Genomic DNA, 53,494 nt, shown 5'->3' on the forward strand with positions numbered 1-53,494 from the left:
CCCGTTGGGTGGTTCGTGGAAGACCGAGGTACGGGCGGAAGCTGAGCGACGCGGTCTGTCGGTCGCCAACAAGCCTGACAGCCATGACATCTGCTTCATCCCGGACGGCGACACCAAGAAGTTCTTGGAAGGCAGACTGGGGCAGCGTCCTGGTGAGCTCGTCGACGCGGAGACCGGCGCCGTGCTCGGCCGGCACACCGGCGTGCACGGATTCACCGTCGGACAGCGCAAGGGTCTTGGGATCGAGGCTCCCGCTCCCGACGGTCGTCCTCGATACGTCCTTTCGCTCGAGCCGGTCTCGGGCTCCGTCAAGGTCGGCTCCGTCGCGGGGCTCGGCGTCAAGGTGATCGAGGCCGATCGCGCCATCTGGCCCAGCGGCGAACCACTGACCGAACCGACCGAATGCGTGGTGCAGGTCAGGGCCCATGGAGGCATCGTCGACGCGGTCGCCGACGTGGACTCCGACGCGATGACGCTGCAGCTGCGCGAACCGCTGCGAGGGGTGGCCCCGGGCCAGGTCGTCGTGCTCTACCGGCCGGACGCCGAAGGCGGAGACATCGTCCTGGGCAGCGCGAAGATCTCGGGCACGCGCTGACCGTCGCTCATTGCCGTGACTTCTTGCGGCTTCGGCTCGCTCGCCGCCGACCGGAGTGAATCGACGGTGGCTCGGTCGAGTGCACCCGGCCGGCCGGTGTTGCGACGTTCACCGTGCCTTCAGGCGTGACTTCGTAGTCCCAGCCGGGCTGGCTCTTCAGCCTGCGGTGCCGCGTGCAGTACGTGACCGGCTGGTCAGCGGCTTCCTTGGCTTCGCCACGCGCCCGAGTCGGCTCCACCCCGCAGTTCTGGGCTGGACGTGTGCAGCCGGGCTGTCGGCACTCACGGTCTCGGACTCGGATGAACTCGTCGTGGGCAGGATCCAAGGGATACCGCGTCGGCGACAGCTCGATCACCTGGCCGTTGCGCGGATCGGTGAGGACCCGCCGGATCGTGGTGTCGGAGCCGCCGATGATGCGGCGGGCCATTGACGCAGCGATGGGCCCGCGACCGGCCAGTGCCGCCGGCAAGTCGTTCATGCCGAGGTAGGTCGCCAAGTCGACGTGAAGGAACACCTCGGCGCGACCGTTCGGGCCGCCCGTTCCGCTGAGCAGCAGGTCCATGGCCACATCCGCGCGGAGCTGGTCCAGCGTCCGAGACTCTTCAGGCGTCTTCAACGCTCGAGCGGCCCGATCGATGCGAGCGTAAGCCGCGGTCGCCTTCTCGGTGGGTACGTTGTTGACGGACAGACTGGTCACGCCGTTGTCCTGGTGGTGCGCGGCCAGCCGTCGCTCGACGAGACTCCGGTCGGTGCGTTGCGCGGCGCCTTCCGGATCCACCTGCGCGGCCGCATAGGCCGCGGCTCGGCGAACCTGGGTGGCATTGCGTCCCGGAACGCGACCTTCGAGTTTCGCATCGACCAGGCGTACGTGGTCTCTGGACAGCCATGCCGTCGCATCCGTGACCTTCATGGCGCGGTACAGGTCGAGCCGGCCGTCGTCCATGAGGTTCAGCATGCGAGGGAGCCGGGCGATCAGCGCGTTGGCCGCCGAAACTATGTTGCTGGCGCGGCGTTCCGTAATGGAGAGTGCCAGAGCCACTTCCGAAGCGGCGCTGGGCGCCCGTCTCCGGCGCACGCTGAGATTCGCGATCGCCCGTAGCTGAAGGGCCTGCAGCTTGGAGATCTCGGCGTCGGTGTGACGGATTAGGTCGACGACTTGCTCGTCTTTCATACGTCGCAACGTCTCCGGGTCTGTGCGGGCTGTCCTCAGTACGAACGGGAGCTTGTCGTGCGTGTTCCGGGGATCGGCCGGAGCAGCGACTTTGCGGAGTGGTTGTGAAGGTGTCATGAGCGCGACCGTACGGGGCCGCGCAAGAAATGTCACCGAAGTTCGGAGGAATGGGTGACTAGGGGAGCGAACGGTCCTTTCGCGACGTTCGCGACTTGACTTTTCTCCGATTGTTTCGAGATGGTCGCGTGTGTGGACGCGTGAGCGTTACCGGCGCCGGAAGGAAGTGCGATCAGGGGAATGTCTGATGTAGACAGATGGAATATTATTACGTGGCAACGTTTCTGGTGCTCAGAGCTTGAGCTTGAAGCCGGTGTGGCTCGGGGTGAAACCGAGGCGTTCGTAGAAACGGTGCGCGTCGGTCCTCGCGACGTCCGAGGTGAGCTGGACGAGGGCGCATCCGCGTCGTCGAGACTCGTCGATTGCCCAGCGCATGAGATCCGCACCGAGCCCGGAACCCCGATGGTCGGCGCGAATCCGGACGGCCTCGACTTGACCGCGAAGCGCGCCGCGCCTGGCGAGCCCAGGGATGATCGTCAGCTGCAGCGTTCCGACCGGTTCGTCGCCGCACGTCACGACGATGAGGAGTTGGTTCGAGTCTGCGTCGATGTCCTCGAAAGCCCGCAAGTAAGGCTCGAGGTCGTCGGGATCGTCCCGCGTCGCGCCGACTTGGTCGTCCGCCAGCATGCGCACGATCGCGCCGATGTCGTCCCGCCGTGCCCGGCGGATGTTGTAGTCGGTCACGGCGCCAGTATCACAGGACGCGGGTGAAACCTTGATAGCTGTGCTCGAATCCGAAGCGCGCGTAGAAGTCTCGCAAGTCGGCGCGCTCAAGGCCGGAATCGAGGTGGACGCGACTGCAACCTCGGCGGCGGGCTTCGTCGATGCCCCAGGTCAGAAGTGCGCTGGTAACTCCGCGTCGAGCGGCACGGATACCTTCGAGCAGACCCCGGGTGGCGCCTTCCCACATGAGCCCTCGCAACACCGTCAGTTGCGCGGTGCCGACCACGCCGTTGTCGTCTTCGGCGACGACCAGGATGACGTGTGAAGTGTTCATGAGCTCGCGAAGCGCGGTTGCCAGCGGCTCGCCCGGTGCGCCGAACAGGCGGCCAAGCGCCTCGACGTCTGTGGCCCGGGCGCGTCTGATGACATCCATTTCGCCCAGTATGCAGGACGCCCGTCGTAGGTCGTAACTTGCGACGACGTGACTACCCGCGGTACTGACTGCGACGGCGCTCAGGTAGTCGTGTAGTGGCGAACGCCGTCGACGACCTGGGCGGCCAGCTTGCCCTGCGACACCAGGAGGTCGAGGTGTGCCGCTGTCTCGAGAACCGCGAGCATCTGGTTGAACGAGTCCATTTCGGACAGTTTTCGGTTGCGGCGGGTCCAGCCGATCCGGTGCGCGGCCTCGTACGCCGTGCTCGCGCCGGCTGTGATCTGAGAGCCGATCGTCTCGAGGCGTTGCCGATGGTGGTCCAGCAGTTCGTCGACCCGCGTGTGCACGCTTTCGGACACCGGACCGTGCGCGGGCAGCATGCGCCGGTCCGGCATCGCGCGGACCAGGCGAAGCGAGTCGATGAAGTCGTTGAGCGGCAATTCGACCGGTACGGGTTGGAAGCCGATCGAGGGCGTGATGTGCGGCAGGACGTGGTCGCCCGAAAACAGGAGATCGGCCGTGTCGTCGACGAACACGACATGGCCGGCCGTGTGGCCGGGGGTGGCAACGACGTCGAACTGGCGACCGGGCAGGATCGGGCGTGGTCCCGGCGTCAACCACTCGTCGGGCGCTTCCCAAAGCTCGGCCTCCATGTGCCGACGGTCTGTGCCGAAGTCGCGGGCCAGGGCTTCGACCACTTCGCCGGCGCCTGCCTGGACCAACAGGTCGACCTGAGCTTCCATCGGCAGCCGGTCGGGGTTACCCGAAGCCTTGAGTGATGGTTCCTCGTCCTGGCCGAGAGCGATCTTGGAGCCGAATTCGCGACGAAGGACGACCGCCTGCGAATAGTGGTCGCGGTGAACGTGCGTCACGAGGAACTCGCTGACGTCGGCGAGCTCCGCGCCGATGCCGACGAGTGCGTTCGCGAGTTGTTGACGCGCGACGGTCAACGCCCAGCCTGAGTCGACCAGGACCAGCTTCTCGCCGTCGGTGACCGCGTAAACGTTGACCGCGCGCAGAGCGTCGTTGGGCAGGGGCAACGGGATTCGGTAGACGCCGGTCGAGACCTCGTAGATTCCGGGCTCGGTCCAGTTCCTGTCGCTGCTTTCCGGCAACGGTTCCACGGTGACCTCCGTCCCGGCGAGACTGCGGCGTCCCGGCCTTCATTCACCCTGAGCCGTGCCGGGCCCGCTGTCCACCGGGAGGAGCTGAGACGCCGGTCACTCGCTCAGTCGGTGTCCTGCTTCAAGGCGGTGTCGATCGTGAGGGCCGCGGCGACAACCATGCTGGCCAGCGGATCCGGTAGCGGGTGGGGGATCTCGACGACGTAGTTGTCGGCGGTCGTGAAGGCGGCTTTCAGGAACCCGCCCCACGTCTTGGTCACGCGGGCGACCTCGGTGCCGGCGTGGTCGCGGATCGAGAAGTTCCAGGCGCGCCAGTTCTCGGCGAAGATCCCGCCGACCGAGTGACCGTCGACGACGAAGCCGAAGCGGATCTTGCCGAAGACGTTCTCCTGGACGATCTCGCCGATCGGGGTCTCGTCGGCCCGCGTGACCAGGAACCGAGACTTGAACACCTTGGCGGGCCGGGTCACCTTGAGCACGGTGCTGTGGTTGGCGTCCCGGACCTCGAACTTGTGGGTCAGGAACTGGTCGTAGTTCGTCAGCAGCCGGATCGCCTTCTTCAGCGTGCTCTGGCCGACCTCGACCACTCCGCCGAGTCGGTTGCCGTGCTGGTCGAAGACACCGAACTCGTTGGCCATCTCGATCAGCTTGGCGCGCTGGTTGACCACCAGGACAGGCTCGGTGAACAGCGTCCCGCCGCCGTTGCGCGCAGTGCCTCGGCCGCGCGTCGCGCGGTTGACCTGGTCCTGGATCCGGGCCGGGTCGTGGGCCCGTTCGATGTCCAGCTCGATCGGCTCCGAGTCGCTCGGTGGCGGTGCCTGGTGGGCCGGTCGGGTGTTGGCCGTCCAGGCCTGGCCGTCCCACCAACGGTGCAGACGGGGGTCCCGCGCGTCGGGATACCAGCCCGGTTGCGGTGGCGAACTCGTCATGGCGGGTCAGCCTATCCGCGCGGACCGCGCCACGGTGCCGGTAAAGGCAAATGCGGCGTATGTCTGCCTCGGACGGGGTCGGCGCGGCAGCCCGGTCGGCGACGCCGGCGGGTGGTCGACCAGAATCGGGCTTTGTGAGTGAGCGAGCTTGGCCCAGCGGTGCCGCGACGGCGATCGGTTCGATGCCGGGCACCGACCCCGTGGAAGCGGCGGCGATCGTGTTCGGCGAGCTGCCGGACTTCCCGTACCTGCCGGAGCTGCCGGCCCGTGGCGTCGGCGCGGACATGCTCGGCCGGACCGCGGCGCTGCTGGTGGACCTGGCCGTCGACGTCGTGCCGAGCGGCTACCGCGTGGTGGCGCGGCCGGGACACGAGCACCGCCGGGCCGTGGACCTGCTTCGCTGGGACCTCGACGCCGTGCAGGAGGCGCGGGAGAAGGCCGGAGCCACCCCACCCGTCTTCAAGATCCAGCTGGCCGGGCCGTGGACGCTCGGTGCCGGGATCGAGCTGCCCCGCGGCCACAAGGTGCTCACCGACCGCGGCGCCTTGCGGGACTTCACGTCATCCCTGCTGGACGGCCTCACCGGCCACGTCGCCGAGGTCCAGGCCAGGACCGGCGCGCCCGTGGTCGTCCAGTTCGACGAGCCGTCGCTGCCCTCGGTGCTGGCCGGTGGCCTGCCGACGCCGTCCGGCTACGGGAACGTCGCCGCGGTGCCGGAGCCCGAGGCGCGTGACCTGCTTTCGACGGTGATCGAGGGTGCGAAGGCGATCACCGGCAAGCCGGTGATCCTGCACTGCTGCGCCGCGAAACCGCCGCTGGGCTTGCTGCGCGAAGCCGGCGCTGACGCCCTGGCCTTCGACATCGCCGCGCTCGACGGCGCGTCCGCCGCGTTCCTCGACGAGATCGGCGAAGTCTGGGACGGCGGGGCGACCTTGTTCCTCGGCGCGGTCCCGTCGACGGCGCCCGCGTCGCCGACGACTCTGAAGGACGTCGGCGAGCCGGTGTTCCGGCTGGCGGACAGGCTCGGCTTCAACCGCAGCGTCCTCGCCGAACGCGCCGTGCCGACGCCTGCCTGCGGCCTCGCCGGCGCGACGCCGGAATGGATGCGTCGCGCTCTCGCGCTGACCCGCGACCTCGGCAAGGCCTTCGTGGAGCCTCCCGAAGGCTGGTGACGGAATCCGGTAACTCGCCGACGTCCACGTCACCGGGCAAGTAGCGTGGCGGCGTAGCCGATCGAACGAGGACCACTCCTGACCATGCGCCTGTTCCGCCGCAAGAACGCCGCCGCCGACCCGCCCGACCCGCGCACCGCGTGGCCCGAGCAGCACGTGCCGGACGACCCGGCGGCCGCGGCGGAAGTGTTCTGGCGGGGCTGGTACGACCTCTTGCCGATGGTCAGCGCGGCCCTCGGTGAGGGCGAGCCGCACCGGGTCGAGCACGAGCTCTGCCAGCTGGTCGAGGCGCTGCACCCGCGGCTGCACTTCTCGCTCGAACGTGGTCGTCGATCGATCTACGCCCTGGTCGTGACCGGTCAGGAGGACCCGGAGCTACGGCCGTTCACCGACGCGTGGCGCGTCGCCGCACCATCGGATGACGCGATCTGGGAGTACCACGACTCGGTGCCGCCCGTGCCGGATCCGACCGAGGTCACCGTCAACCTCGGCGAACACCGGATCGCGCTGGCCGACGTCCGGGTCGTCGCGCAGGTCGACGAGGACGAGCACGTCGTCGACGTCGCCGTCTTCCACCCGGGCTTCGCCGACCTCGACGACGCAGCGCGACAGACCATGACATTTCTGCCGCTCGACGCGACATTGGGTGAACGGCTCGCCGCCGAACGACTACGGCGCGTCGAGACCGCGGCGGCCGAGCCGGCCGGGGCGATCACCCTTCTGGAGCTCCGTGAACTGGTCCGCGGACTGGACGCCGGCGGGCACGAAAATGTCGGTACCCCCGACTAGGGTTACCACCCGTGAGCAGCACCGAACTTCCCCCGGACCCGGCCACCGCCCCGGTGGCCGCCGAGGACGTCACCGACGTCCCGGCCGACGTGCGCGAGCGGCATGGCGCCCTCGCGGAGGAACTGCGCGACCACCAGTTCCGCTACTACGTCCTGGACTCGCCGATCGTCTCCGACGGGCAGTTCGACGAGCTGCTGGGTGAGCTGCAGCGGATCGAGGACGAGTACCCGGGGCTGGTCACGCCGGAATCGCCGACGCAGCGCGTCGGTGGCACGTTTTCGACCGAATTCACCGCGTACGACCACCTCGAGCGCATGCTCAGCCTGGACAACGTCTTCGACAAGGACGAGTTCCTGGCCTGGTACGAACGCGTCGAGAAGGAGGTCGGGCGCACCGAGTTCCTGGCCGAGCTGAAGATCGACGGCCTGGCGATCAACCTCTTGTACGAAAACGGTCACCTCACCCGCGCGCTCACCCGGGGTGACGGCCGTACGGGCGAAGACGTCACGCTGAACATGCGCACGCTCGACCAGGTGCCCGAGACACTCACCGGCACCGACCAGTTCCCGGTGCCGGCCCTGGTCGAGGTGCGCGGCGAGGTCTATTTCCGCGTCGAGGACTTCCTCGAGCTGAACGCGAAGATGGTCGAAGCGGGCAAGCCGCCGTACGCGAACCCGCGCAACACCGCGGCCGGTTCGTTGCGGCAGAAGGACCCGAAAATCACTCGCGAACGTCGGCTGCGGCTGATTTGTCACGGACTCGGCAAGCGCGACGGTTTCGAACCACAGCGTCAGTCGGAGGCGTACGACGCGCTGGCCGCGTGGGGCCTGCCGGTGTCGCCGCACAGCAAGGTCCTGACGACGGTCGAGGAGCTCACCGAGCACATCACCTACTGGGGTGAACACCGGCACGACGCCGAGCACGAGATCGACGGCGTCGTCATCAAGGTCGACCGGGTGGCGCTGCAGCGTCGGTTGGGCACGACGTCACGGGCGCCGCGGTGGGCGATCGCGTACAAGTACCCGCCGGAAGAGGCCATCACGACGCTGCTGGACATCCAGGTCAACGTCGGGCGGACCGGACGGGTGACCCCGTTCGCGGTCACCGAGCCGGTCAAGGTCGCGGGGTCGACCGTCGCGCGGGCCACCCTCCACAACCAGGAGGAGGTCAAGCGCAAGGGCGTGCTGATCGGCGACCGGATCGTCATCCGCAAGGCCGGCGACGTCATCCCCGAGGTCCTCGGGCCGGTGGTGGACGCGCGCACCGGTGACGAGCGCGAGTTCGTCATGCCCACGCACTGCCCGGCCTGTGGCACCGAGCTCGCGTACCAGAAGGAAGGCGACAAGGACATCCGCTGTCCGAACAGCCGCTTCTGCCCGGCGCAGCTGCGGGAACGGCTGTTCAGCCTGGCCGGGCGCGGGGCGTTCGACATCGAGGTGCTCGGGTACGAGGCCGCGGTCGCGCTGCTCGACGCGCGCGTGGTCGCCGACGAGGGCGACATCTTCGACCTCGACGAAGACAGCCTCGCCGAGGTGGAGCTGTTCCGGACCAAAGCCGGCGAATTGTCGGCGAACGCGCGAAAGCTGCTCGCGAACCTCGACGTGGCCAAAGATCGACCACTCTGGAAAGTGCTGGTCGCTTTGTCGATCCGGCACGTCGGGCCGACCGCGGCGCAGGCGCTCGCCCGCGAGTTCGGCTCGATCGAACGCATCGAGCAGGCCACCGAGGAAGAGCTCGCGGACGTCGACGGCGTCGGCCCGACCATCGCGCGTGCGACGCGGGAGTGGTTCGAGGTCGGCTGGCACCGGGAGATCGTCGAAAAGTGGCGACGCGCCGGCGTGCGGATGGAAGAGGAGCGCGACGAGTCGATCCCGCGCAACCTCGAGGGCCTGTCGATCGTGGTGACGGGGTCGCTCGACGGTTTCTCCCGCGACGAGGCCAAGGAAGTCATCATGGCCCGCGGCGGCAAGGCGGCCGGGTCGGTCTCGAAGAAGACCGCGTTCGTCGTCGTCGGGGATTCGCCTGGTTCGAAATACGACAAGGCCGTGCAGCTGAAGGTGCCGGTGCTGGACGAAGGCGGTTTCCGCGTCCTGCTGGAGCAGGGTCCCGAGGCGGCGCAGGAGGTGGCGCTGCCAGCCGGCGACGAGGCCGCCGAAGACGAGTCTGGGGAGACGGATGGGTGATGTCGAGATCCGGCCGCCGCGGCCGGAGGAATACGCCGCGGCGGGGGAAGTCACGGTGCAGGCCTACGACGTCGACGGTCACCTGGCCGGCGACGTCGGGTACGACGCGGAGCTGCGGGACATCGCGCGGCGGGTCGAGCTGGCCGAGGTGCTCGTCGCCGTCGATGCGGCGGGGGAGGTGCTCGGCACGGTGACCGTCGTGCGGCCCGGGTCTCCTTATGCCGAGATTTCGCGTCCCGGCGAGCTGGAGTTCCGGATGCTCGCCGTGGCGCCGTCGGCGCGGGGGCGGGGCATCGGCGAGGCGCTCACGCGGGCCGTGCTCGACCGTGCGCGGGCGCTGGACATCCGCAAGGTCGTGCTGAGCAGCCTCGACGGGATGCGCAGCGCCCATCGGCTCTACGAGCGTCTCGGGTTCGCGCGCCTGGCCGAACGGGACTGGCGGCCGTACCCGCACATCAGCCTGATCGCCTACCAGATCGACGTCTGACCTGGGCGTTGCCGAAACTCGGCAACGCGCGTCAGCCGTCGAGGACGACCGCGACGATCCCGGCCAGGTGGGCGAGCCGGGCGACCTCGGCGGCGCGGAAGGCCGGACCGCCCGGTCGCGCGACCAGGAGGGCCTTGCCCGGCTTGCCGAGCGGCGTCGCCGCCAGCTCGGTGCCGAGCTCCTTCCAGGTCTCCGGGATCCAAGCCTCTTCGCCGTCGAGCACCGTCGCGCGCTCGAGTGGCAGCCACGGCAGGTCGGTGATCGGGGTCTCGGGGGCGGCGCTCGACGACGCCAGCCGGAGCGCGCCCGTCTCCGAGTGTTCGACGATCATCGCCCAGCCGGCGCGCACGATGCGGGGCACGCCCTCGGCCAGGATGTCGAGGCCGGACTTCGGCTGCGCGGCGATTTCTTCGACGAGTTCGAGTTCGCGGTGCGTGTCCAGCACGCCCGCGTACGGGCGGACAGCGTCCACTTCGACACCTTCGACGCTCTCCGCCGCCGTGATGAGCGCGTCGGGCAGCCGGCCGGAGGGAAGCTCGACCACGAGGTCGTCCACCGCCACTCCGGTGCCGCGCTCGACGACGTCCACGCTGAGGATGTCGGCGCCCACCGTGCCGAGCGCCGTGGCGACCGCGCCGAGGGTCCCCGGGCTGTCCGGAAGGATGACCCGGATCAGGAACGACACCACGCGCCCCTCTCACCTCTGGCGTCCCAGCCTTGCCGTGGGACGCTCGATGCCGGTCGCCGATTGTGACAGACCCACCCGGTCCGCGGGCCTGCTGTCCGCCGGGCGGGAGTCGAGCGTCGCCGGACGGCACCCGGCCTGCGCCGGGCGTAACCCAGTCGAGTCCGCCCGCGCCGTCACCATAGACTTGCAGCTTCCGAGACAACCCGCACAGCACAACCCGGGAGTCACCCGCGTGCCCAACATTTCCCGAGACGAGGTCGCGCACCTCGCGAAGCTGGCCAGGCTGGCCGTGACCGACGACGAAATCGACGTCTTCGCCGGCCAGCTCGACCAGATCCTGGACTCGGTGGCCAAGGTGAGCGAGGTCGCCGCCGACGACGTGCCGCCGACGTCGCACGCCGTGCCGCTGACGAACGTCTTCCGGCAGGACGTCGTCCGTCCCGGGCTGACGCAGCAGCAGGCGCTGGCCGGTGCGCCGGCCGCCGAGGACGGCCGCTTCCGGGTGCCGCGGATTCTGGGGGAAGAGCAGTGACCGAGCTCATCAAGCTGACCGCCGCGGAGCTGGCGGAAAAGATCCACACGCGCGAAGTGTCCGCGGTCGAGGTCACGCAGGCCCACCTGGACCGGATCGCCGAGGTCGACGACCACATCCACGCGTTCCTGCACGTCGACACCGAGGGCGCGCTGGCCGCGGCCAAGGCCGTCGACGAGGGCATCGCCGGGGGCGGCGCGCCCGCGTCGGCGCTGGCCGGCGTGCCGCTCGCGCTGAAGGACGTCCTCACCACCGAGGGCATCCCGACGACCTGTGGTTCGAAAACGCTCGAAGGCTGGATCCCGCCGTACGACGCGACCGTGACGCGCAAGCTGCGTGAGGCCGGCGTCGTGATCCTCGGCAAGACGAACATGGACGAGTTCGCCATGGGGTCGTCGACCGAGAACTCGGCGTACGGCCCGACGCACAACCCGTGGGACCACGCCCGCATCCCGGGCGGGTCGGGCGGTGGCTCGTCGGCGTCGATCGCGGCCTTCGAAGCCGCCATCGCCATCGGCACCGACACCGGCGGGTCGATCCGGCAGCCCGGGTCCGTCACCGGCACCGTCGGGGTCAAGCCGACCTACGGCGGCGTGTCGCGCTACGGCCTGGTCGCTTTTTCGTCATCTCTCGACCAGGCCGGTCCCTGCGCGCGGACGGTGCTCGACGCCGCCCTGCTGCACGAGGTCATCGCCGGGCACGACCCGCTGGACTCGACCTCCATCGACGCGCCGGTGCCGCCGGTGGTCGCCGCCGCCCGGCAGGGCATGACCGGTGACCTCAAGGGCGTCAAGGTCGGCGTCGTGAAGGAGTTCGGTGGCGACGGCTACCAGCCGGGCGTCGAGCGGTCGTTCCAGGCCGCCGTCGAGCAGCTGCGCGCGCTCGGGGCCGAGGTCGTCGAGGTCTCTTGTCCGAATTTCGTCTACGCGCTGCCCGCGTACTACTTGATCGCGCCGAGCGAGTGCTCGTCGAACCTCGCCCGGTTCGACGCCATGCGCTACGGCCTGCGCGTCGCCGACGACGGCACGCACAGCGCCGAAGAGGTCATGTCGCTGACCCGCGAGAAGGGCTTCGGCGCCGAGGTCAAGCGACGCATCATGCTGGGCACCTACGCGTTGTCGTCCGGCTACTACGACGCCTACTACGGCTCGGCGCAGAAGGTCCGCACGCTGATCACGCGTGACTTCGCGGCCGCGTTCGAAAAGGTCGATGTCCTCGTTTCGCCCACGACGCCGACCACGGCGTTCAAGATCGGCGAGCGCGTGGACGACCCGATGGCGATGTACCTCGCCGACCTGTGCACGATCCCGTCGAACCTCGCCGGCAACGCCGCTATGAGCGTGCCGAGCGGGCTGTCCGACGAGGACGGGCTGCCGGTCGGTCTGCAGATCATGGCCCCGGCGCTCGCCGACGACCGGCTCTACCGGGTCGGCGCCGCCTACGAGGCCGCGCGCGACGCCGCCGCCGGCGGGGCGCTCATCCACAAGGTCCCGGAGCTGGGAGGAACGAAGTGACTGCCGTGGCCGAGTTGATGGACTACGCCGACGTCATCGAACGCTTCGACCCCGTCCTCGGGCTTGAGGTGCACGTCGAGCTGAACACGAACACGAAGATGTTCTGCGGCTGCCCGAACGAGTTCGGCGGCGAGCCGAACACGAAGGTCTGCCCGACCTGCCTCGGCCTGCCCGGCGCGCTGCCGGTCGTCAACGGCAAGGCCGTCGAGGGTGCGATCCGCATCGGCCTGGCGCTGAACTGCGAGATCGCCGAGTGGTGCCGGTTCGCCCGGAAGAACTACTTCTACCCGGACATGCCGAAGAACTTCCAGACGTCGCAGTACGACGAGCCGATCGCCTTCAACGGCTACCTCGACGTCACGCTCGACGACGGCGAGGTCGTGCGCGTCGAGATCGAGCGCGCGCACATGGAGGAGGACACCGGCAAGTCGCTCCACGTCGGTGGCGCCACCGGCCGGATCCACGGTGCCGAGCACTCGCTGCTCGACTACAACCGGGCCGGCGTGCCGTTGATCGAAATCGTGACAAAGCCGATCGAGGGCACCGGTGCGCGGGCTCCCGAGGTCGCGCGGGCGTACGTGAGCGCGCTGCGTGAGCTGCTGCGCGCGCTCGACGTGTCCGACGTCCGCATGGACCAGGGCTCGCTGCGGTGCGACGCGAACGTTTCGCTGATGGCGAAGGACGCGACCGAGTTCGGTACGCGCACCGAGACGAAGAACGTCAACTCGCTGCGGAGCGTCGAACGGGCCGTCCGCTACGAGATGACGCGGCAGGCCGCGATCCTCGCCGAGGGCGGTTCGATCAAGCAGGAGACGCGGCACTTCCAGGAGGCCGACGGCACCACGTCGCCGGGTCGGACGAAGGAGACCGCCGAGGACTACCGGTACTTCCCGGAGCCCGACCTGGTCCCGATCGCGCCGTCGCGCGAGTGGGTCGACGAGCTGCGCGGCACGCTGCCGGAGATGCCGTCCGAGCGGCGGAAGCGGATCCAGCAGGAGTGGTCGCTTTCCGACGAAGCCCTGCGTGACCTGCTGAACGTCGGCGCTGTCGACCTCGTCGCGGCGACGGTCGAGGCCGGCGCGTCGCCGGACGAGGCGCGGGGCTGGTGGGTCAACACCCTGGCGCAGGAGGCGAACGCCCGCGAGGTCGAGCTGGCCGACCTGGCGATCACGCCGAAGCAGGTGGCCGAGGTCATCGGGCTGGTTTCGTCGGGCGAGCTGACGAACAAGCTGGCCAAGGAGGTCGTCCAGGGCGTGCTCGCCGGTGAGGGCGAGCCGCGCGAGGTCGTCGAGAAGCGCGGGCTGAAGGTCGTCTCGGACGACTCGGCCCTGCTCGCGGCGATCGACGAGGCCCTGGCGGCGCAGCCGGACGTCGCGGACAAGATCCGCGGCGGCAAGGTGGCCGCGGCGGGCGCGATCGTCGGCGCGGTCATGAAGGCGACCAAGGGGCAGGCGGACGCCAAGCGGGTCCGCGAGCTGATCATCGAACGCGTCGGTTCCTGACCCGTTTTCATGACACGGCCTTTTTCCGTCAAGAGCGTCACCTGGCGCGAGTGGCTCGGCCTGGCGGCCGGGCTGCTCGCGCTGGGCTCGACGTTCCTCCCGTGGACGACGCTGAGCACGAACAAGCCGGACATCGAGGTCGTACTGTCGTCGTTGCCGCAGGGTGACGTCGTCCGGGACGCGTGGAATTCGAGCTTCTTCGCGTGGTGCCCGCCGCTGGCGTTGGTGCTGGCCGGGGTGGTCGTGGTCGTTTTCGGACGAATCCGCAAGGCGCGGGTCAGCGGTCTGCCGCACCTGTGGCTGGTGGTCGCGGTGGCGGCGCTGCTGCTGATGGTGTTCGGGTGGCTCACGCTGGACTGGGAGTTCGACGCCGACCAGCGCGGCATCTTCGACGCCGCCGGGATCGCCATCGGGCCCGGCTTCGGGCGGTTTCTCGGGGTGCTGGCCGCGCTCGTTTCGGGCGTTGCCGCTTTCTTCGACATGCGTGCGGCGCGGGCCGAAAGCCGGCAGCCGCGGAAGCGTCAGCCTCGGAGCAAGAGCCGCTGACCGGTTCTCGGTGGAACCCCGCCGGGCGGACTCGATGACGGGTGGTTGCCGGGTCCTTGGGGTGCGCGGTCGCTCGGGTGACTGAGTCGTCCGTTCCGGTTGCAGGCCAGTGGTGACAACGTTGACATCGTTGGTGGCCGTTGCGTGAGAAAGCGCTTTCTGAGACGGTCGAGGCGAAGGTCGCCGGAGGCTGCGGGCGGCCGGTAGGAGGCGCCGGTGAGCGGGAAATCCGGTGATGGTGCGGTGATGTGTGGCAGCGGCATGGCTCGGCGGGAACGAGGTCCGCGGCGACGTGGGGAGGATCGCCGTGGAGTGGGCGATGTTCGGAAGGTGGCCGCGGGAGCGGTGATGTGCGGCAGTGACCGCGCGAGCGCATCGGCGTGCGGCAGTCGCTGAGCGGATGCGGCGCGGTGGGAGAAGCAGCCGTGCGCAGTGGCCGTGCGGTGTGGGCGATGTGCGGCGGCGGTCGTGCGGTGCGGGTGCGGCGGCGATCGCGTGGGCGCCGCAGGTTTCTTGGGGCGTAGGTCGGGCTGTGGAGGAGGTTCCGGTTGGCTCGGGGAAAGCGCTTGCGCGTTGCCGTCGTCGGGGCTGGGGCTATTGCCGGCAGCCATCGGACCGCCTTCCTGGCCCACGGTGACGATGTCGATCTCGTGGCCGTCGCGGATGTCGATGAGGCTCGTGCCGTTGCTTTCTGTGCCGACACCGAGCGTGCAAAGCCCTACCGCGACCTCGATACCTTGCTCGCCGAACAGGAACCGGATCTCGTCTCGATCTGTACGCCTCCCGGGCTGCACGTCGAACAGACCAAAAAGGTCCTCGAGGCCGGTGCCTGGGTCTGGTGCGAGAAGCCCCCTTGTCGTTCGCTCGCCGAATACGACGACATGACCTCCGCCGAACGGGACGGGGGCCCCTACGTCTCCTTCGTCTACCAGCAGCGGTCCGGCTCGGCCGCCGCTCACTTCCGGGATCTGCTCGGCAAGGGCGAGCTCGGCCGTTCTCTTGTCGCGCACTGTCAAACCACCTGGTACCGCGATGACGCCTACTACGAGGTCCCCTGGCGAGGACAGTGGGCGACCGAAGGCGGCGGTCCTGCCATGGGCCACGGCATCCACCAAATGGACCTGCTGCTCCACCTCCTGGCCGGCGACGGGAACGAATGGGCCGAAATCCAGGCCATGACCGCGCGGCTCGTGCACGACGTCGAGACCGAGGACGTCTCCACCGCTCTCGTCCGGTTCGAGTCCGGGACACTGGCCACCGTCGTCAACAGCGTTCTCTCGCCCGACGAAGTGAGCCGGATCCGGATCGACTGTGAACGCGCCACCGTCGAGCTCACGCACCTCTACGGCCACGTTGCCGAAAATTGGCGATACACCCTCGCGCCGCAGGCCGGGCCCGTCGAGACCGAACCGAATGTCGACGTCGGCAGCTCGCACGCCGCCGCGTTGACGCCTGTTCTCGACGCCTACCGGGCCGGCCGGCGGCCTCCGTGCGGCGGGGCCGATGGGCGGCGGGTGCTGGAGTTCGTCGCCGCTCTCTACAAGGCCGCCTCCACCGGGCGGGTCGTGCGCCGGGGCGAGATCGGGCCTGGGGATCCCTTCTACTCGGGGATGGCCGGATGAGCGCCGACATCACCGTCACGCACCGGCACGGGGACCGCGTGGTCGTCGAGGCCGGCGAGGTGCCGCTCATGTCCTATGTGTACAAGCCCGACCCCGTCGCCTACGAGTCGCGCAAGCCCTACACCCACCCGCTGCGGACCCTGCGCGGCCGGCGCGTCAGCGGGTACCGGCCCGCCGACCACCGGTGGCACAAGGGGCTGCAGATGACGTCGAGCCACCTCTCCGGTGAGAACTTCTGGGGCGGCCACACCTACGTTCCCGGCCACTGGTACCAGGACCTGCCCGACCGCATCGGGTCGATGCGGCACGACGGGTTCGCCGGATTCACCGTCGGCGGCGACCGGCTCACCTTCACCGAACGGCTCACCTGGGTGACCCACCGCGGCGACGAATGGGCGCGCGAGCGGCGCGACATCGTCGTCCACTCCGTCGAACCCGACGAGGGCGCCTGGGCCATCGACTGGGGCATCGAGCTGACCAACGTCCGCGACGCGCCGCTCGTGTTCGGCAGCCCGACCACCGCCGGCCGCGAACAGGCCGGGTACACCGGGCTGCACTGGCGGGGCCCGCGCGACTTCAGCGGCGGACGCGTCCTCGGTCCCGGTGACCTCGGCGGCGACGACATGATGGGCGCTCAGGCGCCGTGGCTCGCCTTCGTCGGCGAGCACGACGACGTCGACGCGCACTCGACGCTCGTCTTCGCGCATTCGCCGGAAAACGACCACGCGATCCACGACTCGCACTGGTTCGTCCGCAGCAAGGACACGCCCATGGTGGCCTTCTCGTGGGCGTTCTTCGAGGAGTTCGCGTTGCCGCCGGGGGAGAGCTTCACGTACCGCTACCGGGTCGTCGTCGCCGATGGAGCGTGGGACCGCGATCGGGTGACCGACTACCTCGACAGGCACGGATGGTCATGAACGAATTCCCGCTTCCGGGTGGTATCGGCGTCTCGCACTTACGCGCCTACGAATGGGAAGCCGAAGATGGTGTGTGCGGCGGCAGCCCGCACCTGCACCTCGCCTGCACCGAGGCGTACGTCGTCACGGCCGGGCGCGGCGCCGTCCAGACACTGAGCACCGGCGGGTACGCGGAGACGCCACTCGAGGCCGGCGTGATCGCGTGGTTCGCGCCGGGGACCGTCCACCGGATGGTGCAGGGCGGCGGCCTGCGCGTCACCGTCCTCATGCAGAACAGCGGCCTGCCCGAGGCCGGTGACGCCGTCTTCACCTTCCCGCCCGACGTGCTCGCCGACCCCGCCGGATACGCCGAGGCCGCCGCGTTGCCGAAAACCGACCACGCCGCGAAAAGGCGCCGTGACCTGGCGGTTCGCGGCTACCTGCCGCTGCGCGAAGCGCTGCTGGACGGCGATCCGGCGCCGCTGCGGGCGTTCCACCTGGCGGCCGTCGCGCTCGTGTCGCCGAAAATCGGAGACTGGGTACCGCGCTGGCAGGCCGGGGCACTGAAGGCCGCCGAACTGACCGGCGCGCACCTCAAGGCCCTCGCCGACGGCGACGGGAGCCACCTCGAGCAGTCGGGTGTCCGGGTCGCGACGCCGTCGAACCCGGACGGCTTCGGCATGTGCGGACGCCGCGCCGAATACGACATCGACCAGGAAGGTCGTCAGCGATGAACCAGAAGACCATCGGAGTGCTGCTCAACGGGGTCACCGGCCGGATGGGCTACCGGCAGCACCTGCTCCGGTCGGTGCTGGCCATCCGCGAACAAGGCGGTGTCGAGCTGCCCGACGGCACGCGCGTTCAGCTCGAGCCGATCCTCGCCGGCCGGAACGCGGCGAAACTCCAAGAACTCGCCGAACGGCACGGCCTGACCGCGTGGACGACGGACGTCGAATCGGCGCTGGGTGACGTGGGGATCTACTTCGACGCGCAGCTGACGTCGGCGCGCGAGCCGTCGGTGCGGGCGGCGATCGCCGCGGGCAAGCACGTCTACGCCGAGAAACCGCTGGCCGAGACGCTGCCGGCGGCACTGGAGCTGGCCGGGCTGGCGCGGGAGGCCGGGATTTGTCACGGCGTCGTCCACGACAAGCTGTTCCTGCCCGGCCTGCGGAAACTGCGGCGGCTGATCGACGGCGGGTTCTTCGGACGCATCCTGTCGGTGCGCGGCGAGTTCGGCTACTGGGTCTTCGAAGGCGACTGGCAGGATGCGCAGCGCCCGAGCTGGAACTACCGCGCCGAAGACGGCGGCGGGATCGTGCTCGACATGTTCTGCCACTGGAACTACGTCCTCGAGAACCTCTTCGGCCGCGTCGAGGCCGTGACCGCGAAAGCGACCACGCACATCCCGCGCCGCTGGGACGAGCAGGGCGAGCCGTACGCGGCGACGGCCGACGACGCCGCGTACGGCATCTTCGAACTTGAGTCGGGCGCCATCGCGCAGATCAACTCCTCGTGGTCGACGCGAGTGTTCCGCGACGAGCTCGTCGAGTTCCAGGTCGACGGCACCGAGGGCAGCGCCGTGGCCGGTTTGCGGCGATGCCGCGTCCAGCACCGCTCGGCGACGCCGAAGCCCGTCTGGAACCCGGACCTGCCGGCCACCGAACCCTTCCGCGACCAGTGGCAGGAGGTCCCGGACAACGCCGAGTTCGACAACGGCTTCAAAGCCCAGTGGGACGAGTTCGTCCGGGACGTGGTCGCCGGACGGCAACACCGCTACGACTTCTTCTCGGCCGCGCGCGGGCTGCAGCTGGCCGAGGCCGGGCTGACGTCGTCGGCGGAGGGACGGCGGGTGGAACTCAAGCCGTTGAGCTGACGTGGTCGCGAATCGGCGAAACTCCGGCGTCAGTCCTTGCCGTTGCCGCCGCCGGAGGTCGCCGGGGTGATCAGCACGACGCGGTCGTCGCTCGACACCGGCGTGCCGCCGTCCTTGTTGACCGTGCCCGCCACCGCGAGCTGCGGGTTGATCATGCTCACGCCGGCCAGCCGCCCGAACGTCTCCGGCGGCTTGCCGGTCTTGCCGTCGAGGCTCACCGACGGCTTCCCGCTGATCGCGCCGTCGGCGGTCACCGGCAGGTTCTGCAGGTTCCCGGCCAGCGACGTGACGACGCCGAGGAGGCCGTTCGCGTCGACGAAATCGGCACAACCGGCGACCCCCGGCTTGTCCGTCCACGTCCACGCCGGCGTCGTCAGCGACTGTCCGGCCTGCACGCGGTAGAGGACGTCCTTGTCGGCGAGCCGGTCGGTGACCCAGACGCGGCCGCCGTCGGCGGACGCGCACAGCCCGCCCGGCGCGTGCAGCCCGGCCGCCACGACCAGCGAACCGTTCGGGTTGCCCGCCGAGGCCTTGCCGGACGTGTCGATCCGCAGCACCTTCCCGGCCAGCGAGTTCGGGTCCGCGGCGGCGTTCGGGTCGCCGGCGTCGCCGGTCGCGACGAGCAGGGCGCCGCGGTTGTCGGCGCTGATCGTGCCGCGGTTGCCGGTCGCGCCCTTCGGGATGCCGGTGAGCACCGGCTTCGCCGCCTGCCCCTTGGCGAAGCGCACGACGCGGTTGTCGGTGGCCGTGGTCACATAAGCGAACACGAGCTGGTCCTCGACGTAAGACGGCGACAGCGCGAGGCCGGTCAGGCCGCCATCCCCGGCCGCCTGGACGTCGAGCTTCGCGAAGTCCGTGGCGTCCTTGCCCGCCGTCGCGAGCAGCACGCGGCCGCTCTTGCGCTCGCCCGCCAGCGCGCTCGGCGTGGAGCCGTCACCCGGCAAACCGGCCACCGCCGCGACGGTGTCCAGGCAGGTCGCGATGACCGCCGGGTCGAAGTCCTTGCAGCCCTGCGGCGGCGGGACGGGCGTGGCCGACTGGCCGGGACGCGCCTGCTTGCCGTCGCCGCCGGAGTCCGCGCCGGGGCCCTGGACCTCGGGCGGCGACTCGGGGCTGGGCACCGGCGCCGGGCTGAAGGTCTGGCCCGCCGCGGTGTCGTCGAACCGCGCGCACCCGGCGGGCAGCAGGACGCCGCAAGCCAAGATCGCCAGCAGGGCGGACCGGTACCGAGTGCGCATGATCCCCCAGCCTAGGGGCCGCCGCGTGAACCATGGGTGAGTACTCCTGGATTACGTTGGGGATCATGACGCTGACCGTGCTGGTCCCCGACGACGAGGGCATGACCGTGCTCGCCGAGGTGCCGCGGGTCCTGCCCGTGCGCTACCAGTGGGGCGAACCGGTGCCCCCGGAAGCCGCGAAGGCCGAGGTGCTGATCCCGGGCAAGCACCCGCCGGGCGAGGAGCTGTGGCGCACGCTGCCGAACCTGAAGCTGATCCAGCTGCTGTCCGCCGGCGCCGAGGACTGGGTCGGCAAGGTGCCCGACGGCGTCCTGCTCTCGACGTGCCGGGGCGCGCACGGCGGGAGCACCGCCGAGTGGGTAGTCGCCGTGCTGCTGTCGATGTACCGGAAGCTGGACGTCTTCGGCGCGGCGCAGCGCGAGGGTCGGTGGGAGCGGCAGAGCACCGACACGCTGCAGGGCAAGCGCGTGCTCGTCGTCGGCGCGGGTGACCTGGGGCAGCACCTGCGGCGCCGGCTCGAGCCGTTCGACGCGCGGTGCACGATGGTCGGGATGACCGCGCGGGAGGGCGTGCACGGCGTGCGGGAACTGCCGTCGCTGCTCGGGCTGCACGACGTCGTCGTGCTGATGGTGCCGCTGACCTCGCGCACCCGCGGGATGGTCGACGCGGCTTTCCTCGCCGAAATGCGCGACGGCGCGGTGCTGGTCAACGTGGCGCGCGGCGCCGTCGTCGACACCGACGCCCTGGTCGCCGAATTGACCACGGGCCGGCTGCGCGCCGCGCTCGACGTCACCGACCCCGAGCCCCCGCCTCCCGGGCACCCGCTGTGGACGGCGCCGGGGCTGCTGCTGACGCCGCACGTCGGCGGGGCCGTGCGCGGGGTGCGGGGGCGGTCGTACGCCGTCGCGGCGGCCGAGATCGCGCGGTACGCCGGGGGCGAGCTGCCGGACAACCTGGTCCACGGCGAGTACTGAGCTCGCCAGGGCGTCGCGGATCCCCTACCCTTCGCGCGTGAGCAGTGGAGACGACTTTTCGCAGCAGCCCACCAGCCTCCTCTCGGACGTGCAGGACGACGGGCCCGACGACACCCCGCGCCAGGGCGGTCTGGGGCTCGGCCTGCTGATCCTGCGGGTGGGGCTCGGCGCGACCATGGGCGCGCACGGGCTGCAGCACCTGTTCGGCCTGTTCGGCGGGCCGGGCATCAGCGGGTTCGCGCGGATGCTGGAGACGTTCGGGTACCACAAGCAGACGACGCTGCTGTCGTGGATCACCGGGATCGTCGAGCTGGGCGGTGGGGCGCTGGTGGTCGTCGGGCTGTTCACGCCGCTGGCCGCGGCGGGGCTGCTCGGGGTCGCGGCGAACGCGGTCTACGCGAAGGTCCACGGCGGGTTCTTCGAGGGGCAGGGGCAGGGCTTCGAGTTCGAGCTGCTGCTGGGGCTGTCGGCGCTGAGCCTGCTGTTCACCGGGTCGGGGCCGATTTCGCTGGAGCGGAACACGCCTTGGCGGAAGCGGCCGTTGCCGTTGGGGCTGGTTTCGCTGCTGCTGGCCGCCGCGGCGGCCGTGGTGGTCATCGTTTTGACGCGGTAGGGGCTTGGGGACAACTCGGCGGTGTGGGCCGGGGTTGGGGACAACTCCGGTGCTGGGCCGGGGAATTGTCGGTGGCTGCCGGTAACGTTGAAATCGGGGGTCCCCCTCGCGGGTTGGGCCCCGAAAAGCCGAAAGGCCGCCCCGGGAACGGGACGGCCTTCGCAGCTTGAGCCGGACTTACTTGTTCACGTCCCGGACCGCTCCCGTGTCCGCCGACGTCGCCATTCGCGCATACGCACGCAACGCCGCCGTCACCGGGCGCTGGCGCTCCTTCGGCTGCCACGGCCTCTCGGACGCCTCCATCTTCGACCGGCGCTCGGCCAAGACCTCCGCGTCCACCAGCAGCTCCAAGCGGCGCTCGTGGATGTCCAAAAGGATCCGGTCGCCGTTCTCCACCAGGCCGATCAAGCCGCCCGCCGCTGCCTCCGGGGAGATGTGGCCCACCGAAATGCCCGATGATCCGCCCGAGAAACGGCCGTCCGTGATCAGTGCGCACTTCTTGCCCAGGCCGGACCCCTTCAAGAACGCCGTCGGGTGCAGCATTTCCTGCATGCCCGGGCCGCCCGCCGGACCCTCGTAGCGGATCACCAGGACCTCGCCCGGCTGGATCTCCTTCTTGAGGATCGCCGACACCGCCTCCTCCTGGCTCTCCAGCACCCGCGCCGGGCCCTCGAAGTGCCACAAGTCTTCGTCGATGCCCGCGGCCTTGATCACCGCGCCGTTCTCCGCCAGGTTGCCGCGCAGGATCGCCAGGCCGCCGTCCTTCGTGTACGCGTGCTCGACGTCGCGGATGCAGCCCCCGGCGGCATCGGTGTCCAGCGACGACCAGCGGTTCGAAGTCGAGAACGCTTCCGTCGTGCGCACTCCGCCCGGCGCCGCGTGGAACAGCTCGAGAGCGGCAGGCGAGGGCGACGACGCCCGGATGTCCCAGGTGGAAAGCCACGAGTCGAGGTCGTCGGAGTGGACCGACCGCACGTCGGTGTTCAGCAGGCCGCCGCGGTACAGCTCGCCCAGGATCGCCGGGATTCCGCCCGCGCGGTGGACGTCCTCCATGTGGTAGTCCGAGTTCGGCGCCACCTTCGACAGGCACGGCACGCGGCGGCCGATCGCGTCGATGTCGGCGATCGTGAAGTCGACCTCGCCCTCCTGCGCGGCGGCGAGGATGTGCAGCACCGTGTTCGTCGAGCCGCCCATCGCCATGTCGAGGGCCATCGCGTTCTCGAACGCCGCCTTCGACGCGATCGAGCGCGGCAGCACCGAGTCGTCGTCGTTTTCGTACCAGCGGCGGCACAGCTCGACGACCGTGCGGCCGGCCTCCTCGAACAGCGCGCGACGCGCGGCGTGCGTCGCCAGCGTCGAGCCGTTGCCCGGCAGCGAAAGACCCAGCGCCTCGGTGAGGCAGTTCATCGAGTTCGCGGTGAACATGCCGGAGCACGACCCGCACGTCGGGCAGGCCGAGCGCTCGACGATCGACAGGCCGTCGTCGTCGACCTCGGGGCTGGCCGACGCCGCGATCGCCGTGATCAGGTCGGTCGGGGCCTGCGCGACGCCGCCGACGACGACCGCCTTGCCGGCCTCCATCGGGCCGCCCGAGACGAACACCACCGGGATGTTGAGCCGCATCGCCGCGTTGAGCATGCCCGGCGTGATCTTGTCGCAGTTGGAGATGCAGACGAGCGCGTCGGCCTGGTGCGCGTTGACCATGTACTCGACCGAGTCGGCGATGATCTCGCGCGAGGGCAGCGAGTAGAGCATGCCGGAGTGGCCCATCGCGATGCCGTCGTCGACGGCGATCGTGTGGAACTCGCGCGCGACGCCGCCGGCTTCCTTGACCGCGTCCGCGACGATTTCGCCGAGGTTCTTCAGGTGCACGTGGCCGGGCACGAACTGCGTGTAGGAGTTGGCGATCGCGACGATCGGCTTGCCGAAGTCGCTGTCGGTCATGCCCGTGGCGCGCCAGAGCGAGCGCGCGCCCGCCGCGTTGCGGCCGTGGGTGGTGGTCCGGGAACGGAGAGGCGGCACGGGGGAACTCCCAGGTCAAAGACGGGCCGGTGAAACTGGTAGGACCAATTTACTCCGCGGGTGACGCCTTGGGCTGGCCGGGCTTGATGTCCTCGGAGTCCAACAGCCCGCTCGGGTCCGCGACGAGACCTTCGCTGACCAGCGACAGCACCGGCAGGTGCCGGGTGCGCACGGTCGGCAGCGGCACCTTCGTGTCGTCCTTCAGGACCGCCTGCACCCGCGACTTCTTGGTGATCGCCAGGCCCTTCAACGCCGACCACGGGACGTCGCGGTGGCCGAACATCGTGCGGGTCGCCAGTCCCTCGCGGGTCGCGATCGTGCGGGTCCGGATCACGAACACCGCCAGCGCGATCGGGAAGATGTAGAGCCACTGCAAGTACGGGATGTCCCCGAGCGCGACCGGCGTCACGCAGATCGTCAGGAGGGCGATCGCCATGAACGACGTGCGGGGGATGCGGAAGACGGCCTTCCGGCCCTCGTCCTGCTCTTTTTCGGCCACCCCGAAATGGTGCACCGCGGCGCGGACCGGCCCGGACCCGGGTCGGGCGGGTGTGACGCCTGTCCATCCATGCCCCCACCGCCACCCTCAACGGACAGCGCTCCGCGCTGCGATCTTGCCCACGATGCGGACACGTCATCCCGCAGAGTTGACACCTGAGAGACCTTCGGACTAGCGTCAGCGTCGTGACACCGCTGACCGGCCTCGTACTTCCCAAGCGCGTCGACGCTTAGGGAAGACTTTCCGCTGCGTCGACGCGCGAACCCTCGTGCGACCTTACGGTCGGCGAGGGTTTTTTGTTGCCCTAGGGAAGAGATTCCCCGCCCCACCGCACAAAACCGACCCGAACGAGTGACACCGAGACCCACGAGGCAGAACCGATGACCAGTGCCACGTCGCGCAGCGACGCGAAACCCGGGCCGACGCCCGGAACGCCCGGAGCACGTCCGAAGCCGGCGCCACCGGCGGGAACCCCGGTGCGCGTCACCGGCGCGCAGTCCCTCGTGCGCTCGCTCGAGGCGGTCGGCGCCGAGGTGGTCTTCGGCATTCCGGGCGGCACCATCCTGCCCGCCTACGACCCGCTGCTGGACTCGACGAAGGTCCGCCACATCCTGGTCCGCCACGAGCAGGGCGCGGGGCACGCCGCCACCGGCTACGCGCAGGCCACCGGCAAGGTCGGCGTCTGCATGGCGACCTCCGGCCCCGGCGCGACCAACCTGGTCACCCCGCTGGCCGACGCGAACATGGACTCCGTCCCGGTCGTCGCCATCACCGGGCAGCAGTCCCGGGCGCTGATCGGCACCGACGCGTTCCAGGAAGCCGACATCTGCGGCATCACCATGCCGATCACCAAGCACAACTTCCTCGTCACCGACCCCGTGGACATCCCGCGGACCATCGCCGAGGCGTTCCACCTGGCGTCCACGGGCCGACCCGGCCCGGTCCTGGTGGACATCCCCAAGGACGTGCTGCAGGAGATGACCTCCTTCTCCTGGCCGACCGAGCTGCGGCTGCCGGGCTACCGCCCCACGCTCCGCCCGCACGGCAAGCAGGTCCGCGAAGCCGCGAAGCTCATCGCGAAGTCGCGCCGCCCGGTGCTGTACGTCGGCGGCGGCGTCATCAAGGCCGAGGCGCACGCGCAGCTGAAGCAGCTCGCCGAGCTGACCGGCATCCCGGTCGTCACGACGCTGATGGCGCGCGGCGCGTTCCCCGACTCGCACCCGCAGCACCTCGGCATGCCGGGCATGCACGGCTCGGTCGCCGCGGTCGCGTCGATGCAGCGCGCCGACCTGCTGGTCGCGCTGGGCGCCCGGTTCGACGACCGCGTCACCGGCCAGCTGTCGTCGTTCGCGCCGGACGCCGCGATCGTGCACGCCGACATCGACCCGGCCGAGATCTCCAAGAACCGCAAGGCCGACGTCCCGATCGTGGGGGACTGCAAGGAGATCATCGGCGAGCTGATCACCGCCGTCACCACGGAGTTCGAGCACGGCGGCAAGCCCGACCTCGCCGACTGGTGGACGCTGCTGGACGACTGGCGCAAGACCTACCCGGCCGGCTACGAGTGGCCCGACGACGGTTCGCTGTCGCCCCAGTACGTCATCGAGCGGATCGGCGAGCTCGTCGGCCCGGACGCGGTGTACGCCGCCGGCGTCGGCCAGCACCAGATGTGGGCCGCGCAGTTCGTCAAGTACGAGAACCCGCGCACCTGGATCAACTCCGGTGGCCTCGGCACGATGGGCTTCGCCGTGCCGGCCGCGATGGGCGCGCAGTTCGGCGTCCCGGACACCCCGGTGTGGGCGATCGACGGCGACGGCTGCTTCCAGATGACCAACCAGGAGCTGGCCACCTGCGCCATCGAGGGCGCGCCGATCAAGGTCGCCGTCATCAACAACGGCAACCTGGGCATGGTCCGCCAGTGGCAGAACCTCTTCTACTCGGAGCGGTACTCCAACACCGACCTCGGCACGCACAAGCACCGCATCCCGGACTTCGTGCTGCTGGCCGAGGCGCTCGGCTGCGCCGGCCTGCGGTGCGAGGCGAAGGAAGACGTCGACGCCACCATCCGCCGTGCGATGGAGATCAACGACCGCCCCGTCGTGATCGACTTCGTCGTGGGGAAGGATGCCCAGGTGTGGCCGATGGTCGCGGCCGGCACCGGCAACGACGAGATCATGGCGGTCCGGGGCATCCGGCCGCTGTTCGACGACGACGAGGTTTCGGTCGAGACGACCGAGGCAGCCGCGGAAGCCGCCGGGGAGGGTGAGCGCTGAGATGAGCGTCCACACGCTGAGTGTCCTGGTCGAGAACAAGCCCGGTGTGCTCGCGCGCGTGTCCGGCCTGTTCTCCCGCCGCGGGTTCAACATCGAGTCCCTCGCCGTCGGGCCCACGGAAAACCCCGAGGTGTCCCGCATGACGATCGTGGTCGCCGTGGAAGAGCTACCGCTCGAACAGGTGACGAAGCAGCTCAACAAGCTGGTCAACGTGATCAAGATCGTCGAGCTGGAACAGTCGACCGCCGTGCAGCGCGAACTGCTGCTCGTGAAGGTGCGCGCCGACAACACCGTGCGCAGCCAGGTCCTCGAAACCGTCCAGCTCTTCCGGGCCAAGGTGGTGGACGTCTCTCCCGAGGCACTCACCGTCGAGGCCACCGGGACGTCCGACAAGATCGGTGCGCTGCTGCGGATGCTGGAGCCGTATGGCATCCGCGAGCTCGTGCAGTCCGGCATGGTCGCGGTGGGCCGAGGCGCCCGTTCGATCACCGCAACCTCCCCGCGTTAACGAAGTAAGTCAGGAAAGGAAGCAGTACCCCCATGGCAGTGGAAATCTTCTACGACGACGACGCCGACCTCTCGATCATCCAGGGGCGCAAGGTCGCTGTCATCGGCTACGGCAGCCAGGGCCACGCCCACTCGCTGAGCCTGCGCGACTCCGGCGTCGACGTCCGCATCGGCCTGCCCGAGGGGTCCAAGTCGCGGGCGAAGGCCGAGGAGCAGGGCCTGCGCGTGCTCACCCCGGCCGAGGCGTCGGCCGAGGCCGACCTGATCATGATCCTGGCGCCGGACACGAAGCAGCGCTTCATCTACGAGCAGGACATCGCGCCGAACCTCAAGGACGGCGACGCGATCTTCTTCGGGCACGGCTTCAACATCCGCTACGACCTCATCAAGCCGCCGGCGAACGTCGACGTCGCGATGGTCGCCCCGAAGGGCCCGGGCCACCTCGTCCGCCGCCAGTTCGTCGACGGCAAGGGCGTCCCGGCGCTCATCGCGGTCGAGCAGGACGCGTCCGGCAACGCCCAGGCGCTCGCCCTCTCCTACGCCGCCGCCATCGGTGGCGCCCGCGCCGGCGTCATCAAGACGACGTTCAAGGAAGAGACCGAGACCGACCTCTTCGGCGAGCAGGCCGTGCTCTGCGGTGGCGCGTCCGCGCTGGTGCAGACCGGTTTCGAGGTGCTCACCGAGGCCGGCTACGCCCCGGAGATCGCCTACTTCGAGGTGCTGCACGAGCTGAAGCTGATCGTCGACCTGATGTACGAGGGCGGCATCGCGCGCCAGCGCTACTCGATCTCCGACACCGCCGAGTACGGCGACCTGACCCGCGGCCCGCGCGTCATCTCGCCGGCGGTCAAGGAAGAGATGAAGAAGATCCTCGGCGAGATCCAGGACGGCACGTTCGCCCGCGAGTGGGTCGCCGAGGACGAGGCCGGCCGGCCGAACTTCACCAAGCTCGAGGAGCAGGGCAACCAGCACCCGATCGAGGCGACCGGCAAGAAGCTGCGCGACCTGATGTCGTGGGTGGACCGGCCGATCACCGAAACCGCCTGACCGCTTTTCGGCAACACAGCTTTTTTCGCAAGACGCTGAAGGGGACGCCCGCGAGGGGCGTCCCCTTCAGTGCGTTCGGTGGTCGTTTCGCTACGCTTGCGACATGAGTGAGCAGCCGGTCGACGACAAGGCGCACATCCGGCACCACCTCGACTTCACAAAGGCGGAGTGGATCCGGGCGGAGCCGGAGGGCGTCACCCTCGACGACTGCGTCGAGTACGCCTTCATCGAGCACACCGACGGCGTCACCTACACCGCCATGCGGCAGTCGGCGAAGCCGGACGGCGTCATCCTAGTCTTCACGCCGTCGGAGTGGGACGCGTTCGTCAAGGGTGTCCGCGACGGCGAGTTCGACCTGCCCGAGGACCTCGCGGAGGCCTAGAGCTTCGCGGCCAGCTCGGGGATCGTGCCGAGGTCGCCGGCGATGCCGAGGTGGTCGCCGTAGTCGCGGGACTCGACGACCAAGCCGTCGCGGATCCGCATGGCGAAGATGTTGGCGATCCGCACCGGGCGGCCGCCGTACTCGCCCTGGTAGGCGAACTCGGCGATCAGCACCTCGGGATCGGTGCCCTCGTAGGTGACCAGGTCGGTCGCCTCGAAGTCGACGCCCATCCCCGCGGCCTGCTTGAAGTGCGCGCGCAGCTCCTCGCGCGTCCGCACCACGGCCGAGCCCGGCTGGAACGGGTGCGTGACGTGCGTTTCCTCGGCGTACAGCTCCGCCAGCTCTTCGCCACGCTTGTCGGAGACGCCGTAGACGAGCCGCTCGAACACCCCGCGCCGGCTCGCCGGGTCGCTCGACGTCCGTGGTCCGATCGGCGACAACTCGCGCGGCGGTGCCTGCTCGTAGGCCTGCGCGAGCTGGTCGACGCCGTCGCGGATCGCCGCGAGACGCAGGTAGTCGTGGTAGTCGCGCGAGTGGACGATCAGGCCGTCGCGGACGCGCAGCACCTGGATGTTGGCCGTCGGCGTGGTCTTGCCGGTTTCGAGCGACTCGGCGTCGTAGTCGTATTCGGCGACGATGACCTCGGGGTCCGTCGTCTCGTGGACGACGACGTTCTTGCGCGTCAGCCGCAGCGCGCCGGCGAGGACGCCGGTGAACCGCTCGTGAACGGCGGTGCGGCCCTCGATGCGCGTCGGGCGCGGCACGGCTTGCGGGTGTTCGACGACGGTGTCCTCGGCGTAGAGCGCAGACAGGTCGGCGAAGCGCCCTTCGCTGATGCCGTCGGACAACGCCGCGAAGACGTCGCGAGGTGTGGTCATGAATCCTCCCAGTGGGCAAAACGGAGTCTGTAGTCCGCCTAGCACGATACGGACTACAGACTCCGGTTGTCTACCGGAGCAGGTCGCGCGCGGCCGGCTGGTCGCACACCTCCGCCCATTTCGCGGGGGTGCTGTCGAAGAGCGCGTCCCGCGCGCCGACGTCCGCGCCGTTTTCCACGAGGAAGCGGATGACGTCGAGGTGGCCGGACTGCGCGGCCAGGTGCAGGGCGGTGACGCCTTCGCCGTGGCCCGGGCCGCCGAACGTGCCGCGGTGGTTCACGTCGGCGCCGAGGTCCAGGAGCGTCCGGACGGCGGCGAGCTTGCCCTGCGCCGCCGCCCACGTCAGCGCCGTGCCGCGGTAGACGTCGGCGTCGAGGTCGGCCCCCCGCGCGACCAACAACCGCAGTGCCTCGACGCGGTCGTTGCGCGCGGCCCAGGACAGGGCTTCGTTCTTGACCTCGGCGGGGTCGTCCGTCGGCTGCCAGGCCGGGAAACCGCTGTGGGGGCGGTAAAAGCCGCGGTGGGCACCGGGGTCGCCCGAGGTCAGGAGCTCGTCGATGAAACCGGTGTCGCCGAGCCCGGCCGCGACGCGCAGGTTGCCCGGCGCCCGGCTGTGCCCGGCGAGCGTCTCGGCGGCTTCGCGGTGTCCCCAGAACAGGGCGACGACCAGGGGAGTGCCGCCGTCTCCGCGAGCCGGGACGTCGACCGGCGCGCCGCGCTCCAGCAGCAGGCCGAGCAGGTGCGGCAGGTTGCTGTAGGCGGCCTGGTGCAGGGGCGTCCAGCCGTGGACGTTGCCGCGCGCCGGGTCGGCGCCGTGGTCGAGCAGGAGCCGGCTGAGCCGTTCGTCGCACGTCGCGCCGGCCATGCCGAGCAGGTCGTTGCCGTTGGTGCCGCGGGCGGTGACGAGCCCGGGGAACTCTTCCAGGAGCTTCGCGAGGCTGTCGAGGTCCTTCGCTTCGACGGCCCGGTACGCGCGGGCGAACGGCTCACCACTGTCCACAAGAGACTTGACGTGGGCGCGAAGTGCTTTCCAGGAGCCGAATCCGTGTTCCCTGGCGACGACCACCCGGGCGCCGTCGCGCGTGAGTGGCTGGCTCCAGCGGTCGAAGGGCTCTTTCGCGCCGGGTGTGTCGTCTTCGGCCGAGGCGAGCAGGCCGAGCGCGCGCTCGGCGTAGTACTCGACGTCCTGGTGGTACGGGTGCTGCAGGGTTTCGCCGTGTTCGGCGACGCGGCGGAGGTACGCCCGCAGCTTCGGCCAGCTCGGGAAGCCGTGGTCGCGGGCGATCCGGAACTGCGCTTCGGCGAGTTGGACGCCTTCGGCGCGCGCGAGTTCTTTCGCGCGCTTGCGGAGTTGTTCGAGGTTGAGTCCACCGGGCACCGTCGTGCCTCCTTTCCTCATCGCCCGTGGTCCGCCGGCACCGGGCAGGAAAGAAGGTGCGGAGCTGGTGGTGCGGTGCTGCGGGGGTGGGCTCGGCCCTTTCCGCGGACGGGACGCGGCCCCTGCCGCGCCCCGCCAGCCTACCTCGGTCAGGGCAGGAGATCGGCCAGCTCGCGGTAGGACTTCTCCGTGCGGGCCAGGACCTGGACGCAGACGTGGTCGGCGCCCGCGTCGAGGTGGGCGCGGATCCGGTCCGCCGCGGCCTGTTCGCCGGTCGCGACGATGGCGTCGACCAGCCGGTCGCTGCCGCCGCCGGCCAGGTCGTCGTCGGTGAAGCCGAGCCGGCGCAGGTTCGCCTGGTGGTGTGGGGCCTGCCGGACGTACAGGTCCGCGTGCTCCCGGGCGGCGTCGCGGGCGGCCGGGTCGAGCACCACAGCTTGCTCGACGGCGAGGTACGTGCCCGGGCCGAGCCGTTCGCGCGCCATCGCCGTGTGCTCCGGCGGGACGAAGTACGGGTGGGCGCCGTCGGCGCGTTCGGCCGCCAGTTCCAGTAGTTTCGGGCCCAGCGCCGCGAGCACCCGGCGCGGGCGGGGTGACGGCTGGGGCAGGCCCGGCAGCTCGGCTGCGTCCATCCCGTCGAGGTACTCGCGCAACGCCGTCAGCGGCCGCGCGCCCGGCCGGTGGCCGCCCAGTCCCGCGACGAACCGGCCCGGGTACGCCTCGCCCAGCGCGCGGATGGCGCCCTCCGCCGCGAGCGGGGAGCGCTGGTCGAACCGCGCGACCCCGGTGGCGACCGTGAGTTTCGACGTCGCCGCGAGCAGCAGCGCCGCCTGCGTGAACGCTTCCCGGCCGGCGTACTCGCCGAACCAGATCGCGTCGAAGCCGAGTTCCTCCACCTCGGCGGCCGTTTCGCGCAGCTCGCTGATCGGGGCCCCGGCGAAGAACCGCCAGATTCCCACGCTCATCGGAGCACCTCCGGGGCCAGTTCGAGCAGTACGTCCACAGTGGACTCGAACGTGGCCGCGGACGGCGTCAGCAAGACGTGGTCCGCTCCCGCGTCCCGGAGCTCGCCGAGGCGTTTCGCGATGGTCGCGGCGTCGCCCCACACGACCAGGTCGTCGACGAACCGGTCGCTCGGCCCGGCGATGTCGGTTTCGGTGTAGCCGAGCCGTTTCCACCCCGCGAGGTAGACGGTGACGGAGTACTCCCGCGATTGCGCCACCCGGCGCCGCACGCTCTCGCGGGCGTCCTCGCGGCTGCCGAGCAGCACGGTCTGCTGCGGGATCAGCAGCTTGTCCGGCCCGAGGATTTCGCGCGCGTACGGCGTGTGCGAGACGGGCTGCGCGAACGGGTGCGCGCCGTCGGCGTGGTCGCGCGACAGCTCCAGCATCCGCGGCCCGACCGCGGCCAGTACGCGCGGAAACGCCACCGTCGAAGGACTTTCGGCCGCAGCGGTGTCCATTTCGGACAGGTAGTCGCGCATCCGGTCGATCGGCCGGTAGTCCTCGCCGAGCTTCGCCGCCTGGAACGCGTGCCCGATGCCGACGCCGAGCACGAACCGGCCCGGGTGGGCCTGGGCGAGCGTCGCCCCGCCCTTGTACGCGGTGGTCCCGGGCCGCAGCCAGGTGTTCGCGATGCCGGTGCCGAGCACGACGTCCGGCACCGTGGCCAGGAGGTCGCCGAAATGGGCGAACACCTCGCGGCTGCCGGGTCCTTCGCCGCTCCAGACCGAGCCGTAGCCGGCTTCGGCGAGCCGCCGCGTGGCCGTGCGCTCGACGTCCGGGGGTGGGGCCAGGGGCGCGCTCGGCAGCCAGGCGCCGAACGCGCCGAGCCGGGTCCGCGTGTCTTCGATCAGGGTCATCCTCGTTCCCTCCAGTAATCTGAGGCTGCCTCCGGTTAATATACGGAGGCAGCCTCCGATTGGCTACCCGGTAGGGTCGGAAGGGCGATGACCGAAGTCAAGCCGATGCGCGCGGACGCCCGCCGCAACTACGAGCGCCTCCTCGAAGAGGCGCAGCGCGCCTTCGCCGAGCACGGCGTCGAGGCGTCGCTGGAAGACATCGCGCGCCGCGCCGGGGTCGGCATCGGCACGCTCTACCGGCACTTCCCGACGCGGGAGGCCTTGCTCGAGACGCTGCTGCGGGCCCGGTTCGACGGCCAGGCCGACCGGGCGCGCGAACTGCTCACGCACCCGGAGCCGCTGAACGCGCTGCAGACCTGGCTGGCCGGGCTCGGCGACACCACCGGCACGTTCCGCGGCCTGGTCGAACTCACCGCCGACGCGCTCAGCGACGAAACCTCCCGGTTGTACGAATCGTGTCACGCGATGCGGGAAGCCGGTTCCCACCTGGTGGAACGGGCGCAGCGCGAAGGCGAGCTCCGCCCGGACGTCACCACGAACGAGCTCCTTCTGTTGCTGCACGCGGCATCCTGGGCGGGTGGGCACCTGCCCGGCCCCGGGGGCATGCAACGCCTCCTGGCTCTTGTTTTCGAGGGATTACGGGTGAGTTAACACCGGGAGAAGCCAGCGGGCGGTCCTGCGGGTTAAACTCCGCCTCGACCGGGGCACAACGGCGTGCTGAGACCCTTTGTCGACACAGAGCGTCCTGGAAATGACCAGATAGTGGGAGCCGCATCGTGAGCAAGCCCAGCAAACCCGTCGTCCTCATCGCGGAGAAGCTCGCCCCCTCCGTGCTGAGCGTCTTCGGTGACGAGGTGGAGGTCCGGCACGTCGACGGCACGGACCGATCCGCGCTGCTCGAGGCGGTGAAGAGCGCCGACGCGCTCCTGGTCCGCTCCGCCACCCAGGTCGACGCCGAGGTCCTCGGCGCCACGACTCAGCTGAAGGTCGTCGCCCGCGCCGGCGTCGGCCTGGACAACGTCGAGGTGCCCGCCGCCACCGAGCGCGGGGTCCTGGTCGTCAACGCGCCGACGTCCAACATCGTCTCCGCCGCCGAGCACGCCGTCGCGCTGCTGCTCGCGGTCGCGCGCCGCGTCCCGGCCGCCAGCCAGAGCCTCCGCGGCGGCGAGTGGAAGCGCAGCTCGTTCTCCGGTGTGGAGCTGCAGGGCAAGACGATCGGCGTGGTCGGCCTCGGCAAGATCGGCCAGCTGTTCGCCCAGCGCCTCGCCGCGTTCGACACGCACATCATCGCCTACGACCCCTACGTCTCGGCCGCGCGCGCGGGCCAGCTCGGCATCGAGCTCGTCACCCTCGACGAGCTGCTTTCCCGCGCCGACGCGATTTCCATCCACCTGCCGAAGACGCCGGAGACGAAGGGTCTCATCGACGCCGAGGCGCTGAAGAAGACCAAGCCGGGCGTCATCATCGTGAACGCCGCCCGCGGCGGGCTGATCGTCGAGGAGGACCTGGCCGACGCGCTGCGCTCGGGTCACGTCGGCGGTGCCGGCATCGACGTCTTCGTCACCGAGCCGACCACGTCCAGCCCGCTGTTCGAGCTGGACAACGTCGTCGTGACCCCGCACCTGGGCGCGTCGACGGCCGAGGCGCAGGACCGCGCGGGCACGGACGTCGCCCGGTCGGTCCTGCTGGCCCTGCGCGGCGACTTCGTGCCGGACGCGGTGAACGTCTCCGGCGGCGGCGCGGTGGGCGAGCACGTCCGCCCGTACCTGCTGCTGACGCAGAAGCTCGGCCAGCTGCTCACCGCCCTGAACCCGAAGGCGCCGACCTCGGTGACCGTGCAGGTCAAGGGCGAGCTGACCAGCGAGGACACCGGCGTGCTGCAGCTGGCGGCGCTGCGCGGGGTGTTCACCGGCGTGGTCGAGGACCAGGTCACGTTCGTCAACGCGCCGCAGCTGGCGGAGAAGCTGGGCGTGCAGGTCGAGCTGGAAACCGAGTCGGAGAGCCCGAAGTTCCGCAGCCTGGTCACGGTGCGCGCGGTGCACGCGGACGGCCAGGTGCTGACGGTGTCCGGGTCGGTCACCGGCAAGGACGAGGTCGAGAAGCTGGTCGAGGTCAACGGCCGCGGCTTCGACCTGCGTGCCGAGGGCACGGTCCTGCTGGTCGAGTACGGCGACCGCCCGGGCGTGATGGGCCGCGTCGGCACGCTGCTCGGCGAGGCGGGCATCAACATCGAGGCCGCCCAGATCAGCCAGACCACCGACGGGTCGGACGCGGTGATGCTGCTGCGCGTCGACCGCCACATCGACAACCACCTGCTGGAGCCGATCGGCGCCTCGGTCGGGGCGCACACGATCCGTGCGGTGGACTTCAACTGACATAACACTTTCGAAGGCCCCTCGTCACTCGACGGGGGGCCTTCGTGCGCAATCACATTCACGTAACGGAGTCCTTTGCCTACGTAAGTAGGTGATTTGGGGCATTAAGTTCTCCCCGCGAGGTTGAACCACGCGCCGTCGAGGGCACGGCGCTGTGCCGCGCTTCACCGTCGGGGGTGTCCGGAGCGGCAGGCAGGTTCGGGTCCAGACCTCGGGTAAGGGGCCGACTGATGAGCAGATCCCGCCTACCCGCGCGCGCGACCACGGCGGCCTTCGCCGTGGTGCTCGCCGCCGCGCTGGGAGCGCCGGTCGCGACGGCGGCAGACGCGCCGCTGGCCGACGGAGTGGCGCCGGCGAAGATCGACGACGCCAAGCTGCAGGGCAAGGTTTCGCCCCGGCTCGGCGCCGCGCAGGGCCGCGTCACCGCGTTCGTCGAGCTGGCCAAGAAGCCCGCCGTCGACGCGTTCACCTCGGCGCAGCCCCAGGGCAAGGAGGCCGCCAAGCGCGCCGCCCGCGCCGCGAAGGACGACACCGCGGCCGCGGTGAACTCGGTGCTGGGCCAGCTGCGCTCGGCCGACGCCAAGCCGCAGGTCGTCACGCAGACCGCCAACGCCGTCCCGGGCGTGGTCGTCACGGCCGACGCCGCGAAGCTGCGTGACATCGCGAAGCGCGCCGACGTCGTTTCGGTGCGCACGGTCGTGCCGAAGACCCGCACCAACGCCAGTGCCGAGCAGCTGACCAACACGCTCGCCGCGTGGCAGCAGACCGGCAAGTTCGGCGACGGCGTCCGCATCGGCGTCATCGACGACGGCATCGACTACACCCACGCCGACTTCGGTGGCCCCGGCACGCCGGCCGCCTACAAGAGCGTCGACTCCACCAAGCCGACCCCGCTCTTCCCGAGCGCCAAGGTCGTCGGCGGCACCGACCTCGTCGGCGACGACTACGACGCCGCCACGGCCGGCAAGACCACCCCGAAGCCGGACCCGAACCCGCTCGCCTGCGGTGAGCACGGCACGCACGTCGCCGGCACCATCGGCGGCTTCGGCGTCACCGCGGACGGCAAGACCTTCAAGGGCGACTACAAGAAGCTGGACGCCAAGAAGGTCGACGCGATGCAGATCGGCCCGGGCACGGCGCCGAAGTCGCTCCTCTACGCCATCAAGGTGTTCGGCTGCGTCGGCTCGACGAACGTCACCTCGCAGGCCCTGGACTGGGCCCTCGACCCGGACGGCGACGGCGACTTCACCGACCACCTCGACATCGTCAACCTCTCGCTGGGTTCGGACTTCGGCGCGCCGGACGACCCGGACTCGCTGTTCGTGCGCAAGCTCGCCGCGAACAACGTGCTGCCGGTGATCTCCGCGGGCAACGGCGGCGACATCAACGACATCGCCGGCTCCCCGGGCAACACCCCCGAGGCGCTGACCGTCGCCAGCACGCGTGACGCGGGCGTCCTGCGCGACGCCGCTGAAGTCAAGGCGCCCACGACCGCGGCGGGCCAGAAGACCGGGCAGTACAGCCAGAACTACGCCGGCTACGACACGCTGAACCTGACCGCGCCGGTCGTCGCGCTGTCCGCGTCGAACAGCGCCGGCTGCGCGCCGTACTCCGCCGCGGACAAGGCGAAGGCGGCCGGCAAGTTCGTCTGGCTGGAGTGGGACGACAACGACTCGACCCGCGCCTGCGGTTCGGCCGCGCGCGCGAACAACGCGCAGGCCGCGGGGGCGAAGGGCGCGCTGCTTTCGTCCACTTTGGAGCACTTCAGCGCGGGTATCGCGGGCAACGCGGCGATCCCGGTGTTCCAGTTCACCGGTTCCGCGACCAAGACGCTGCGCGCGGCGCTGACCGCGGGCACGCTGCAGGTCCGGCTCTACGGAACCGGGCGTGCCTCGATCCAGACCTACGACAAGACGATCGTGGACACGCCGAGCTCGTTCACCTCGCGCGGCACCCGCGGCCCGGCCGTCAAGCCGGACCTCGCCGCGCCGGGTGACACGATCACCTCGGCGTTCCGCGGCAGCGGCAACGGCCGGACGGTCCTGAGCGGCACGTCGATGGCGGCGCCGCACACCGCGGGCATCACCGCGCTGGTCCGCCAGTCCCACCCGGACTGGTCGGTCGAGGAGGTCAAGGCGTCGGTCATCGACACCGCCGGCCACGACGTCTCCGACGGCGCGGGCCACACCTACGCGCCGCAGCGCGTCGGCAGCGGCCGGATCGACGCCAAGGCGGCGCTGGACAACCAGGTGCTCGCCTACGTCGTCGACGACCCGGGCGCGGTGAGCGTCAGCTTCGGCACGGTCGAGGCGTCCGGTCCGGTGACGCTGTCGAAGACGATCAAGCTCGTCAACAAGGGCGTCACGGCCGCCGAGTACTCGGTGGCCTACCAGGCGGTCGACGCGCTGCCGGGCGTCGAGTACACAGTGGACAAGCCGACGGTGAAGCTGACCCCGCGCGGGACCGCCAAGGTCAAGGTGACGCTGAAGATCACCGACCCGAAGGCGCTGCGCAAGGTCATGGACCCGACCATGCAGGCCACCCAGGCCGGCCTGGCGCGGCAGTTCGTCGCCGACGCTTCCGGGCGGGTCGCCTTCACGCCCACCAGCGGCGCCAAGGTGCCGCTGCGGGTTTCGGTCTACTCGGCGCCGAAGCCGGTGTCGACGATTTCGACGCCGCCGTCGGTGAAGTTCACGCCGGATGCCACCCAGGCCGTGCTCAACCTGACCGGCAAGGGCGTCGACCAGGGCACCGGCGCGCAGCGGTACCGCTCGCTGATCAGCGTGCTCGAGCTGCAGGCGGAGTCCCCGCAGCTGCCCGAGTGCGACGCGGACGTCGTCACCGACTGCACGGTGAACAAGACGGCCAAGGGCGGCGACCTCCGCTACATCGGCGCGGCTTCCACCGCGCCGCTGGCGAAGGCGCAGGGTGAGCCGGAGAACGCGCTCCTCGCGTTCGGCCTGTCCACCTGGGGCGACTGGGCGAACATCGGCAGCAACACCTCGCCGTTCGTCGACATCGACACCACCGGGGACGGCACGCCGGACTTCGAGACCTACGTGACCAAGGCGACGTCCACGGACGTGCTGCTGGCCGTCACGGTCGCGCTGACCCCGGGCTTCCCGCAGGTGGACGTCCAGGCCGTCAACGGGCAGCTCGGCGACGTGGACACGAACGTGTTCGACACGAACGTGATCACGCTGCCGGTTTCCCTGGCCGCGCTGGGCATCGACGCGAACGCCGACAGCCACCGGATCTCCTACACGGTGGGCGTGAGCGGTTTCTACGTCGCGCCGGGCACGACGAACGGGCTGATCGACTACGTCGGCACGCCGCTTTCGTTCGACGCGCTCGCGCCGGGCTACTCGGTGCAGGGTGGCGGCGACGCCGCGCTGGGCTACGTCGCGAAGCCGGGGACGACGCTGGTCGTCACCCGGAACGCGGCTTCGGCCGCGGCCGACAACGCCCTCGGGCTGCTCGCCATCGAGCACCACAACGCCGCGGGGAACCGGGCGAACGTGGTCAAGGTGGACGCCGCCCAGGGCGCCCGGCCGGGGAACGACCGTCAGCCGATCGGGGCTGGTCACCGCTAGTCCCGGGCAAGATCGATCAGTGCAGGCACAGGGGCGTTCCCGGTGGGTTTCCGCCGGGGACGCCCCGCTGCAGTTCCCCCGATCGGGTGTCTCACCCTGCGGGAGGATGCGGCATAAGGGTGGTGCGGCTACGGCCGTTTGTCTACGGCCGGTAACCTTCCGGCTGCTGGCGTTTTGTTGCGGTGGGCCATCGGTGCATCCGGTGGCCTCGTCGACGGAGGTGTGTGGATGCGGCTCGCGGTGATCCCAGGAGACGGGATCGGGCCCGAGGTGGTCTCCGAGGCGCTGAAGGTGCTCGGCGAGGTAGTACCGACGGCGGAGATCACGAACTACGACCTCGGCGCCGCGCGGTGGCACGCGACCGGTGAACTGCTCCCGGAGTCGGTGCTCGGCGAGCTCCGCCAGCACGACGCGATCCTGCTGGGCGCGGTGGGCGACCCGTCGGTGCCGAGCGGCATCCTCGAGCGCGGCCTGCTGCTGCGCCTGCGGTTCGAGATGGACCACCACGTCAACCTGCGCCCGGCGCGGCTGTACCCGGGTGTCCGGGGACCGCTGGCCGACGCGGGTGACGTCGACATGGTCGTCGTGCGCGAAGGGACCGAAGGCCCGTACGCGGGTACTGGTGGCCTGCTGCGCAAGGACACCGAGAACGAGATCGCGACGGAGGTCAGCGTCAACACGGCGTTCGGCATCCGCCGCGTGGTCGCGGACGCGTTCAACCGCGCCGAGGCCCGTCCGCGCAAGCACCTGACGCTGGTGCACAAGACCAACGTGCTCGAGTACGCGGGTTCGCTGTGGTCGCGGATCGTCGAAGAGGTCTCGCTGGAGCACCCGGAGGTGACGGTCGCCTACTCCCACGTGGACGCGGCGACGATCCACCTGGTGACGGACCCGTCCCGGTTCGACGTGATCGTGACGGACAACCTGTTCGGCGACATCATCACGGACCTGGCGGCCGCGGTGACGGGCGGCATCGGGCTCGCGGCGAGCGGGAACCTGGACATCACGCGCCGGAACCCGAGCATGTTCGAACCGGTCCACGGCTCGGCGCCCGATATCGCCGGGCAGGGACTGGCGGACCCGACGGCCGCGGTGCTGTCGGTTTCGCTGCTGCTGGACCACCTGGGTCAGAAGGAGTCGGCTCGGCGGATCGAGGCCTCGGTGGCTTTCGATTTGGCTACCCGGGACCAGTCTTCGCCGGGGGCTACCACGGCCATCGGGGACCGGTTGGCGGCTTTGGTTTCGTCCAACGTGCGTACTGCTGGTTGAGTTTTTCTCGTTCGGAAAGGCCCCGCGCCCTGGTGGTGCGGGGCTTTTTCGTGCCTGGGTCTGCTGGGGCTTGCCCTGGGCCTGGGCTGGGCGACCCTTGGCGTCGGAGTTGTCGTTCGCTTGTCCGCAGCGTCGTCGTGATGTGGGCAAGCGGGCCGCCGAACGGCTTCGGCTGGGTTGGCGACCTGGCGGTCGGAGTCGCGGCGAACGGCTTTCGGCCGGGTTCGGCGACCTTTGCCTTTGGGGTCGCCGCCCGCTTGTCCATAACTCCGCCGTGATGCGGCCAAGCCGGCCGCTGGATAACTTTCAGCCCGGTTTGGCGACCTCGTCGTCGGAATCGCCGCGGGCTGCCGAACGGCTTCCGGCAGCCGAACGGCTTCCGTCCGCGTCCGGCGATCTTGCCGCTGGAGTCGGCCTCCTTGTCCACAACCCCGCCGTGATGTGGGCAATCAAGCCGCCGAACGGCTTTCCGACCGGTTTTGTCGGCCGCCGCCGGTAAACTGGACCGGGGTCAGCCCCCAGGGATGGGTGGGGCCTGCTTGTCCGGGCGGGGGCGGGCAAATTCCGGCGAAGCCGGAGCATCGGGCGCCGTTCCTCGAAGCGCCGGCGCCGGCCCGCGTTCCCGGATGGTGGGAGCTTGACCCAGTTTGTGGACTTCCCGCGAACCCCTGTGGCATGATGCGACCGTGACCAGCTTCGCGATCATTATCATCGAGCGCGCCGGACGGTAGCTCCACAAGAGCACCCGGCGCGCAACCTCTCGCACCCATGCGGGAGGTTTTTTTGTTGCCACGAAACGATTGGGAGAAGACCGTGACCCGCCAGGAGCCCGCCGATACCCCGCTCGGCGATGCCTTCCACCTCTACGACACGACCCTGCGCGACGGTGCGCAGCGGGAGGGCATCTCCTACTCCGTCCAGGACAAGCTCGCCGTCGCGCGGCTGCTGGACGAGCTGGGCGTCGGGTTCATCGAAGGTGGCTGGCCCGGGGCTCTCCCCAAGGACACGGAGTTCTTCGCCCGCGCCGCGAAAGGCGAACTCAAACTCAACCACGCCGCCCTCGTCGCTTTCGGGGCGACGCGCAAGGCCGGCACCACCGCCGACGCCGATCCGCAGGTCCGGGCCCTTCTCGCCAGCGAAGCCCCCGTCATCACCCTCGTCGCTAAGTCCGATCTGCGGCACATCGAACGCGCCCTCCGCGTCGATGTCGACGAAGCCTGCGCCATGGTCAAGGACACCGTCGAATTCCTCGTCAAAGAAGGCCGGCGCGTTTTCCTCGACGCCGAGCACTTCTTCGACGGCTACGCGTTTTCGCCCGAAACCTCGCTCAGGGTCCTCGACGCCGCCGCGCACGCGGGCGCCGATGTCCTCGTGCTCTGCGACACCAACGGCGGCCAGCTGCCGCTCGGGCTCGCCGAGACCGTCAAGACCGTCAAGGAAAAGACCGGGTTCCGCCTCGGAATCCACTGTCAGGACGACACTTCCTGCGCCGTGGCGAACTCCGTCGCCGCGGTGCAGGCCGGCGCGACGCACGTCCAGTGCACCGCCAACGGTTACGGGGAGCGGGCCGGCAACGCCGACCTCTTCGCCGTGACAGGGAACCTCGTGACCAAGCTCGGCATGGACGTCCTCCCGACCGGAGGAGCGGCCGAGCTGACCCGGGTCTCCCATGCCCTTGCCGAAATCGCCAACCTCGCCCCCTACACCCACCAGGCTTACGTAGGGGCGTCGGCTTTCGCCCACAAGGCGGGACTGCACGCGAGCGCGATCAAGGTGGATCCGTTGCTGTACAACCACATCGATCCGTCTTCCGTCGGCAACGACATGCGGGTACTGGTCACCGAGATGGCCGGCAGGGCCAGCCTCGAGCTCAAGGGACGTGAGCTCGGGGTCGACCTTGCCGGCCGGCCCGAGGCGCTGACGAGCGCCATCACCAAGGTCAAGCGCCTCGAATCCGAAGGCTGGTCCTTCGAGGCCGCCGACGCCTCCCTCGAGCTCCTGCTGCGCCAGGAGGCCGACGTGCCCGCCGAGGCGCCGTTCGAGCTCGAGTCCTACCGCGTGGTCCTCGACCACCGCGCCGACGCCGAGGTCGTATCCGAGGCCACGGTCAAGGTGCACGTCGGCGGCCAGCGCGTCATCGCCACCGCCGAGGGCATCGGCCCGGTGCACGCCCTCGACGCCGCGCTCCGGAAAGCCCTGAGCCCCCACCTGTCCTGGTTGGACAGTGTGGAGCTCGCCGACTACAAGGTCCGCATCCTGCAGGGCCACCCCGGCACCGACGCCGTGACGCGCGTGCTGGTCGAGAGCACCGACGGCGAACGCGAGTGGACCACCGTCGGCGTGCACGGCAACATCGTCGAGGCCAGCTGGCTGGCGTTGTGCGACGCGCTCGTGCACAAGAGCACCACCGTGGCCCCGGTCACGGAAACAGCGGACGTAGACTGACCACGTGCGCCTAGCCCGTATTGCTCATCCCGGTGGTGTCGCGTTCGCTTCGGTCGAAGGGGACGGTGACGACGCCCAGGTCCTGGAGATCGCCGAGCACCCGTTCGGCCAGCCCAACTTCACCGGCAAGCGGTGGCCGCTGGCCGACGTCCGGCTGCTCGCGCCGATCCTGCCGTCCAAGGTGATCGCCGTCGGCCGCAACTACGCCAAGCACGCGGCCGAGTTCGGCAACGAGGTGCCCAGTGCCCCGATGCTGTTCCTCAAGCCGTCGACCACGGTCATCGGCCCGAACGCGGCGATCCGCCGTCCGTCGGACGTCGGCCGCGTCGACTTCGAGGGCGAGCTGGCCATCGTCATCGGCCAGCCGGTGAAGAACGTGCCCGCCGCCCGCGCCGCGAGCGCGATCCTCGGCTACACGGTCGCCAACGACGTCAGCGCCCGCGACCTGCAGAAGTCCGACGGCCAGTGGGGTCGCGCCAAGGGCTTCGACACGTTCTGCCCGCTCGGCCCGTGGATCGAGACGTCGCTCGACGCGTCCGACCTCTCGCTGAAGGCCGAGGTGGACGGCGAGCTCAAGCAGGACGGCCGCACGTCCGACCTGGTCCACAAGATCCCCGAGCTGGTCGAGTTCGTCTCCGGCGTGATGACGCTGCTGCCCGGCGACGTCATCCTCACCGGCACGCCCGAGGGCGTCGGCCCGATCGAGGGTGGCCAGAGCGTCTCGATCACCATCGAAGGCATCGGCACCCTGACCAACCCGGTCGAGAACGTCTAGTTCGTCACCGCCGGCTCCATCGGCCGCCGGGCGAACGCCGGAGCGTGCTCCGGCCGCAGCCCGAGGCCGAGGAGCCGGGCCGGGACGTACGACAGCCGCGGGAACCGCGCGAACAGCTTGATCATCGGCGCCGGCGGGCCGTTGCGCTTGCCCGCCATCACCGCGCGCATCACGGTCCGGTGCAGCAGCCGCTGCAGCCCCTGCACCAGCAGGGTCGGCGCCAGCCGCCGGGCGCGCACCTTCGCCAGGTCCGCCGGCGACGGACGGCCTCGGCGCAGCGGCTCGGCCAGCAGCGTCGCCGCCGCGACCGCGTCCTGCACCGCCAGGTTGATGCCGACCCCGCCGATCGGGGACATCGCGTGCGCCGCGTCACCGATGCACAGCAGCCCGTCGACGTGCCACTTGCGCAGCAGGTTGAGCCGCACGTCGAGGAACTTGACGTCGTCCATCGACTCGAGCTCGTGCACGCGGTCGGTGAACTCGGGGCAGATTTGCGTGACGTTGTGGCGGAACGCCTCGATGCCCTGCTCGCGGAGGTCCTCGCCCTTCGGGCCGAGGTAGGCGACCTGGAAGAAGTCGGGCCGGGGGAGCGGTACCGCGAAGCGGCGGTCACGCATCCTCGGCATGAGCATGCCGTCCGCGTCCCCCTCCTGCCGTGAAAGCCGGAACCACCAGACGTCGAACGGGCAGTCGTACTCCCGCGGAACCAGGCCGGCTTCGCGGCGGGCCGGCGACCAGCGACCGTCGGCGGCGATCACCAGGTCCGCGCGGATTTCCCCGGTCTCGCCGGCGGCCGTGCGGTACGTGATCCCGGCGACCCGGCCGTGCTCGCGGACCAGGCCGGTGCACTCGGTCTCCATCCGCTGGACGAACGTCGGCTCCTTGCGCGCGCTTTCGGCGAGCAGGTCGAGGAAGTCCCACTGCGGCACCATCGCGATGTACGGGTGGGCGACCTTCAACCGGGTGAAGTCGGCCAGCTTCATCAGCTCGCCGTTGTCCTGGGGGAAGCCCGCGAAGCGCAGCTCGCTGTGCGGCAGCGCGTGGAACTTCTCGCCCAGGCCCAGCTCGTCGAGCAGCGTGAGCGTCGACGGGTGGACCGTGTCCCCGCGGAAGTCGCGCAGGAAGTCCGCGTGCTTCTCCAGCACCGTCACCTCGACGCCGGCCCGGGCCAGCAGGAGCCCCGTGACCATCCCGGCCGGCCCGCCACCGATGACGACGCAGCCCGTGCGCTCGGTCATCTCGACCATCTCCCCATCTATTCATCACCTGTTGAATAAACCGAGGATGCCCCGGACCGGTCCCCGGCGTCAAGCGTTGTGGCGACGGATACGCTGATCGGGCTATGAGTGAGACATCGGTGGTTCGCGCGCGCTTCTGTCCTTCGCCGACCGGCACCCCGCACGTCGGGCTGATCCGCACGGCGCTGTTCAACTGGGCCTTCGCCCGGCACAACCAGGGGCAACTGGTGTTCCGGATCGAAGACACCGACGCCGCGCGCGACTCGCAGGAGTCCTACGAGCAGCTCCTCGACGGGCTGCGCTGGCTCGGCATCGACTGGGACGAGGGTCCCGAGGCCGGTGGCGAGTACGGGCCGTACCGCCAGAGCGAGCGGCGCGCGATCTACGCCGACGTCGCCGCGAAGCTCCTCGAAGCGGGGGAGCTGTACGAAGCGTTCTCGACCAACGAGGAGGTCGAGGCGCGGCGCAAGGCGGCCGGCCTGGACCCCAAGCTGGGCTACGACAACTTCGACCGCGACCTCACCGCCGAGCAGATCGCCGCGTACCGCGCCGAAGGCCGCGCGCCGGTGCTGCGCCTGCGCATGCCGGACACCGACCTCGGCTGGACCGACCTGGTGCGCGGGGACATCACCTTCCCGGCCAACACGATCCCGGACCCGGTGCTGGTGCGCGCCAACGGCGAGCCGCTGTACACGCTGACCAACCCGGTCGACGACGCGCTGATGAAGATCACGCACGTCCTGCGCGGCGAGGACCTGCTGCCGTCGACGCCCCGCCAGCTGGCGCTCTACGCGGCGCTGGAGCGCATCGGTGTCGCGGAGTTCACACCGCGGTTCGGCCACCTGCCCTACGTCATGGGCGAGGGCAACAAGAAACTGTCCAAACGCGACCCTTCGTCGAACCTCTTCAACTACCGCGACCGCGGGTTCATCCGCGAGGGCCTGCTCAACTACCTGGCCCTGCTGGGCTGGTCGATCGCCGACGACCGCGACGTCTTCAGCGTCGAGGAGATGATCGCCGCCTTCGACGTCACGAAGGTCAGCGCCAACCCGGCGCGCTTCGACCTCAAGAAGGCCGAAGCGATCAACGGCACCCACGTGCGGGCGTTGCCGGCGGCCGAATTCGTTTCGCGCGTGACGCCGTACCTCGTCACCGCGGGTGTCCTTCCGGAATCGCCGAGCGAGCAGCAGCTGGCCCGGCTGAACGCGATCGCGCCGCTGGTGCAGGAACGCGTCACGGTGCTTTCGGACGCGGCGCCCATGGTGCGTTTCCTGTTCACCGACGAGGACGCTTTCGCGCCGGAAGAAGACGCGGCGGCGAAGAACCTCGGCGAAGCGGCGCAGCCGGTGCTCACCGCGGCGGTCGAGGCGCTCGAAGCGCTGCCGTCGTGGGAGACGGAGGCCATCGAGCAGGCGCTCAAAGACGCCCTTGTGGACGGTCTGGGTCTCAAGCCCCGCAAGGCTTTCGCGCCGGTTCGCGTCGCCGTGACCGGACGGACGGTTTCTCCTCCCCTGTACGAATCGATGGAACTGCTCGGCCGCGACGTCTCACTGGGACGTCTTCGCCGCGCGTTGGTCGGATAACCGACAGAAGACGGTTCGCCAACTGGGAGTAGAGCCGGTGCGCCGGAACAGGGGAGCGGCAATCACCTCTTTGGCAGCGTCGCGAACGCGGCGGTTGCCCTAGCCTCACTGGGTGGATTTCGCTGTGGCACCCCGGACCCCGTCGCGAACCGCCCCCACCGAGGCGGCGCCCGAACCCTGGGCGCCGCCTCGGCTGCGCTTGGTGTGCTTGGACATCGACGACACCCTGATCGACTGCACGGCCGCGATCCGCCGCAGCCTCCACATCCTGACCGGCCGGGGCGACCTGTGGCCGTTGTGGGACCTCATCACCGAAGAGCACGTCGCGCTCGTCGTCGCCGGCGAAATCGACTACGCGACGATGCACCAGCGCCGCACCGACTGCTTCCTCGCCGAGATCGGCATCCTCGCCGACGCCGAGCAGGTGAGTTCGTTCGAGCGCCGCCGAAGAGAGCTGCTCGACCACTCGTGGCAGCTGTTCGACGACGTCCTCGACTGCCTGGAGTGGCTGCGCGCGGCCGGCCTGATGCTGGCCGCCGTGACGAACGCTTCCGGGGGCCACCAGCGCAAGAAGATCGCCGACCTGGGGCTGGCGCCGTTCTTCGACCACATCGCCATCGCCGGCGAGCTCGGGGTGGCGAAACCCGATCCGGTGATGTTCCACACGGTCTGCCTCGGCCTGGACTGCGCTCCCGCCCAGGCGGTCCACGTCGGCGACAAACTGGACACGGACGCGATCGGCGCCCGCGACGCGGGTCTCGGAGCGGTCTGGCTCGACCGCGACGCCATCGGCGAACGCGTCCCCGAGGGCGTCCACCGCGTAGCCGGGCTGGCCGAGCTGCCTGAGCTGCTGGTTTCGGAGTACGCGACGATCGGCGTCCCGGCCCAGCGGGTCAGTGGGACCCCCGCCTTCACGGTGCGGAACGGCGTGCTCTAGTATTTCTCCTCGTGCGGTGCTGAACCGGCCAAGCCGGATCGGTACCTCACTGGGGTATGGTGTAATTGGCAGCACGACTGGTTCTGGTCCAGTTAGTCTAGGTTCGAGTCCTGGTACCCCAGCTGCGGAGAGTGACCCCCTTGCGGAGCGAGAAATCGCCTCTGGTAAGTTCTCTCCAGCAAGAAAAACAGAAAAGCCCCTGGGAAACCAGGGAAAGATCCTAAGCCCCCGTCGTCTAGCGGCCTAGGACGCCGGCCTCTCACGCCGGTAGCGTGGGTTCGAATCCCATCGGGGGTACGTCGAAAACCCGTCTGACCCAGGTCAGGCGGGTTTTTTCGTGCGCCCGGTGATCGTCCTTCCCGGACTCTTCAGCGCGGCCGGTAGTCCCAGTCCAGTTCCCAGCATTGGATGTGGTGGATACCGACGACGGCGAGGGCCGCGCACCCGTCGGCCGATATCTCGACCGCCTCGACTTCCTCGGCGCATTCGATCTCGGTGACCAGGTTGCCGGTCGGCACGTGCCACAGCCGGATCTGGCGGGTGGCCGCGGTGAGCAGGAGGTCGCCGTCGGCGGTCAGCGCCAACGACGTCACGCGTTCGTCGGCCACGTCCACCACGGCTTCGGGTGCGCCCGCGACGGCCAGCACGATGTCCCCGTGGTTGTCGAAGCTCTGCCGGGTGGCGACGACGACCCGGCCGTCGGCACTGGCCACGACGGACCCGGCCCCGGTCGTCTCGACCCCGCCGCCCGGGTGGGTGCGCCGGAGGCGGACGAGCCCGCCGGAGAACAGGGCCGTCTCGCGCACCGCGGTGAGGGTGCGGGCATCGAGGACGCGGGCGCGCCCGTCGTCCTTCACCAGCACGGCGACGTCGCCGGACAGCACGACCCGCTCGTCGGCGTGCACGGACCACCCGTGCACGCCCTGGCCGGTCAGCCGGTTGCGCAGGACGCTGATTCCGTTCCGCCGCACGAACTCGAACGCGGGGTTCTCGACCTTCAGCACGGGCTGCCCGCTGTCGTCCCGGACGACCACCCCGGCGAGGCGGGCCGTCTTGAGGTCCCACAACACTTCGGCGCGCTCGGAGTCCTCGGTGAGCACGTGCCGGTCGTCGGCGCAGGGGATCGCGTACTCCAAGGCCAGCTCGTGCTGGTCCCGCGCCGTCCGCACCTCACCCGTGCGCAGGTCGTGGACGCGCACGCCGCGGCCGAAGTGGTCCGCGAAGGCGTAGCGCAGGTCCCGGGTGACCGCGGTCCGGCCGGTCAGGACGTCGTCGAAGCGACGCGTGGGCCACACGCCCGCGAAGGCGGTCCGTTCGCTGACCGCGCCGATCCGCCGCCACAACGTGCGGAGCTCGGGGTGCCTGCGGTAGGCGGGCATCCCGCGCACGAGCTCCAGCTGCCGCCGGGCATCGGTGTGGCGGCCGGTTTCCAGGAGGTCGCGGGCCAGGTCGAGGTTCTCCGCGGCCACCAGCGCGTCGCCGGCCAAGCGATCGGTCGGCTGCGGACGGGCGTAGCTCCACGGCGCGGCGGGCCCCGGTTCGGGGATGTGGACGACCGCGGTGGTGTGGACGGTCCGGGGCGTGCGGCTGCCGAGCACGACCAGCACCGTTCGCCCCTCGGCGTCCGCGGTGACCGTCATCGGGCTGCGCGATTCCACGGTGGTGGTGAACGTGCACCGGCCCTCGTCGAGGCGCCATCCCTGCAGCAGCAGGTCGAAGGTCTTCACCGCGGTGCGGCCGTCGTCGGCGACGGCCAGCCAGCCGAAGCCGCCGCCCCACGGCACGGCGCTGCCGAGGTTCCGGGCTTCGAACGCCGTCAGGTCCAGCAGCACCATTTCGCCGGCTTCCGTGGCGGAGAGGGCGAACCGCGCGGAGGGGCTGATCGTGCAGTTCCCCTGCAGGCGGGCGTGTTTCCAGAGCTGCACGCCGGTGCTGACTTCCACCACCCGCAACGTCCAGTCGTTGCCGTCGAAGACAGCCACCCGCCGGTTGTCGGCGGTGATCGCGATCGCCCAGCCGAAGCCGCCGACGGGTTTCGCTCCCGTGCCGCCGAGCACGTCGACGGTGTCGCGCAGCAGCCGCACCGAGCCGTCGTCCCCGACCGCGGCCACGAGGGTGCCGTCGGGACTGACCGCGACGGCCTCGACCTCGCCCGGCGGCAGCTCGACCGTGCGGGTGCATTCGCCCGTCGCCGTGTCCCAGACGCGCACCCGGCCGTGCCCGTCGACCGACACCAGAATCCGGCCGTCGGCGCTCAAGGACACCGACCGCACGCGGTCTTCGTGCCCGGTCAGGATCTGCCGCACCCGTTCGTCCGGCAGCGACCAGACTTCGATCTCCGCGTCCCGGAACGTCACCGCGGCCACCCGGCCGTCGGCGCTCAAGGCGATCGGGTTCTTGCGGTTCGTGTAGACCGTGCCGGGCCTCGTCGTGACGCGGCGGTCCGGCAGGGCGTGGGCCGCTTCGGTGTCGGGGCTGTCGGGCAGATCCCGCAGCAGGCGCAGCGCCGCGTCCTTGTCGCCGCGCTCGATGTGGACGAGCGTGAGCAGGTGATCGGCTGTCCGGTCGCCGGCGTGGCCCAGGCGCACCGCTTCCAGTTCGGCGACCAGCTGCCGGTCGGTCTGCGTTCCCGCGCGCCACCGGCGCAGCCCGCGGTTGTAGGTGGCGTGCGGGTGGTGCGGGTCGATCCTCAGCGCGTCGTCCCAGAGCCCGTCCGCCCGCTCGGCGTGCCCGAGGTCCAGCAAGGAAAGCGCGCGGTTGGACAGGCCGTCGGCGAGCAGCGGCGCCTCGTCCGGTCGTTGCCGCGGGTACGGCTCGAACACCGCGGCCCGGTAGACCTCGGCCAGTTCGTCGGCGATCGGGCCGAAGTCCGACGGGCGCGCTTCGGGATCGTCCGTGAAGCAGCGCCGCAAGACATCGGCGACACCCCGGGGCATCGGCGGGAGGAGCGCGTCGCCGGGTTCGGACTCGAGGAACCGCTCGAACACGCTCGCCGCCGCGTGGCCGAACAGCGCGGGCGGTCCGCCGGCGAACATCTCGAACACGCTCACCGCCCACGACCACACGTCGGTCCCCGGGCCGAGCCGGTCGCCCCGGGCCTGTTCGGGCGAGCAGTACTCCGGGGTCATCCCGCCGTCGGCGGTGACGAGCGGCGCCGGCGCGTCGCCGGGGGCCCGGACGTGGGCGAGGCCGAAGTCGGTGACCTTCGCGGCGCCGTCGACGTCCAGCATGATGTTGGCGGGCTTGACGTCCTGGTGGACGACGCCTCGCTCGTGCGCGTGCCCGAGGCCCCAGGCGCACTGGATCGCCAGGTCGAGGATCCGGCGGACCGCCGTGCGGTGGCCACCGCGGTAGAGCGCGCGACCGCGGACGGCTTCGGCGAGACTGCCGCCGTCGACCCACTCGGCGAAAACCCTTGGCGTGCCGTCGACCCGGCGGACGTAGGCGCAGCTGACCAGGTGCGGGTGCGTGCCGAGGCCGACCCAGGCCTCCGCCTCGGCCTCGAACCGCTCGGCGTCGGCGGGGGAGGAAACCAGTTCCCGACGCGGGGTCTTGACGGCGAGCTCGATGCCCCACTGGCGGTGCCACACCCGGTAGACCAGGCCCATGCCGCCGGTCGTGACGACGTCGCGAACCTCGTACACGCCGAGCACGACGTCCCCCGGCGACCACATCTAGTCCACCAGCGCCACGTACAAGGGGCTGCCGAGCAGCACCCGCGTTCCCGCGGTCGTCGGGCTGGGGCCGTGCAGCAGGCGTTTGGCGACGAACTCGAGGTTCTGCTCCGGCCCCGGCATGGCTTCGTTGGCCCGGTGCACGGCGGCCAAGGCGGTGCGGTGGTGCTCGTCGTCCGGGTGTTTGATCGTCTCGGCCAGCGCGCCGATCCCGGGGTCCGCGCGCAACCCCGCCAGCAGCGACGGGGTCAGCGACCGGGGGATGGCCGGCGCGGCCGCGGGTGCGGCGCCGAGGAAGTGGTTGCCGGACCCGCCGAGGCCCACCACGGTGCCCTCGGCGCTGCCGCCGAAGTACGCCAGCGTCGGCTCGGCGGGGAACGGCCCCCAGCGCAGCGGCATCAGCCCCCAGAAGAACTGGCCGGGCTCGTCGACCGTGCCGAGGTCGCCGTGGTCCTCCAGGTAGCGCACCACCCGCTGCAGCCGTGCCGTGCGCTCGCCGCCGGCGGGGGCCTCCGAGGCGCGCTTCCCGCCGAAGATCTTCAGGTTCAGGCTCACCTCGGTGGTGCGCTTGCGGGTGAAGGCCGGGTCCATCTGCGCGAGCAGCATGTCGACTTTGCTGTCACTGACGTACAAGTAGTACCGGAACGACAACGTGCTCCCCATCCCCGACGGCGCCGTGTCGAGCATACCGCCGCCGTCGAGACGGGCCTGGTCACGGCGTGCCCGCCGAAGAGGTTGCCGGTTCCGGGCCGCCAAAAGACGTTTCAGTGGGGGGCGAAACGTTTTCGGCGCCGTTGACGCTATTCGCGCATCGCTGGCACTTTCGACCCGGCGAGAGCGTCTTCACCCGACTGGGGGATGGCCGGAAATGGTCCGCTCGCAACCTTTTCAGTGGATACCAAAAGGAAGTGTGTTTCCTTCATGAACCTGAGAACGAAATTGCTTGCTCTCCTCGCGTTCGCCTTGCCCGCGGTTCTGGCCGGCACGGTGCCGGCGTCGGCTTCCCCGGCCCAGACCGTGGAACTCGCGGCGCCGGCCGGCAGCGGCCTGCCCGCCTACGTCGCCGTCATCAAGCCGGTCACCGCGGAGCGGCTCGGTTCCAGCTGGCACGAGGGCTGCCCGGTCGGTCCCGACCAGCTGCGGCTGGTGAGCCTGAACTTCGTCGGTTTCGACGGTGCCGTGCACCGGGGCGAACTGGTCGTCAACGCCGACCGCGCCACCGAGGTCGCCCGCGTCTTCGCCGACCTGTACTTCGGCCGGTTCCCCATCGAGCGGATGGAGACGGTGGAGAAGTACGACTCCGACGACGACGCGTCGATGGCCGCGAACAACACGTCGGCGTTCAACTGCCGGGCGATCACCGGCGGCACCGCCTGGTCCAACCACTCCTACGGGCGCGCTATCGACATCAACACCGTGCAGAACCCGTACATCTCCGGCAGCGGCGCGGTTTACCCGCCCAACGGCGCACCGTACGTCGACCGGACGCAGACCGTGCCGGGCATGATCCACGCGGGCGACGCCACCGAGCAGGCGTTCACCACCCGCGGCTGGACCTGGGGCGGTTCTTGGGACACCCCGATCGACTACCAGCACTTCGAGAAGCCCTGACATCCCGGCGCCCCGCGCCGGGAATGAAGGGAGACGCCCAGGATCGTCGCCGGAGGGATCCGGCGGCGATCCTGCGGGGTCGGCGGTCATCGTTGTGCCGCCCGGGGTTTCCGCGACCGACATCGAACAGCTGATCGACTGCCGACCCTGTCCAATATGGACTTTGCGCGCTCGCGTGTGGCGAAATCGCAGGTCAGAGCCGTTTCGTTGGCGCGCCCGCGTCGGAGTCCCCGATGGCCTGCGGAGACTTCCCAGGCGACACAACGGAGTTCAGGGTCACCCCTGTTTGGATTTTGTGCCCTCCTGGTAATACGCTGTGTGACGTCGGCCGAGATGGGCCTGACGGCTAGTTCCACTATGGAGGACTGGAATGACGAACAAGGCCCAGCTGATCGAGGCGCTGTCGGAGCGTCTGGGCGACGACAAGAAGGTGGCTGCGCAGGCCGTTGACGGTCTGGTGGACATCATCATCCGGACGGTCAACAAGGGCGAGAAGGTCAACATCACCGGCTTCGGCGTGTTCGAGAAGCGCGCTCGCGCCGCTCGTACCGCGCGCAACCCGCGCACCGGTGAGGCCGTGAAGGTCAAGAAGACCAACGTTCCCGCCTTCCGCGCCGGCACGACGTTCAAGGACGTCATCTCCGGTTCGAAGAAGCTGCCGAAGGCCACTCCGGTCAAGCGCGCCACCGCCACCGCGACCCGGGCGACGGCCACGAAGACCGCGGCTGCCGCGGCTCCGGCCAAGGCGACGACGACCCGCACCACGCGTGCGGCCGCGGCCAAGCCGGCGACGACCACGCGGACCCGCGCCACCGCGGCCAAGCCGGCCGCGAAGGCCACGGCCGCCAAGGCCCCCGCCGCGAAGCCGGCCGCCACGAGGACCGCGGCGGCGAAGACCACCGCGGCCAAGGCCACCCCGGCCAAGGCGACCACCACGCGGGCGAAGGCCGCTGCCGCGAAGCCGGCCGCCGCTGCGAAGACCGCGACCGCGGCGAAGAAGCCGGCCGCCGCCAAGGCCCCGGCCAAGCGCACCTCGGCCGCCAAGAAGAAGTAACTCCCGTTTCATCCCCGAAGGGCCCCGCACCGGCTGGTGCGGGGCCCTTCGGCGTATTGGGGCTTTCTTGGGTGGGCCGCGGAGGATGCGTCCTGGGGCGTTGGTGCCCCGGACGGCGAGACGGGCTGCGGAGGATGCGTCCTGAGGTGTTGGTACCTGCCGAACGAGGGGCAACCAGGAAGATCCGTGCCAAGGCGTCCGCGGCGATCTCAGCGGGCCTGACGGCCGTGCTGGGCGCGAACGCCGTCGATCCGCGGCCGGATAGCTGTTCCGGGCTGGTCGGGTTCGCGTGAGTACGGGACTTCCACCCGCGTGAGGGGCCTCGGCCGGGGGGGGGGGCGGGTGGTGGGCGCCCCCCGCGGGGGGCGCCGCGCCGAAACCCCCAACAACTAAACCCCCCCCCCCCGAAAGAATGTGGGGGGGGGCCCGCAA

The 53,494-nt window shown here is 70.2% G+C and carries 45 protein-coding genes and 2 tRNA genes (1 of these 47 only partly in view); 31 read left to right on the forward strand and 16 right to left on the reverse strand.

Annotation, left to right across the window (positions count from 1 at the left end):
* Positions 1-595, forward strand: partial view of a tRNA 2-thiouridine(34) synthase MnmA gene (mnmA, locus tag ACIRSS_RS36075; RefSeq protein WP_400903195.1) — the 3' portion only. 497 nt of this gene lie to the left of the window's left edge; only the last 595 of its 1,092 coding nucleotides appear in the window; its start codon lies beyond the left edge, outside the window; the stop codon is at positions 593-595.
* Positions 596-602: 7 nt separating this feature from the next.
* On the opposite strand, the gene ACIRSS_RS36080 is transcribed toward mnmA, so the two are convergent.
* The 5 genes from ACIRSS_RS36080 to ACIRSS_RS36100 form a co-directional block, all read right to left on the reverse strand.
* Positions 603-1,766: a DUF222 domain-containing protein gene (locus ACIRSS_RS36080; protein WP_400903197.1), complete on the reverse strand. Its 1,164-nt coding sequence runs from the start codon at positions 1,764-1,766 to the stop codon at positions 603-605.
* A gap of 348 nt (positions 1,767-2,114) precedes the next feature.
* Positions 2,115-2,567 (reverse strand): GNAT family N-acetyltransferase, encoded by a 453-nt coding sequence (locus ACIRSS_RS36085; RefSeq protein WP_400903200.1) that lies wholly within the window; start codon positions 2,565-2,567, stop codon positions 2,115-2,117.
* A gap of 10 nt (positions 2,568-2,577) precedes the next feature.
* Positions 2,578-2,979 carry a GNAT family N-acetyltransferase gene (locus ACIRSS_RS36090; RefSeq protein ID WP_400903203.1) on the reverse strand — a complete coding sequence of 134 codons (402 nt, stop codon included), beginning with the start codon at positions 2,977-2,979 and terminating at the stop codon, positions 2,578-2,580.
* Positions 2,980-3,059: 80 nt separating this feature from the next.
* Positions 3,060-4,103: an MBL fold metallo-hydrolase gene (locus ACIRSS_RS36095; RefSeq protein WP_400903205.1), complete on the reverse strand. Its 1,044-nt coding sequence runs from the start codon at positions 4,101-4,103 to the stop codon at positions 3,060-3,062.
* A gap of 104 nt (positions 4,104-4,207) precedes the next feature.
* The gene (locus ACIRSS_RS36100) at positions 4,208-5,032 is read right to left on the reverse strand and encodes a phospholipid scramblase-related protein (RefSeq protein WP_400903208.1); all 825 of its coding nucleotides are present in this window, start codon (positions 5,030-5,032) and stop codon (positions 4,208-4,210) included.
* 134 nt (positions 5,033-5,166) lie between these two features.
* On the opposite strand from ACIRSS_RS36100, the gene ACIRSS_RS36105 reads away from it, so the two are divergent.
* The 4 genes from ACIRSS_RS36105 to ACIRSS_RS36120 all read left to right on the forward strand — a co-directional run bounded on the left by ACIRSS_RS36105 (position 5,167) and on the right by ACIRSS_RS36120 (position 9,663).
* Positions 5,167-6,204, forward strand: a complete 1,038-nt coding sequence (locus tag ACIRSS_RS36105; RefSeq protein ID WP_400903211.1) for a methionine synthase — start codon at positions 5,167-5,169, stop codon at positions 6,202-6,204.
* An 84-nt stretch (positions 6,205-6,288) separates the two neighbouring features.
* Positions 6,289-6,993 (forward strand): hypothetical protein, encoded by a 705-nt coding sequence (locus ACIRSS_RS36110; RefSeq protein WP_400903214.1) that lies wholly within the window; start codon positions 6,289-6,291, stop codon positions 6,991-6,993.
* A gap of 11 nt (positions 6,994-7,004) precedes the next feature.
* Positions 7,005-9,176, forward strand: coding sequence for an NAD-dependent DNA ligase LigA (ligA, locus tag ACIRSS_RS36115; protein WP_400903217.1), 2,172 nt, complete (start codon positions 7,005-7,007; stop codon positions 9,174-9,176).
* Positions 9,169-9,663 carry a GNAT family N-acetyltransferase gene (locus ACIRSS_RS36120; RefSeq protein ID WP_400903220.1) on the forward strand — a complete coding sequence of 165 codons (495 nt, stop codon included), beginning with the start codon at positions 9,169-9,171 and terminating at the stop codon, positions 9,661-9,663. Before ligA ends, ACIRSS_RS36120 begins: the two co-directional genes overlap by 8 nt.
* Before the next feature lie 31 nt (positions 9,664-9,694).
* On the opposite strand, the gene ACIRSS_RS36125 is transcribed toward ACIRSS_RS36120, so the two are convergent.
* Positions 9,695-10,348, reverse strand: coding sequence for an amino acid-binding protein (locus ACIRSS_RS36125; RefSeq protein ID WP_167379908.1), 654 nt, complete (start codon positions 10,346-10,348; stop codon positions 9,695-9,697).
* A gap of 235 nt (positions 10,349-10,583) precedes the next feature.
* Between ACIRSS_RS36125 and gatC the strand changes: the two genes are divergently transcribed.
* The 8 genes from gatC to ACIRSS_RS36165 all read left to right on the forward strand — a co-directional run bounded on the left by gatC (position 10,584) and on the right by ACIRSS_RS36165 (position 18,836).
* Positions 10,584-10,883 (forward strand): Asp-tRNA(Asn)/Glu-tRNA(Gln) amidotransferase subunit GatC, encoded by a 300-nt coding sequence (gene gatC / locus ACIRSS_RS36130; protein WP_285454862.1) that lies wholly within the window; start codon positions 10,584-10,586, stop codon positions 10,881-10,883.
* Complete coding sequence (gatA, locus tag ACIRSS_RS36135) at positions 10,880-12,397, forward strand: Asp-tRNA(Asn)/Glu-tRNA(Gln) amidotransferase subunit GatA (protein ID WP_400903224.1); 1,518 nt, start codon at positions 10,880-10,882, stop codon at positions 12,395-12,397. The genes gatC and gatA overlap by 4 nt, the downstream gene beginning before the upstream one ends.
* Positions 12,394-13,899: an Asp-tRNA(Asn)/Glu-tRNA(Gln) amidotransferase subunit GatB gene (gene gatB / locus ACIRSS_RS36140; protein WP_400903227.1), complete on the forward strand. Its 1,506-nt coding sequence runs from the start codon at positions 12,394-12,396 to the stop codon at positions 13,897-13,899. The genes gatA and gatB overlap by 4 nt, the downstream gene beginning before the upstream one ends.
* Before the next feature lie 9 nt (positions 13,900-13,908).
* A complete protein-coding gene (locus tag ACIRSS_RS36145) occupies positions 13,909-14,445 on the forward strand; it encodes a hypothetical protein (RefSeq protein ID WP_400903230.1) in 537 nt (178 codons plus the stop codon).
* 548 nt (positions 14,446-14,993) lie between these two features.
* Positions 14,994-16,067, forward strand: a complete 1,074-nt coding sequence (locus ACIRSS_RS36150) for a Gfo/Idh/MocA family protein (protein WP_400903233.1) — start codon at positions 14,994-14,996, stop codon at positions 16,065-16,067.
* On the forward strand, positions 16,064-16,984 hold the full coding sequence (locus ACIRSS_RS36155; protein WP_400903236.1) for a PmoA family protein: 921 nt from the start codon (positions 16,064-16,066) through the stop codon (positions 16,982-16,984). Before ACIRSS_RS36150 ends, ACIRSS_RS36155 begins: the two co-directional genes overlap by 4 nt.
* Positions 16,981-17,697, forward strand: coding sequence for a cupin (locus tag ACIRSS_RS36160; RefSeq protein ID WP_400903239.1), 717 nt, complete (start codon positions 16,981-16,983; stop codon positions 17,695-17,697). The genes ACIRSS_RS36155 and ACIRSS_RS36160 overlap by 4 nt, the downstream gene beginning before the upstream one ends.
* Positions 17,694-18,836 (forward strand): Gfo/Idh/MocA family protein, encoded by a 1,143-nt coding sequence (locus ACIRSS_RS36165; RefSeq protein ID WP_400903241.1) that lies wholly within the window; start codon positions 17,694-17,696, stop codon positions 18,834-18,836. Before ACIRSS_RS36160 ends, ACIRSS_RS36165 begins: the two co-directional genes overlap by 4 nt.
* A gap of 29 nt (positions 18,837-18,865) precedes the next feature.
* On the opposite strand, the gene ACIRSS_RS36170 is transcribed toward ACIRSS_RS36165, so the two are convergent.
* Complete coding sequence (locus ACIRSS_RS36170; protein WP_400903244.1) at positions 18,866-20,074, reverse strand: PQQ-dependent sugar dehydrogenase; 1,209 nt, start codon at positions 20,072-20,074, stop codon at positions 18,866-18,868.
* A 65-nt stretch (positions 20,075-20,139) separates the two neighbouring features.
* Here ACIRSS_RS36170 and ACIRSS_RS36175 point away from each other — a divergent pair, with 65 nt between their 5' ends.
* Both ACIRSS_RS36175 and ACIRSS_RS36180 read left to right on the forward strand, forming a co-directional pair.
* Positions 20,140-21,048, forward strand: coding sequence for a 2-hydroxyacid dehydrogenase (locus tag ACIRSS_RS36175; RefSeq protein ID WP_400903247.1), 909 nt, complete (start codon positions 20,140-20,142; stop codon positions 21,046-21,048).
* A gap of 37 nt (positions 21,049-21,085) precedes the next feature.
* Complete coding sequence (locus tag ACIRSS_RS36180) at positions 21,086-21,661, forward strand: DoxX family protein (RefSeq protein ID WP_400903249.1); 576 nt, start codon at positions 21,086-21,088, stop codon at positions 21,659-21,661.
* A gap of 177 nt (positions 21,662-21,838) precedes the next feature.
* On the opposite strand, the gene ilvD is transcribed toward ACIRSS_RS36180, so the two are convergent.
* Positions 21,839-23,683: a dihydroxy-acid dehydratase gene (gene ilvD / locus ACIRSS_RS36185; RefSeq protein WP_400903252.1), complete on the reverse strand. Its 1,845-nt coding sequence runs from the start codon at positions 23,681-23,683 to the stop codon at positions 21,839-21,841.
* 49 nt (positions 23,684-23,732) lie between these two features.
* On the reverse strand, positions 23,733-24,182 hold the full coding sequence (locus ACIRSS_RS36190) for a PH domain-containing protein (protein WP_400903254.1): 450 nt from the start codon (positions 24,180-24,182) through the stop codon (positions 23,733-23,735).
* A gap of 380 nt (positions 24,183-24,562) precedes the next feature.
* On the opposite strand from ACIRSS_RS36190, the gene ACIRSS_RS36195 reads away from it, so the two are divergent.
* The 4 genes from ACIRSS_RS36195 to ACIRSS_RS36210 all read left to right on the forward strand — a co-directional run bounded on the left by ACIRSS_RS36195 (position 24,563) and on the right by ACIRSS_RS36210 (position 28,391).
* Positions 24,563-26,455 (forward strand): acetolactate synthase large subunit, encoded by a 1,893-nt coding sequence (locus ACIRSS_RS36195; protein WP_400903256.1) that lies wholly within the window; start codon positions 24,563-24,565, stop codon positions 26,453-26,455.
* A 1-nt stretch (position 26,456) separates the two neighbouring features.
* A complete protein-coding gene (gene ilvN, locus ACIRSS_RS36200) occupies positions 26,457-26,963 on the forward strand; it encodes an acetolactate synthase small subunit (protein WP_003080760.1) in 507 nt (168 codons plus the stop codon).
* 32 nt (positions 26,964-26,995) lie between these two features.
* The gene (ilvC, locus tag ACIRSS_RS36205; RefSeq protein WP_043780773.1) at positions 26,996-28,009 is read left to right on the forward strand and encodes a ketol-acid reductoisomerase; all 1,014 of its coding nucleotides are present in this window, start codon (positions 26,996-26,998) and stop codon (positions 28,007-28,009) included.
* 103 nt (positions 28,010-28,112) lie between these two features.
* Positions 28,113-28,391 carry a DUF397 domain-containing protein gene (locus tag ACIRSS_RS36210; RefSeq protein WP_086670329.1) on the forward strand — a complete coding sequence of 93 codons (279 nt, stop codon included), beginning with the start codon at positions 28,113-28,115 and terminating at the stop codon, positions 28,389-28,391.
* Here the strand turns inward: ACIRSS_RS36210 and ACIRSS_RS36215 are convergent.
* The 4 genes from ACIRSS_RS36215 to ACIRSS_RS36230 form a co-directional block, all read right to left on the reverse strand.
* Positions 28,388-29,269 (reverse strand): nuclear transport factor 2 family protein, encoded by an 882-nt coding sequence (locus ACIRSS_RS36215; RefSeq protein ID WP_400903259.1) that lies wholly within the window; start codon positions 29,267-29,269, stop codon positions 28,388-28,390. The two genes, ACIRSS_RS36210 and ACIRSS_RS36215, sit on opposite strands and share 4 nt — an antisense overlap.
* A gap of 70 nt (positions 29,270-29,339) precedes the next feature.
* The gene (locus ACIRSS_RS36220; protein WP_400903262.1) at positions 29,340-30,668 is read right to left on the reverse strand and encodes an ankyrin repeat domain-containing protein; all 1,329 of its coding nucleotides are present in this window, start codon (positions 30,666-30,668) and stop codon (positions 29,340-29,342) included.
* Positions 30,669-30,796: 128 nt separating this feature from the next.
* On the reverse strand, positions 30,797-31,612 hold the full coding sequence (locus ACIRSS_RS36225) for a TIGR03620 family F420-dependent LLM class oxidoreductase (RefSeq protein WP_400903264.1): 816 nt from the start codon (positions 31,610-31,612) through the stop codon (positions 30,797-30,799).
* On the reverse strand, positions 31,609-32,508 hold the full coding sequence (locus ACIRSS_RS36230; RefSeq protein WP_400903267.1) for a TIGR03620 family F420-dependent LLM class oxidoreductase: 900 nt from the start codon (positions 32,506-32,508) through the stop codon (positions 31,609-31,611). Before ACIRSS_RS36230 ends, ACIRSS_RS36225 begins: the two co-directional genes overlap by 4 nt.
* An 87-nt stretch (positions 32,509-32,595) precedes the next feature.
* On the opposite strand from ACIRSS_RS36230, the gene ACIRSS_RS36235 reads away from it, so the two are divergent.
* The 6 genes from ACIRSS_RS36235 to ACIRSS_RS36260 all read left to right on the forward strand — a co-directional run bounded on the left by ACIRSS_RS36235 (position 32,596) and on the right by ACIRSS_RS36260 (position 42,965).
* Entirely contained in the window at positions 32,596-33,159 is a 564-nt protein-coding gene (locus ACIRSS_RS36235; protein ID WP_400903270.1) for a TetR/AcrR family transcriptional regulator, read from the forward strand.
* A 125-nt stretch (positions 33,160-33,284) separates the two neighbouring features.
* Positions 33,285-34,883: a phosphoglycerate dehydrogenase gene (gene serA, locus ACIRSS_RS36240; RefSeq protein ID WP_400903273.1), complete on the forward strand. Its 1,599-nt coding sequence runs from the start codon at positions 33,285-33,287 to the stop codon at positions 34,881-34,883.
* 230 nt (positions 34,884-35,113) lie between these two features.
* Complete coding sequence (locus tag ACIRSS_RS36245; protein ID WP_400903276.1) at positions 35,114-38,476, forward strand: S8 family peptidase; 3,363 nt, start codon at positions 35,114-35,116, stop codon at positions 38,474-38,476.
* A gap of 228 nt (positions 38,477-38,704) precedes the next feature.
* Positions 38,705-39,745, forward strand: a complete 1,041-nt coding sequence (locus ACIRSS_RS36250) for a 3-isopropylmalate dehydrogenase (protein WP_400903279.1) — start codon at positions 38,705-38,707, stop codon at positions 39,743-39,745.
* Positions 39,746-40,558: 813 nt separating this feature from the next.
* Complete coding sequence (cimA, locus tag ACIRSS_RS36255) at positions 40,559-42,190, forward strand: citramalate synthase (RefSeq protein ID WP_400903281.1); 1,632 nt, start codon at positions 40,559-40,561, stop codon at positions 42,188-42,190.
* Between the two features lie 4 nt (positions 42,191-42,194).
* Positions 42,195-42,965 (forward strand): fumarylacetoacetate hydrolase family protein, encoded by a 771-nt coding sequence (locus ACIRSS_RS36260; RefSeq protein WP_400903284.1) that lies wholly within the window; start codon positions 42,195-42,197, stop codon positions 42,963-42,965.
* On the opposite strand, the gene ACIRSS_RS36265 is transcribed toward ACIRSS_RS36260, so the two are convergent.
* Positions 42,962-44,212, reverse strand: a complete 1,251-nt coding sequence (locus ACIRSS_RS36265; RefSeq protein ID WP_400903287.1) for an FAD-dependent oxidoreductase — start codon at positions 44,210-44,212, stop codon at positions 42,962-42,964. The genes ACIRSS_RS36260 and ACIRSS_RS36265 overlap by 4 nt on opposite strands.
* 95 nt (positions 44,213-44,307) lie before the next feature.
* Between ACIRSS_RS36265 and gltX the strand changes: the two genes are divergently transcribed.
* From gltX to ACIRSS_RS36285, 4 genes are all read left to right on the forward strand, one after another.
* On the forward strand, positions 44,308-45,786 hold the full coding sequence (gltX, locus tag ACIRSS_RS36270; protein ID WP_400903290.1) for a glutamate--tRNA ligase: 1,479 nt from the start codon (positions 44,308-44,310) through the stop codon (positions 45,784-45,786).
* Between the two features lie 202 nt (positions 45,787-45,988).
* Positions 45,989-46,723, forward strand: a complete 735-nt coding sequence (locus ACIRSS_RS36275) for an HAD family hydrolase (protein WP_400904021.1) — start codon at positions 45,989-45,991, stop codon at positions 46,721-46,723.
* A 50-nt stretch (positions 46,724-46,773) separates the two neighbouring features.
* Positions 46,774-46,845, forward strand: a tRNA-Gln gene (locus ACIRSS_RS36280).
* A 102-nt stretch (positions 46,846-46,947) separates the two neighbouring features.
* A tRNA-Glu gene (locus tag ACIRSS_RS36285) sits at positions 46,948-47,020 on the forward strand.
* Between the two features lie 71 nt (positions 47,021-47,091).
* Here the strand turns inward: ACIRSS_RS36285 and ACIRSS_RS36290 are convergent.
* Together ACIRSS_RS36290 and ACIRSS_RS36295 are read right to left on the reverse strand one after the other, a co-directional pair.
* Entirely contained in the window at positions 47,092-50,397 is a 3,306-nt protein-coding gene (locus ACIRSS_RS36290) for a protein kinase (protein WP_400903293.1), read from the reverse strand.
* Complete coding sequence (locus ACIRSS_RS36295; protein ID WP_400903296.1) at positions 50,398-51,084, reverse strand: DUF7019 family protein; 687 nt, start codon at positions 51,082-51,084, stop codon at positions 50,398-50,400.
* Positions 51,085-51,318: 234 nt separating this feature from the next.
* Here ACIRSS_RS36295 and ACIRSS_RS36300 point away from each other — a divergent pair, with 234 nt between their 5' ends.
* Entirely contained in the window at positions 51,319-52,008 is a 690-nt protein-coding gene (locus ACIRSS_RS36300) for a M15 family metallopeptidase (protein WP_400903298.1), read from the forward strand.
* Between the two features lie 370 nt (positions 52,009-52,378).
* The gene (locus tag ACIRSS_RS36305; RefSeq protein ID WP_400903301.1) at positions 52,379-53,062 is read left to right on the forward strand and encodes an HU family DNA-binding protein; all 684 of its coding nucleotides are present in this window, start codon (positions 52,379-52,381) and stop codon (positions 53,060-53,062) included.
* The last annotated feature ends 432 nt before the right edge of the window (positions 53,063-53,494 follow it).

The organism is Amycolatopsis sp. NPDC101161, assembly GCF_044768185.1.
Taxonomy (GTDB): Bacteria; Actinomycetota; Actinomycetes; order Mycobacteriales; family Pseudonocardiaceae; genus Amycolatopsis.

Coding starts and splice junctions, on each gene's coding strand:
- ACIRSS_RS36080 (WP_400903197.1), bottom strand. CDS start 1,766: ATGAAAGACGAGCAAGTCGTCGACCTAATCCGTCACACCGACGCCGAG.
- ACIRSS_RS36090 (WP_400903203.1), bottom strand. CDS start 2,979: ATGGATGTCATCAGACGCGCCCGGGCCACAGACGTCGAGGCGCTTGGC.
- ACIRSS_RS36100 (WP_400903208.1), bottom strand. CDS start 5,032: ATGACGAGTTCGCCACCGCAACCGGGCTGGTATCCCGACGCGCGGGAC.
- ACIRSS_RS36110 (WP_400903214.1), top strand. CDS start 6,289: ATGCGCCTGTTCCGCCGCAAGAACGCCGCCGCCGACCCGCCCGACCCG.
- ACIRSS_RS36120 (WP_400903220.1), top strand. CDS start 9,169: ATGGGTGATGTCGAGATCCGGCCGCCGCGGCCGGAGGAATACGCCGCG.
- ACIRSS_RS36145 (WP_400903230.1), top strand. CDS start 13,909: ATGACACGGCCTTTTTCCGTCAAGAGCGTCACCTGGCGCGAGTGGCTC.
- ACIRSS_RS36155 (WP_400903236.1), top strand. CDS start 16,064: ATGAGCGCCGACATCACCGTCACGCACCGGCACGGGGACCGCGTGGTC.
- ACIRSS_RS36160 (WP_400903239.1), top strand. CDS start 16,981: ATGAACGAATTCCCGCTTCCGGGTGGTATCGGCGTCTCGCACTTACGC.
- ACIRSS_RS36165 (WP_400903241.1), top strand. CDS start 17,694: ATGAACCAGAAGACCATCGGAGTGCTGCTCAACGGGGTCACCGGCCGG.
- ACIRSS_RS36170 (WP_400903244.1), bottom strand. CDS start 20,074: ATGCGCACTCGGTACCGGTCCGCCCTGCTGGCGATCTTGGCTTGCGGC.
- ACIRSS_RS36175 (WP_400903247.1), top strand. CDS start 20,140: ATGACGCTGACCGTGCTGGTCCCCGACGACGAGGGCATGACCGTGCTC.
- ACIRSS_RS36195 (WP_400903256.1), top strand. CDS start 24,563: ATGACCAGTGCCACGTCGCGCAGCGACGCGAAACCCGGGCCGACGCCC.
- ilvN (WP_003080760.1), top strand. CDS start 26,457: ATGAGCGTCCACACGCTGAGTGTCCTGGTCGAGAACAAGCCCGGTGTG.
- ilvC (WP_043780773.1), top strand. CDS start 26,996: ATGGCAGTGGAAATCTTCTACGACGACGACGCCGACCTCTCGATCATC.
- ACIRSS_RS36210 (WP_086670329.1), top strand. CDS start 28,113: ATGAGTGAGCAGCCGGTCGACGACAAGGCGCACATCCGGCACCACCTC.
- ACIRSS_RS36215 (WP_400903259.1), bottom strand. CDS start 29,269: ATGACCACACCTCGCGACGTCTTCGCGGCGTTGTCCGACGGCATCAGC.
- ACIRSS_RS36220 (WP_400903262.1), bottom strand. CDS start 30,668: ATGAGGAAAGGAGGCACGACGGTGCCCGGTGGACTCAACCTCGAACAA.
- ACIRSS_RS36225 (WP_400903264.1), bottom strand. CDS start 31,612: ATGAGCGTGGGAATCTGGCGGTTCTTCGCCGGGGCCCCGATCAGCGAG.
- ACIRSS_RS36230 (WP_400903267.1), bottom strand. CDS start 32,508: ATGACCCTGATCGAAGACACGCGGACCCGGCTCGGCGCGTTCGGCGCC.
- ACIRSS_RS36235 (WP_400903270.1), top strand. CDS start 32,596: ATGACCGAAGTCAAGCCGATGCGCGCGGACGCCCGCCGCAACTACGAG.
- ACIRSS_RS36245 (WP_400903276.1), top strand. CDS start 35,114: ATGAGCAGATCCCGCCTACCCGCGCGCGCGACCACGGCGGCCTTCGCC.
- ACIRSS_RS36250 (WP_400903279.1), top strand. CDS start 38,705: ATGCGGCTCGCGGTGATCCCAGGAGACGGGATCGGGCCCGAGGTGGTC.
- ACIRSS_RS36265 (WP_400903287.1), bottom strand. CDS start 44,212: ATGGTCGAGATGACCGAGCGCACGGGCTGCGTCGTCATCGGTGGCGGG.
- gltX (WP_400903290.1), top strand. CDS start 44,308: ATGAGTGAGACATCGGTGGTTCGCGCGCGCTTCTGTCCTTCGCCGACC.
- ACIRSS_RS36290 (WP_400903293.1), bottom strand. CDS start 50,397: ATGTGGTCGCCGGGGGACGTCGTGCTCGGCGTGTACGAGGTTCGCGAC.
- ACIRSS_RS36295 (WP_400903296.1), bottom strand. CDS start 51,084: ATGCTCGACACGGCGCCGTCGGGGATGGGGAGCACGTTGTCGTTCCGG.
- ACIRSS_RS36300 (WP_400903298.1), top strand. CDS start 51,319: ATGAACCTGAGAACGAAATTGCTTGCTCTCCTCGCGTTCGCCTTGCCC.
- ACIRSS_RS36305 (WP_400903301.1), top strand. CDS start 52,379: ATGACGAACAAGGCCCAGCTGATCGAGGCGCTGTCGGAGCGTCTGGGC.